Source organism: uncultured Imperialibacter sp. (assembly GCF_963974565.1).
Taxonomy (GTDB): Bacteria; Bacteroidota; Bacteroidia; order Cytophagales; family Cyclobacteriaceae; genus Imperialibacter; species Imperialibacter roseus.
In genome coordinates this window covers 288,143-345,813 of sequence record NZ_CAXBCJ010000001.1, presented here as the reverse complement: position 1 = coordinate 345,813, position 57,671 = coordinate 288,143, and the positions used below count along the sequence as shown (strand labels likewise).

Below are 57,671 nucleotides of genomic sequence, written 5' to 3'. Positions count from 1 at the left end.
TGGCCAAAGGCCATACTGTAAAATTCCCACCCTCACCATGCCAAGGTTGTTCTCCGGATACATGATTACCCCCGCACTACAGGAGGTATGAAGCACCTTTGGATGCACCCCTTTGGCTTTGAAGAACGTGACGCCTTCGTTAAACATGTCTTTCTGGCTCAGGATGCGCTTGTAGTTGGATACACTTTCCGCACCAGCCAGGTGAGTGCACATGCCTACGACCTCGATGCAGTCTTCAAATTCATTGATAAGGCTGGCCATCTCTTCCCATTCGTCCGGGTTAATGCCAGTGCGGTTCATGCCCGTTTCCAACTCAAGATGAATGCGGGCTTTTTTCTTCATTAGCCGGGCTTGCTTACAGAGGGCGTTCAATCTGATTTTATTGAACACAAAGCATTCCACATCATTTTCAATCATCCACGGCATGTGGTCATCCAGAATGTCACCCATGATTAGAATGGTCGACGACTCCGTGCTAAAACTGGCAACATCCAGTGCTTCGAACGAGCCGAACACAGAAAAATGACGAATACCCAGTCTTTCCAACTCAGGCACCATGTGTTTGATGCCATGTCCATAGGCATTTCCTTTTAGCACTGAAGAAATTGTCACATCGGGGCCTACTAATTTTCTGAGAAAATCAATGTTGTTTTCTAATGCCAACCGGCTGAGCTCAATGGAAGAGCTGGAATTTGGGAACATGCCTTTTTTGATTTGGCTAGCCAAAAAAAATAGCCAGCCTTTGGATAAATGAATAATGTCTGCAATATGCCGCCTGACAATGCGTAAGGCAAGTAAAACCCGGACTAATGGGTTTTGTATCGAAACTAAATTACTACCGTGTCAAATGCAGCATATGTTTATCTTTGCCGCATGACCCGTCAAGAACTATTTACCAACATAAAGAAGAAGCGTTCTTTTTTGTGTGTTGGGCTGGATACTGATATCACCAAGATTCCCTCGCACCTTCATAAGGAGCAGGATCCCGTCTTTGAGTTCAATAAGCAAATCATTGATGCGACAGCTGACGTGACTGTGGCTTACAAGCCCAATATTGCCTTTTATGAAGCCTTGGGGCCAAAAGGCTGGGAGTCGCTGCAAAAAACGCTGGACTATATCCCCAACGATATTTTCACAATAGCTGATGCCAAAAGAGGCGACATTGGCAACACATCTGCTTTGTACGCCAGAGCATTCTTTGAGGCCATGAGCTTCGATAGCATTACCGTGGCTCCCTATATGGGACGAGACTCAGTAAAGCCCTTTCTACAGTTCGACGGTAAATGGGTGATTCTGCTCGGGCTCACCAGCAACGAAGGCTTTGCAGACTTCCAGAATGAGCCAATGGCCGATGGTAAGAAGCTCTTTGAAAAGGTAATTACCACCAGCCAGCAGTGGGGGAGTGCCGACAATATGATGTATGTAGTGGGCGCCACCAGAGGCGAAATGTTCAAAGAAGTGAGAGCCCTCGCTCCGGAGCATTTTCTGCTGGTGCCGGGTATTGGTGCGCAGGGAGGCGATTTGGAAGCCACCTGTAAGTATGGGATGAACAGCCAATGCGGACTGCTGGTTAACTCAGCAAGAGGCATTATTTACGCAGGCAGTGGGCCTGATTTTGCCGAAAAAGCTAAGCTAGCTGCCACGGATCTTCAGCAACAAATGGATGAAATGTTGGAGAAGTATTTATAAATTGGATGACTGTGAAACTTTAGACAGCCCAATCTATTTACTTTTTCAATGACAAGATGTTTCCTGAAGAGTTCCTCCATTTTATCTGGCAATTTCAATACTTCGATAGCTCAAACCTTCAAACCACCGACGGGCAAACCATCTTGATTAGTAAGCAGGGGTTTCTCAACACCGACGCCGGGCCAGATTTCAAGGAGGCCAGGATGAGAATTGGGGACATGGAGTGGAACGGGCAGGTAGAGATACATCTCAAAAGCAGCGATTGGCACAGCCACAAACACCAGTTTGACAAGGCATATGATAGTGTTATCCTTCACATCGTGTGGGAGGCAGATCGTGAGATTCTGAGAACCGATGGCACCTATATTCCACAGTTGGAGCTCAAAGACAGGGTGTCGCTTCAATTGCTCACCAGATACCAGGGCCTGATTCAGCAACGAGTTGAGGTGCCTTGCCAAACGCAAATCAAAAACATCGATGCACTAAAAAGGCAGTCGATGATTGATCGGGTGCTCGTGGAGCGCCTGCAGAGAAAGACAAAGGATGTTGAGATACTCTTGAAAAAGTACGGTGGCGATTGGGATGCCACTGCGGTTCATTTCCTCATCCGGTATTTTGGCTTCAAAAAAAACGAGGAAGGCTTTCAGCAATTGAGCAAGCGGGTCTCCTACAAGGTGATGAAGAAGCTGGCTTTCGACAAGAAGGACCTGGAAGCCTACCTGCTGGGGCTGGCTGGGCTGCTTGATGTCAACTCAAGCGACTTTTATTCGAAAGCCCTCAAAGAGCGATTCGACTATATCAACCATAAGTTTCAGCTTATAGCCACGTCGTTGCCTCCTATTCCCTGGAAGTTTATGCGCATGCGGCCAGCCAACTTTCCAACGATCAGGCTGGCACAGCTAGCGGCTATCATCCATCAGTCACCCCGACTCTTTGCAGTGTTTGTTGAGTCAGATCTGGCAAGGCTCAGAGACGTTTTTAAATCAAAGGTGTCCGACTATTGGTCAACGCATTTTCAATTTGCTAAGGACGAGCCCGGAGTGGAGAAAGCGAAAACAAGCAGGCCAAGTGCTTTTGTGGGCATCAAGAGCATAGACATCTTGCTCATCAACTGTGTGGTGCCATTGTTATTCGCCTATGCAAAGGAGCAGGGGAGTGCTGAGCTAGAGGAAAAGGCATTGCTGCTGCTTAACCAGCTGCAGTTCGAGGAAAACACCATTACCAGAAAGCTTTCTTTCCTGCCTGTCGAAAAGCCCACGGCCTATGAATCTCAAGCATTTCTTGAACTTTATCAGCACTACTGCCAGCCCAGAAGATGCCTTTCATGTCAAATAGGCACTCACCTTATCAGGCAAAACCACTAGTATGATCGTCGGTTCTTTTCTCCTTGTGATCATCGGCTGGGCCTGTCTGCAATTTGCCAGGCCAGTTTTTGGAACCAGGGCCACTCTGATCCTTATGTCGGTTAAAGTAGCCGCCGGCATGATTGCGATGGTTTACTATTTGCATATCCGACATGAAGGTGATCTTTTTTATTATGATGAAAAGGCTTCTGAATACCTCACGGATATTCAGGCGGGCTGCCCGATTTGGGATTTTCTGGCGCAGGAAGCCGATCCGGCTGCTAAGGCAACTCCCCAAAACCGCACTTTTTTCTTTGTGAAGATCATTGTGGTTTTATACATGGTGCTCGGTAGTAGTATTTGGCTCAGTAGTGTATTTCTTACTTTCATCAGCTTTTTGTCAGTTGTTTACCTGGTCAAAAGAGTACACCTGACAGGTGTTGATGTCCGGTGGCCGGTAATTCTCATTTTCTTCCTTTGGCCAAGCATAGCGATATGGGGCAGTGGGGTTTCAAAAGAAACGCTCATGCTGGCTGGGATCAGCATATTGTTTGGTGCAGTTGTGCCTTTTTTTAGTGGAAATCGTTCCAACTTGCTTTTGCATACCGCTTTGCTGGTGTTGGCCATGGTGGTGCTGGCAAAGCTGCGTATTTTCGTTTTGCTCAGCCTGCTTCCATTCTTGTTTGGCACCATACTTTTCAAGATTCTTCAAAGGTATATGCAAAAGCCTGCATTGCGCTGGGCACTTGGCATTGCTGGCGTCATCTTAATTGTATCGCTTGTCGTTACTTTTAGCTACTCCGACACAAGTTTCAATCCTGGGTATGTGGTGAAGGCATTCACCGACAACCATGCGGCGATTGTGGCTCAGTCGATGCCGGAGCATGTTGTTTTGGGCCTGGGTACGTTGTGGCAGTGGCCACAGATTGTGTTGCAGGCTATGTTGGGTGCTGTCGCAGGGATGTTTGGCCCATTTCTCTGGGAGGTCAATGCTACTTCGGAAATTCTTCTTCTGCTTGAGCCGGTGTTGCTGCTGACGCTCTTTTTTACGAATTCGGGGCTTCGCAAAAGACTTCCGGTCTTTATTTGGATGCCGTTGTTGGCTTACATCCTCTTCACCTCCAGCATGATCACACTCTCAACGCCTAACTACGGCTCTCTTTCGAGGTATCGACTGGCTTTTTACCCCATGCTTATTTTTCTTGCTTCTTTCCAACACCCCTGGCTGTCAAAAATTAGTAAATTGAAGCTTTTGGAAGGCAACTCAGGTGTTTGATGATAAGGCCAATAGCCCTACCTTTGCACTCTCAAAACTCAAAGCAACTAACAGATAAAAATGATCAACCCGGTAATCATATTCGGAACAGGCCCCATGGGGCACCATGCGATGGAGATTTTCGAAAGCAATGGCGTGACGATATATGGGTTTTTGGAGGAGGATGCTTCCAGGCATGGCACAGAGCTCAATAGTATCTCTATTCTGGGCAGACCTGACGATGACGGTTTTCTGAAGTTGATTGGGAAGAAATGTGACGCTTTTGTGGCCAGCGACGACAACGCCTACAGAAAGTCGATGGTGAAAATGCTCAACGATAAACGGCATGTGCAGCCAGTGAATGCTGTGCACAAAAGAGCTGTGTTGGGTGTGTCTGTCTCCCTTGGTCATGGCAACATGATCAATTCAGGTGCTATTGTGGAAGGTGGTGCAACCATTGGGCAACACTGTGTGATTCATTCAAACGCTGTGATTGGGTCTATGGCTAAACTGGGCGACTATGTACAGATAGGTATTGGCAGCATCATCAATTCCAATGTGGAGATAGCCGATGAGGCGTTTATCGGAAGTGGGGTAACAATAGTAGCTGGAGTGAAGATTGGTAAGAAAGCCAGGATTGGTGCTGGTTCGGTTGTTATCGCCAGTGTGAAAGACGGAGAAACAGTATTTGGAAATCCGGCGCAAGCCGTTAAATAAGTTAAAGTCAACAGCTAAAAGCTAAGAGCCAATAGCAAAAAGTAACACCTTGTTGAAGCAAGGCAGAGTTATAAAAATGAAAAATTACAGTATACTTCTTTATTACTGCTATGCCAGGATCGAGGATCCGGAGGCATTCAGAGAGCAGCACCACCTTTACTGCATCGAAAACAACCTGAAGGGGCGAATTATCATCGCCCACGAAGGGATCAACGGAACCATTAGCGGGGGCAGAGAGGATTGTCAGCGCTACATGGACGATCTGAAAGCCGACCCCAGATTCGCACACACTGACTTCAAAGTGGATCACAACGATGCCAATGCATTTGCAAAGCTGCATGTGCGTGTAAAGCCGGAGATTGTTCACTCAAGCCTCAGCCATATAGACCCCAACCAGCGCACTGGCACCTATGTGGAGCCTGCTGAGTTCAAGGAAATCTTGAAGAATAAAACAGATGATGTTGTCATTTTGGATGTCAGGTCCAACTATGAGCACTCCCTGGGCAAGTTCAAAGATGCCATCACGCTTGATATCGAAAACTTCCGTGACTTCCCTGAAAAGGTGGAAGAACTGAAGGCTTTGAAAGATAAAAAGATCGTCACCTATTGCACTGGCGGTATTAAGTGTGAAAAGGCCAGCGCCTTTTTGCTGGAGCAAGGTTTTGAGAATGTGTACCAACTCCATGGCGGCATTATCAAGTATGGCATGGAGGAAGCTACGCAGGGCGAGGACTTCGAAGGCAAGTGTTACGTGTTTGATAACCGTGTGGCAGTTGAGGTGAATAAGGTCAATCCGAAGGTAGTGTCTACCTGCTACGTTTGTGGCACTCATAGCGACCGCATGGTGAACTGCGCCAATGCAGAATGCAATCGCCATGTGCCAATTTGCGAGAAGTGCGGATGGGAGATGGAGGGGGCTTGTTCCGAAGCATGTAAGTCTCATCCCGACAAAAGGCCTTACGATGGTACTGGCTACTACCAGAAGGAAATGAATGGTTATAATCCTTACAGAGGGCTGTACAGGAAAAAAGAAGAACCGCAAGGTGCAACCAGTAAGCTCTGATGGCAAGAATCCCCGAATCAGAGCTTATTCTTAATCCTGATGGTAGTGTTTACCATCTCAGCCTGAAGCCTGAGCACATTGCTGATACAATCATTGCCGTGGGAGATCCCGGCAGGGTGCATCAGGTAAGTCAGTACTTCGACTCCATAGAGTTTGAAATGAACAAGCGGGAGTTCATTACACACACTGGCTATCTCAATAAAAAGAGAGTGACTGTTATCAGCTCTGGCATTGGCACCGACAACGTAGAGATACTGTTGACCGAGCTGGACGCCCTTGTTAATATTGACCTGACTAAACGGGAGCCAAAGAAGAAACTCAAGAGCCTTAACATCATTCGTATAGGAACTTCCGGCGCTATGCAGGAAGATATCAAATTGGGAAGTTATGTTGTTTCGGAAAATGCTATTGGCTTCGACACACTTGGCTTTTTTTATCCTTACCCCCAGTCGGCCAGGGAAGCAATGATTGCAGGTAAGCTGAAAGAGGCTATCTCGTTGGAGTTCATGCCATACATTATCAGCGGATCCGAAAAATTGATGGAGAAATACGCCTTTGACATGGTCAAGGGAAATACGGTTACAGCGCCCGGGTTTTATGCACCGCAGGGGCGGGCATTTCGCCTGCCCATCAAACACCCTAACCTGGTGGATCAGCTGATGTACTTTCACGAGGATAATTTTTGGATCACCAATTTTGAAATGGAAACCGCCGGCTATTATGGACTTTCCCGCATGATGGGACATAACATGATCAGCCTGAATGCCATTGTCGTAAACCGGGCAAAAGGCACCTTCTCAAAGAACCCCCTGAAAGTTGTGGATGGTTTGATAAAAAAAGTTCTATCCAGAATATAGCCCCAGGTCGGCTAAAAGCTCACTTTTAAAAATATTTTCAATACTGGTGAAACATTTAGAAGCTTAATTGTGTATATACATGTATGTACATACATTTACATCATCAAATAACTAAAAACTTATGTTAAGCACAATTTTCACATCATTAGTACTTCTTGTCAGCAATCCTTCTGCTGATGACACAAAAGCTGTTTACAAGGTAAGCACAGTAGAAAGCAAGGTAGTCTGGACGGGCGAAAAGCTGGCCGGTACTCACACTGGCACCATCAACCTTTCTCAGGGCGACCTTCAGTTCGACGGTGATAAGCTAACAGGTGGCTCATTTACCATCGACATGAATTCAATTGTTGACACGGACCTTGAGGGTGAGTACAAAGGTAAGCTGGAAGGACATCTTAAGTCTGACGACTTCTTTGGAGTAGCCACTTACCCCACTGCAACTTTCAAGATCACCAGTGTGAAGTCAACCGGAAAAAACAAGTACGACGTATCTGGCGACATCACTATCAAAGGCACCACAGAGAAAATCACTTTTCCGGCCGAACTGGTTGTTAACGGGAGCAAAGTAACCGCTACTTCTAAAATCACGGTTGACAGATCAAAATTTAATGTGAAGTATGGCTCTAAGAGCTTCTTTGCAGAAATTGGCGACAAAGTGATTTACGATGAATTTGTACTGGACGTAACGCTTGTTGCGGCCAAGTAAGTAAACCCAGTAAATAAGTAACTAAGCCGATTCGGGAAACTGGATCGGCTTTTTTTGTTTTGGCACGCACTTTGTATTCGGTAAATTACTTTTTAGAAAACGGATTATTTAATCGACAAATAGAATGACCATGAAGAATTTTTTAATCTCGGCCTTCCTCCTGATTTCCGGGGCAGCCAGCGCTCAACAAATTGTAACAGATTTCGAGTCGCAGAAGAAGAGTATCGTAAAAATGGAGTTTTTCTCTCCGTTAACAGGCAACACCACTTTTGGGTATGAAAGGTATATCAAAGACTGGGTGTCGTGGGAAGCCAAAGTGGGTATTATCGGCTTGGGCCTCGATCCCAACGAAATTGATCCTAGTGGCGTGCTTTTCAGAGTGGGCCCAAAGTTTAAGCTCAATCCTGATTTCGTATCCGACGGCATGAAAGGATCACACTTACTAAGTGGAAAATACATCAGGCCAGAGATAGCCATGAGCTTTTTTACACAAGACAATATTGTGTATGATGAATTCAGTGGCAACGAGTCCAGAAACAGAGAGGATTACTCTGCTGTGGCCATTTTGTTGAACTATGGCCGCCAATATGTGCTGGCAGATATCATGAGCCTCGACTACCATGTCGGTCTGGGCTATGGGTTCAACAGTGGTGGTGAGGGAAGGTACAGCTACAGCCATGCTGCCGGCGGACGAGACTTTCCGGTGGCAGTCTCTGCCGGATTCACTATTGGTGTACTTTTGAAGTAAGACATAAGGCCTGGAAATATTGTAGCCGTCTGGTGAGTCACACTTACCGGGCGGCTATTTCTTTTTCTTACCGAGATTCCAGATGGTTTCAGCTTTTTTCCCCAATAGCCAGAAAGCCACGGCAAGGATCATGAAAAAGACGGCTTTGTGCAGCGTGTCCCACCCGTACTCCACATAACGGGAAAGCAGGTTGATGAGCAAAAAAACAATGCCAAAATCACGGCTAAGAAAATCATCGTTCTTTAGCCCATAAATGATGGCACCGACGCTAACAGCCGCCATGAGCACGGCCCACCCCCACAGCTCTACCTGGCTAACCTGGCTCCAGATATTGAAGTCAGTATGGTTGCCAAAAATGGATAGAAACCAAAGAGAGGTGAATAGCTGAAACAGGCCAAATCCGTAGGTAATAGGTTGAAACAAAGAAATTTTGGTATGGCCAATCAAAAAGGAGCCTCCAACGATAAGGAAGCTGAATACCGTATACCGGAGCGGGTAGTTCATGCCCCAGAACAGACCCTCCCAATTGGTTACATAACCGGTTTCGGTGCCAAACCACGCACCAAAGGCTATCAGAAAGAAAAGCCAGATAACCTGCGAACGCAAACTGTAGGCTACCACGGCATACACGGCCGTAAGCAGAAGTATAAGCAGGGAAAAATGCCCCGACCCTGTATCAAACTGCAAGCCGAGGAAGGTGGCGGAGACAGCTGTGCTAATAACGCCCAGGATAAAAAGCGCTTCGTTGCTGTAAATCTGATCTGGCTTCTTCACCTTGCGTCGGTAGCCAAAGGCATACAATGCAAAAGCAAGAACAGCAAAAAGGAGACTTTTCACCCAGTGAGGGGCATCAATTAAATCCTCTATGAATTTGAGAATCCATTCGTCGGCGAGCAAAAGAAAAACACTGACAATGATGGAGCCAATAGCGAACAGGAAGGCGTAGAAGGCCAGCTTTTGCCAGTCGAAACCAACGGGCTGCACATCGTTAGCGAGCTTGTCAGAAGTTTTTTCATCGATAAGGCCGGAATCTTTCCAATGAGCAATAGCCTTTTTGATTATTTCAGCCTCTTTCTTGCCAGTTTGCAGCATGCTTTATGCGTTTAGCTCTGAGAGCTCAAGCCACCGGAGCTCTTTTTCTTCCAGCAAGGTATCAATTTCTTCTATTTTTGATGCCCATTCGGTAAGCTCCTCGTGTGACCCATTTCCACTGTTTAACTGGAGGATGAATCCTTTCTTCTTTTCTTCTAACTCCTTCAACTCGGCTTCAATGCCTTCCAGTTCTCTTTTCTCCTTATAAGAAAGCGCTTTTTTTTCGGTTGGCTTGGCTACCTCTTTCTGTTTTTCTTTAGGAGCAGGTTTTTCCAGCTTGGCCGCTTTCTCTGCCTGCTGCTCACGGAAGTCGGTGTAGTTGCCAGGGAAGTCGTGGATCACTCCACCGCCTTCAAACACAAACAAGTGGTCGGTGGTGCGGTCGAGGAAGTACCGGTCGTGAGACACCACCATCAGGCAACCAGGAAAACCTTCCAGGAAGTCTTCCAACACATTCAGCGTTGTGATGTCCAGGTCATTGGTAGGTTCATCGAGTATTAAGAAGTTCGGATTTTTGGCAAGGATGAGCAGGAGCTGCAGCCTTCTTTTTTCACCACCACTTAATTTTCCAATGATTTGATATTGCTTTTCAGGAGGAAACAGAAACCTTGTAAGCAATTGCGATGCAGTAATAATGGAACCGTCGGGCCCGGGATGCACTTCGGCCACTTCTTTTACAGCCTCAATTACTTTCTGGCTGTCGTTGAAAGTGAAATCTTCCTGGGTATAGTACCCAAACATGGTATTGACACCCTTGTCGGTGGTGCCAGCATTTGGAAGCTGCTTACCGGTAAGGATATTAAGAAAAGTTGTTTTACCAGCACCGTTTTTACCGACGATGCCAATCCTGTCGTTTTTCTTGAAGGTGTAGTTGAACTTGTTGAGGATGGTGAGATCGTCATAGGCATGCGACACATCCTTTAGCTCCATAATCTTTCCACCCAGTCGGCGGCCTTCTGCGTGAAGCTCCACCTTGTCCTGTCCAAGTTTTTTCGATGCAGTTTCTTTAATGCCTTCAAAAGCTTCCACTCTGTACTTAGCCTTTGTGCCCCTGGCTCTGGGTTGCTTTCTGATCCAGTCAAGCTCCTTTTTCATGAGGTTGCGTGCCTTGTCGACCACGGTCGATTCCAGGGCCTGCCGTTCTGATTTCTTTTCCAGAAAGTAGGCATAGTTGCCCTGGTAGCGGTTCATCTGTCCGCCGTCCAGCTCGAATATCAAATTGCAGACATTGTCGAGGAAGTAACGGTCGTGAGTGATGAGCAGGAGGGTAGTGTTTTCTGTAGCAAGGTGCTTTTCGAGCCATTCCACTGTCGCCAAATCCAGGTGGTTGGTAGGTTCGTCGAGCAGCAGTACATCAGGCTGTTCGATCAGTATTTTGGCCAGTGCCACTCGCTTTTTTTGGCCGCCCGACAGGGTACCCATCAGTATATCTACATCGAGTAGGCCCATTTGGCCTATTACCTGGCGCACAAAAGCCTCAAAATCCCAGGCCTGCAATTCATCCATTTTCTCAAGCACACCTTCGGGGAAATCTTTGCCGTGATGTTCCGCCTGGTACATGGCCTCTTCGTAATCACGAATGGCTCGAATCATGGGGGAATTGGCTTCGAAGAGAGTGTCTAAAATGGAGGTTTGTGGATCAAACTCAGGCTGCTGGGGCAGGTAGGATACCTTGAAGTCTTTGCGGGTAGATACTTTACCGCCGTCCGGCGCTTCCCATCCGGCAATGGTCTTAAGAAGCGTAGACTTACCGCAGCCATTTACTCCAATGATGGCAGCTTTTTCTCCCTGGCTAAGGCCAAAGGTGAGGTTGGTAAATAGAGGCTTGTCGGTGAATGACTTAGCTAAATTTTCAACGGAAATAATATTCATTGACCCTGCAGCAGTTAATTGAAATTTGATTCAGGCTGCAAAAGTACCAGTTGCAAACCACGATTAACTAATAACAGTCAACAAATAACTTTCGTGCTAGCTCTTCATTTTCTTAAAAGCCGCCTCTGCAGCGGCTCGTAGTTCACCAATAGCTTTTTCAAGATGCTCCCTTACTTCGATCCATTTGGGCTCATTCTTAGCTTTGAACGACTCAAACTCTTCCTCCAGCTTTTCTTTCTGGCCCTTGAGTTCAGCTATTTTTTCTTCGATTTCGTCAGTCAAGCCATCCTTTTTCTTTTTGCCTTCTACAATAAGCTGGTCAATTTTTTTACCAAGCTCGGAAAGCAGCGACTCTACTTTGCCTTGTTCTTCTTGCGACATATCGAAAGGATTTAGATTTATAATGGAAGGTAGAAGGATCGGATGATTTATGCAATGACTTTTACCCCTTTGCGCACGACCTTCAGTTTTACTTTGTTCACTTTGGCCCTTGCTTCGCCATCGATGTGGAGGTAGATGCCTTTTTTTGATTCAATAGTCGCCTTCTTCACCGCATACTCTTTTTGAAGTCTTGATTGATGGATCGACTTGCTGAAAAGCTGCCAAACCAGAAACGGTACGTCTAACCATTGAAATTTCTTTAACACGACGATGTTGACTTTGCCATCGTCGAGTTCTGCTTTGGGGGCAATAAAGGCATTGTTGCCAAACTGTGTGCTGTTAGCAAAGCTGACCATCATCGCCTTTTCTTTAAAAGTTTTGCCTTTGAAGGAGATTTTGATCGGACGATCTTTTGACTTGCCGAACTCTTGCAGCGTCACTTTTGCGTATGATTTTAGTCCTCTAACCTTCAGGTTCTTGAACTTGTGCGCCACTTTGGCATCGAAGCCAATACCCGCCACATTGACGAAGCTATCATCATTGATTTTTACGTAATCAATGGCTTTTACTTTTCCTTTATTCAGGTGTTGGAAAGCTCCTTCGATGTTCATGGGGATGTTGAGTGTTCTTGCGAGCCCATTGCCAGAGCCAGAAGGAACCACGCCAAACCATTTCTTGCTGTCCAGCACACCTTTGAAAACCTCGTTCACGGTACCGTCCCCCCCCACTGCGATAAAGCCATCAAATTCTGCAATTCTTTTCTGAATTGTTTCGGTGCCGTCACCAGCATGTCTGGTTACATGCATTTCGTAGTCGAACCTCTCGTGATCCAACCACTTACTAATGAGGGCTTCTTCAAACTTGTGGGTGCGGGTGCCAGCGGTGGGATTGACGATGAAAAGGATTTTCTTTTTCCTGGGCATTTTACTCTTTGAAAAGTGGCACAAAGGTAAACCTTTCGCCATCAAAAAGTCCCTGGTCACTTAACTTTAACATAGGGATAACAAGCAGTGCCATAAAGGATAATGTCATGAAAGGCGCTGACAAAGTGGAGCCCAACTCTTTGGCCATCAGGTCAATCTCCTGGTATTTATTTCCAACAGTGTAGCCGTCTTCTTTTGCCATCAATCCAGCGACGGGTAATGGTAGTACCTTTTGCTTTCCCTTTCCGATAGCAGCTATTCCGCCTTTGTTCTCAACTAACAGGTTGACTGTTTCGCAAATGGCTTCGTTGGAAACGCCGATGGCCAGAATATTGTGCGAGTCGTGCCCGACGGTGGAGGCAATGGCGCCTTCTTTCAGCCCAAAGTTGCGGATGTAGGCGATAGCAGGCGGCTGATCGCTGTAGCGGTTGATGACCGCAAATTTCAACACATCATGTTCGATGGATGTTTGTGAATCCGAATCCAGTAGGCTTGCATCAAACCAGCTTTCTCTGGTGATGAGCTGGCCGTCGAGAGCATCGATAACTCTTACTTGCGAACCACCCATTTTGAGGTAGAAGTCACTTGGTTTCTTGGGCTGGCAATTGAACTGGTTGATGGGCGAGCAAGGCTTGGTGCCGAAAAGGGCCCTCCCATATTCGGCTACTTTTTGCCCATCGGTCCATGTCTCCAAAACGTTAAAGGTTTCAATGCTGCCTATCACAATAAAATCGGCGGGGTCGCCCTTTTGCAGCAGACCAACATTCAATCCGTAATGCCTGACGGGGTTGATGCATGCTACCTGCAACACATCGAAAAGGTCGTGCCCTTTTTTTAACGCTCGCACGACTAGTTGATTGATATGGCCTTCGATGAGGTTATCAGGATGTTTATCGTCGGAGCAGAACATAAGCTGACTGGCATGGTCTTTCATCAAAGGAATTAGTGCCTCAAAGTTCTTGGCGGCGCTGCCCTCTCTGATGAGGATTTTCATGCTGTGCTTTAGTTTGTCCAGGGCTTCCTCCATAGTGAAGCACTCATGGTCGGTGCTGATGCCTGCCGAGATGTAGGTAGCAGCTTGCTCTCCTTTGAGTCCGGGCGCATGCCCATCCACAGGCTTGCCATGCTTTTGTGCTACTTTGATTTTGTCCATCACCAGCGCATCCCTGTGCAGCACCCCCGGCCAGTTCATCATCTCAGAGAGGTATTTGATCTCAGGTTTAGAAAGCAGATAATCAATATCCTCAGCGGTGATGATGGCTCCTGCTGTTTCGAACGGAGTAGCAGGTACGCAGGAGGGAGCGCCGAAGTTGAACTTTAGCGGAACAGTTTTAGCATTTTCAATCATGAACTCAACGCCGGCTACACCCAGCACATTGCCAATCTCGTGCGGATCCGACACAGTGGCGACGGTACCGTGGGTAACCGCCAGCTTCGCAAATTCAGACGGCACCAGCATCGAGCTTTCTATGTGCACATGTGCATCGACAAAGCCGGGGAGGATGAAGCGTTGAGGAGCATCGGCCGTTTCTTCAATACTTTTGATGACGCCAGCTTCTATGGTGAGTCTGCAGGAGTATATGCGTTTTTGAAAGATGTCAATAATCTTGCCTTCGATAGTTTGCATGATTAGCTTCTTTTTAATTGTAAATATAGGGTAACTGCCGACATCAATTATGCCAATCGGACTGACTTTTGCCTCAAAGTAAACAGTTCAGAAAGTTGATGATCGTGGTATTCGAAGAATAAAACATGTCACGACTTTTTTGGTTTGACTGAGTTGATATTTTCAGAAGCCCTCTGAGCATCCGTTTCATTAAATGAGTATCTTTAAAGTAAAATCTCTTGTTATGGACACTATTGAGTTAAATACTAAATCGCTTGTGTCGCCACAAGACATAGTTCAGACACTATATGATAGAAAGCTAAAAGCTGGCGATCATATTATTATTTTGACTAATGAGGAGGAGCTTGCATTTATTTCAGTAGTAAACGTAGTGTTCTTAGCCATCCAAAAAGTGATGGGCCTCAACGTTGATAAATTTGGTGAAAAAGTGATCGCCGATATTTTTGATTCTACTAAAGACCGTGAGACGTTGGAGCAAGATATTGAAGAGAGGTACGGAATTAGCATTGAAGTGAAGCAAACAAGCGATGTTTTGAGGGAAGATTGGGCTAACCTAGCGTCTGAAAGTCTTGAAAGGGCATATGGGACAGAGGAACCTGATTATTCTGATATGCTGCTAATGGAACCCAATCCATTATATAGAAATCGCACGAAAGAGTGAAGCAGGGAGATGTTGTAATAGCTTCCCTGCAACAATCCGACGGGAAAATTAAACTTAGGCCAGTTTTAGTACTTAAAAGTATGCCACAGCATCATGACCTATTGGTTTGTGGCATAAGCTCACAACTATGGAACTTCGTTGAAGGCTTTGATGAGAAAATAGACGATTCTCATCCCGATTTTACAATCAGTGGGCTCAGCCGGTCCAGCATTGTGAGAATAGGTTATCTGGCAACATTAGACATAAGAGACATCAAAGGCACTATGGGTCATCTTAGTGCTAAAACAGTCAATTTGATTATCTCCAGGCTAGTGAAATACTTGAAAAAGAGATGATGTATTTTATTCATTTAACAAAGCTGTCGTTCGCTAGCCCTCAATATCTCAACACCACCGAAGGATCCACTGGCCACCTCCCAAATGATTTACCGTAAACGGCCACACCACCTTCGCCCTCTGTTCTTATTTCTACTGTTATTTTTCCGGTCGTGGCGGCGTCTTTTAGCATTCTCTTTGAAACTGGTACCTTAGTCAGGTAGCCATAAGAGCCAGCCTCTCTCAGTTTTTTGTCTTGTAGCTGGTGGTGCCAGCTCAAGATGCCTTTGTGATCCGCTGGGTCGTCGGCGAGGGTCGTCGTTTGCACCTTGGTGCCGTTTACCCAAATGGAGACGGTAGATGGAAACATCGTTTCGTCAGTCATAGGGTAGGAGTTGGGGTTGGCGCTCGGCTCAGCTCTGGCACCCAGCATATAGTCTTTACCCGCCTCGAATTTTTCCTTGTCCTTGGCGAAAAGCTCCTTGGCAGATATTTCTACCAGAAAGTAAGCTTCTTTTGCTTTTGCTGTCTCTGTACCGTTTAGGTCAAAAGTGTATTCGAAGCTGCCTTTGCCAGCGCCGTTCACCTTTAGCCCATCCAGTACATTCCACTGTTTTTTACTCCAGTCAGCTTTGGTGAAAGAAGCCGGAGCAACACTGATCACCTCGGTTTTTGCCAACTTGTCGGTTCCGGTTACTTCGAAAGCTGTAAAATTGCGGTGCACCACTTTGCCACTCATGTCTTCCAGTCTCAATTTGAGGATAGACAAGCCAGCTGTTGAAGGCATTGTCACTTCTATTGGGGCAGGTGTCGATTGAATATATGGCTTGTAGTCCACCAATTGGCTGCCTTGTTTGAAAGTTGATGTTTCGCCGAGGTAGTTGGTGTGGGTCAGCTCGTACACGATTTTTAGCTGGCTCCCCATTTCCTGGGCGCTCATGGACGATATGTAGAGCGGCACGCTGACTGTTGCTCCGCCCTTTACTGTTTTGCTGATTTCATTTCCGGTAGAAAGATAAACCAGGGAATGAAAGTCGTTGGTGGTCATTCCTTCAACAATCTCACCTAACCCTGTTTTCTTTTCCGTCCTGTCGAAACGCCAGTAGCCGTTCCACTCGTTGATCACATCATGGTGCTCGGTATACAGCCAGCCCGACATGAAGGGGTATTTGCGGAAGGTGTTCATCATGCGGTGGTAGTCCCATGTCCAGTCCACGTCGCCGGTGCTGCCATCGTAGCCCCACACGTTACCACATTCTGAGTTGATATTGGGCTGATTGCCTTGCTTGAACCCGTCTTCAAAATCATAGGTGCTGCCTGGGTAGGTATTTTTCTCCAGATTGGCCATAAAAGCCTCCCATTCCCATCCGGGAAGATAGCTGTGCCAGGAGTTGATATCCGTTTCTGTATGGCCTGCGCCGCAGCAGATGGAGTTGTCTTCTACCAACCGACTTCCATCCAGCGACTTGGTCAGGTAATACATGGAGGCCACCCAGTTTTGTGTTCTAGGCAAGTATTTGTTTTCCTTTTTGCCATCGACTTCTACGGCCGTTCTCAACCCCCATGTTTCGTTGAAAACTATCCATGAAAAAATCGCTGGGTGGTTGTAGTCTCTCTTGATCATTTCCCGAAGGGTATACTCGGCTTCGGCTTGCATTTTTTCCTCCGGCTCTCCCCAGCTGTTAGGCAAATCGGCCATGACCAGCAGGCCCAGTTTATCTGCCCAATACAGTTTGCGGGGTACTTCGGCTTTGATATGAACCCGGATACCATTCAGTCCGATGGATTTACTTCGCTCGATTTCTTCCCGCATAAACTGATCGGAAGGGAACGTGTAAAAACCGTCGGGGTGATAAGATTGATCTAACGTGAGTTGAACGTAGATGGGGTTGTTGTTCAAGGCGATGTAGGGATAGTCAGTGCCCGGAAGGTTCACTACAGAAATCTTGCGCATACCGAAGTAGGTGCTCACTTTGTCATCTCCTAGCGTTGCTTCGGCGGTATAAAGGAAGGGATCCTCAAGGCTCCAAAGGTGAGCGTTTGGAATATTGATACTGAAACGTACTTTGTTTTTTCCTTTGGTAATAGTTGCATCCTGCGAGATCGGGGTTGGTGCCCCTTTAATTACCACGTTTACTTTGATGTCTTCTGTTGCGTCATCTGGTAAATAGGCCGTTACGTCAACTTTGTTGTTGTCGATATCGGGGGTGAAATGAACGGCTTCCAGGTAGTTATTTCCTCTGGCCTCCAGATAAACGGTTTGCCATAGACCTCTGGCATTGCCGTAACCTTGCTTGCCATACAAAGTAAAATCTCTGCGAATGTCGTCTACCCGGATAACGAGCTTTTGAACTTCCCCGTAGTTGACATAAGGTGTTAGGTCAAACGAAAAAGGAGTGTAGCCGCCCTGATGACTACCCAACTTTTGCCCATCTAGCCAAACAGTGGTTTCCCAGTCGGAGGCGCCTATGGTCACGAAAGTTTTTTTACCCTTCCAGCTTGGGTCAACGGTGATCTCTCTTTTGTACCAGGCGATGTCCGCTTCGTCCTTTACACCAGAAAGGGTGGAGCCCCATGGAAATGGAACAAGGATGGTTTTGTCGAAACTGGTATTGCCTGTGCTCCAGCTCTTCGTGAGGCCTTCATCGTCAGCATCAAATTTAAATTCCCAAACACCGTTGAGGTTTTTCCAATCGGCTCTTTCAAAGTCAGGCCTGGGATGCTCCGGCAGCGGAATCATCTGCGAAAAAGCAAAGAATGAAAAGAGTGTGCCGAGGCAGGTAAATAATAAGGATTTCATAACTGAGTAGGTAAAGTGTTCAACCCTAAAACTATGTTTTAAGGCGTCCTTTTACAAATGAAAATTGGAGAGCGGTTCAATGTATTTAGAGCAGCGCTGCAAGAAGCTGCAAGCAACCAAACGAAATTAGTTTTTCAGGCCTTGAAAAAAGGCATACTCTGAATATAGTTAAGTATTTGTATTGAAAATTATTTATAATAGCTGTTAATAATTTAATTATTATTTATATAGTAAAGGAAAAATTACTTTTGTATCGAACTATAGCAATGGACAACACGGATTTAAGAATACTGGATGAGCTGGCTGCCAATTCACGAATAACCGGGGCGGAGATAGCCAGGAAGATTCACTTGTCGCTGCCGGCTGTGACGGAGCGCCTTAGGAAGCTGGATAAGTCGGGGGTGATCGAACAGTATACGATCAGGTTCAGTAGAGAGCGGTTGGGCCTCAAGTTGCTTGCCTTTGTGCAGGTATGGCTGGAGCATGCTGGGGCCTCCAAAGCTAAGGAGTACCTTGTGAGCCTGCCACAGGTTCTGGAGTGCCATCACATTGCTGGCGATTATGACTTATTGTTAAAGGTGTTGGTGAAAGACACAGGTGAGCTGGAGGAGCTACTTTCTAACCGAATCAAAGGGAGCCCGGCCGTGACGAGAACAAGCACAACCATTGTGATGAGTACTTATAAAGAAGACATCAACATCAGATCAAAATAGAAGATGACTTACAGTGAAGCAGAACAATTAGTCAAAGGGTTTGAAGAAGGTACCTGGCCTTCATCGGAGTGGACGCACTTTGCTCATTTTGTGATGGCGTTGTGGTATACTTACCACCATCCGATAGCGGAAGCAAGAAAGCTGATCAAGGAAGGCATCAAAAAATACAACGAAGCCGTTGGAGGCAAAAACACCGAAAACTCCGGCTATCATGAAACCATCACTGAGCTGTATATTCAAATTGTAATAGGCTATCAGTTGAGTTTTACCGGTGAGTATGACTTCGATGCTTTGTTGTCGAACCTGGAAGCACAGCCCTTCATTCAAAAGGAATTTCCTTTCAGTTTTTACTCTAAAGAATTGCTGATGAGCAAAGAGGCTAGGGCAGGATGGGTGGAACCTGATGTAAGACCCATAACCTTATTTGACACCGAAGGCAAAATGCTGAACGCTGCCTCCTAAAGCAAAGCCCCAACAGAAACGATCTTCTGCTGGGGCCTTTTAGAAATAAAACTTAAAGAAGGTTTACTTCAAATTCGCCAGAAACTCTACCACATCTCTAATTTCCCGCTTCGTCATGATGCCGCCCATAGGAGGCATGCTGGATGGGGAGTTTTTGCGTTCGCTAATTCTTGCCGTGGGAATGTGAAGTGGTTCAGCTTCTGAAGTTTTCAGCACCAGTTCTTTGTCGGTTTCTTCCATCAAAATGCCAGACACTTTTTGTCCGTCTTTAAGCGTAAGTGAAACAGAACCAAACCCTGGTGCCAGTCTCGCACTGGGCTCGATCAGGGCCTGGAGTATTTGCTCTCTTGTGAGTTGGCTGCCTATTCCTCCAAGCTGTGGGCCAACGGTCGTTCCCTCCCCCCGAATCACATGGCAGCGGGTACACTGTGCGGCAGGGTGGGTGTAGAAGGTTCTGCCACCCAGGCGAGCATCGCCACCATAAAGCGTTTCCTGAAAGGCGGCAACGGTATTCGTATCGTCAGACTTGAGTGGGACAAGCTTGGAGGCCAGCGCCGCTGAACCATTTGCCTCGGATGCCTCGATGAGATCAAGCGTCAGGCTCTTGTCCAGTTTCTTGTTGGTAAGCTGATCGATAAGCCCTGACAAGATAGCCTCACTTTTTTCAGCTGGCATCTTGCCCAATACTGTCAACATTTCCTGTTGTTCTTTTAAAGAACCTTTGGCGAAAATAGGAGTGACAATGCCAGGTAGATTTTCAGCGGAAATCTCCATTCCACTCAAAAGGCTAAGAGCGGTAGTTCTTACCTCGCCTTCTTTGTCGTTCATGCCTTTCTTCACGAGTCCTTCCATGTCACTATAGCTAAGCTTGCCCAGGCTGGTGAGCATTGCCGCCCTTACTTCGGGAAGTGGGTGGTTTGTCATCATCGTGGCTAGCTGGTCATTAAAGTCAGGTACTTGTAATTCTGCCAGCATATTGGCAGCCGCAATCACGACAGCGCTATTGGAGCTCTGAAGAAACTTAGCAGTATTCGCTTTTGCTTTTGCCTGAGCAAGTGCAGCGTCTCTTTTGATTTCACCACGGTAGCGGCCATCTACTCTGTCCATCACCGATGGGTTAGCCCAGGTGCCCAGCGTGGCAAGTGCTTCTGCTTTTAGTTCCGGCGCCACGCCATCTCTGAGTGCAAAGGCAATGACCATATCAAGCTCTTTATCTCCACCCACTCTCAAAGCCGCATTGATAGCCCTTCTAAGCAAAGGCTCTGAGGTGAATCTGGTTTCAGTAAGTACGCTTGCCAAAGCTGGCAAAGCTGGTTCTATCGACCAATCATCGTTGATGGCTCGTGCTGCTTCTGTTACGATATACTCATCCTGATCTTTGAGAAAGGCAGTTACCTTTTCGCTACCAAGTCTTCTCAATACCAATACAGCAGCAATGCGCAAAGACCTGCTTGAGCTGCTTGCCAACGCCACCACTGGCTCTTGCTTGCCTATCCGGCTTAGAGCGAGTACGCCTGCATGTCTGATATAAATATCCTCATCGTTGTTGGCCTCAATCATTTTGATAAGGTCGGGAATCGCCTGTTCGTACTTGATTCTGCCCAGCGCCTCAGCGGCATAGAACCTCGCTCTTGGATAGTCATTGCTCAAAAGTTTCACAAGCTGCGGGGCGGCTTCAGTATACTTCACATCTCCAAGCATTTTTGCAGCCTGAGCCACGATTTCAGGGTCGCTATCAGCAAGTAACCCAACAATAGGCGCTGCATGGTCGAGGCGTTGTCTTCCCAGTTGACCAAGCCCCCAAATACCATGAACTCTGGCAAGTTGGTTGTCGGTTTGGTCGATAGCCTTTTTAAATATTTGTGCGCCTTTTTTACCACGGTTCACGAGCTCAAACTGTGCCTTTTGGCGAATGCGCATATCGGCATGAGAAAGCAAGCTGTACAACTTGTCCTCACTTTGACTTTCGTAATCCAGCACCATCAGCTCTTTGGTTTCTTTACGGGCGGCTGCCAGGTCATTCTTGTCGCTGGTTACATCTATTTTCCAAACTCTGCCATAGTTCTTTGTATCCCAGCCATTGATCCAGTCGGCGGCATAGAGCGCACCATCAGGGCCAAAGCGGATACCAGTAGGCAGGATGCCCAAAGCCAGTTTCTTCTCCTGCTCCAGCTCGAAGGTGGCTCCTTTAGGCTTCAGGGTAAACGACCAGATAGGGGATCTGCTTGGGTTGCCAACAAACTCCACAAGGAAGAAATGGTTTTTCCAGGCTGAGCCAAGTGCCGTACCGGGGTTATACACCATTCCAGTTGGTCCATTGTGATAGTTCATGATAGGGGGGATGATATAAGCAGCCTGACCTTCCCAGCGTGGCTGGAAGAGTTTTTCATCCATCCATACATGGTACTTATTGTTGCGGGGGTCGGTGTATTTTCCATACTGCCAGTTGGCTCTCCAGCCAGCGTCGTGTCCCTCTACTATGTGAACAAGCCTTTCACTTTCACCACGGTGGTCACCGTCGTTGTCAGAGCTGATGATGTTGCCATAGGCATCGAAAACAAATTCATGCGTGTTGCGAAGTCCGGCAGCAAATACCTCAAAGTTGCTCCCGTCAGGATCCGACCTTACAATCACACCCTGGTTAGGATATTTGTATGTGCTTCCGTCTTTGGCGGTCAAGTTGGCGCCAATATCCCCAATGCCCCAGTAAATACGGCCATCGGGCCCTTCAATGGCACCCGACATTCCGTGCCCACCGAAGCCGATATGCACAGCAAATCCTGTCGCAATCGACTCTTTTTTATCGAGTACTTCATCGCCATTCGTGTCTTGAAGCCTCCACATATCTGGGCCAACGCCCACAAAAACATCGTTTTTCCTCACCAGTAGTGCTCCGGCTACGTCGGTTATTTCGTCATGAAAATCGCTGAGAATCCGCTTGGATACATCGGCAATGCCGTCACCATTTTCGTCGGTAATTTTCCATACTTCTTCTTCTTCCACAGCAAGGTCTTTCCAGTCATGGACGCCGTCATTGTTCAGGTCGGGCAGGTATTCATTTCTGGCACTGTTTTCTGGTGCGAATTCCTTATGTAAAAAGGCCCGGCGTTCCTCTGCGGTTTGCAAGGCGATAGAGCGGGTCATCCAGTCCTGGTGGCCACGAATATCGAACTCAGAGTGCTTCTGACGATTGGTTCGGGTCAGGTACACATTGCCCTCATCATCTATCGACATGGCAATGGGGTCAGGTGCCAGGGAGTCGGACGCCCAAAGGCTCATGGTAATGCCATCGTACAGCTCAAGGGAAGTATTCTCACGTACTTCTTTGGCCCGATTATAAGCGGTAGCCTGGTCTTCTTTTATCGTTAGAGGAGTTTCTTTAGGCAGCTCTTCGGTACAGCCGATGAGTAGCAAGGTCAGAAAAAAAGCAGGCCACAACCTGCGGGTGTTCAGTAGGAATGTCATATTAAACTGGAGTATATATTTGAAAGTATAAGTTTATATTATTTTAGACGAGGAAGCCAGTAGTTTGCCTTAAACGGCAGGAAAATTTCCCAGCGGCGTCAGATAACTTCCTTTTTTTGGCTGGGAGTGACCGAATACCGTTCAGCCTGACAATCAGGGTAGATACATAATTTTTGTATTGACTTTTGTGAACCTGTCCCATAAAAAGGAGATATTAAGCTACGCATTTAAATGGAGCGCTTAAACTACCTGCTTTGAACATTCAATATTTTACAGAAGATCCTCTGTTTATTTTAGCTATCGGAATCCTTGTTGTTTTCATCAGCATCATAGGATTCAGGCTCCATGCGTTTCTGGCGCTGCTCCTTGGTGCCTTTGTCGTGGCGCTCATCACTCCCGAATCAGCAGTTCTTCTTTATCAAATGGGCAAAGGTGCCTCCGAGGCTTCTGCTCAAAGGCTAGCCACCCAAGGTGAAGGGATTCGCATCGCTACTGAATTCGGGAATACCTGTGGTAAAATTGGGATACTGATCGCTATGGCTTCCATCATTGGTAAGACCATGCTGGAAAGCGGGGCTGCTGAAAAAATTGTGCGGTCTACCCTGAAAGTCACGGGCGACAAATATGCACCCATGACATTTCTGGGAAGTAGTTTTTTTATTGGTATTCCTGTGTTCTTTGATACCGTTTTTTACCTCATGGTGCCGCTGGCTAAAGCCATGGCCATGCGGGTTGGTAAAAATTACGGATTGCTGATCTTGTGCATTGCTGCTGGAGCCGCCATGGCCAACTCATTAGTTCCGCCAACACCGGGCCCACTATTTTTAGTCACCGAAATGAACATACCCATCGGCATGATGATGATGGGAGGCTTCCTTGTTGGGCTGGTGACCATCAGCGCCGGCTACCTTTATGCCGTCTGGGCCAATCGCAAGTGGCCAATTCCCCTGCGGAATGCGGTGGATGCTCCGCTGGATGAGATCAAGACACTGTCTGAGAAAGACGAGCGGGAGCTTCCTGCGCTGTGGTTTTCCTTGTTGCCGATATTTATTCCTATTGTGTTGATAAGCGTAAATGCCCTGATCGGCTCTTTTGCTGAGGTGAGTGAAACATCATCGTTCACTGGGGTGCTGGACTTTGTCGGAGAAAAAAATGTTGCTTTGTCCCTTGGAGCTCTTTCTTCCATTTGGCTGCTGGCTGTGCAGAAAAAAGGGGACAAAAAAGGACTAACTGCCTCAGTTCAAACCGCCTTGATGAGTGCTGGCGTGATCATCCTAATTACCTCAGCTGGTGGCGCTTTTGGGGGAATGTTGCAGCAAACCGGCATCAGTCTGCGACTAGCCGAGCTCACCAAAGACTACCAAATGGCGTTGATACCATTGGCCTTTTTTATAACGGCGATTGTTAGAACCGCTCAGGGGTCGGCGACAGTAGCGATGATTACTGCCTCGGGAATACTGGCAGGTATGGCAAACACAGGCACGCTGGAATACCACCAACTCTACCTGGGGCTGGCCATTGCCTGCGGCTCGAAACTTATTCCCTGGATGAATGACAGTGGCTTCTGGATTGTGTGTAAAATGAGCAACCTTACCGAGCAGGAAGCACTCAAAACTTTTTCTCCCTTGCTTACGATCATGGGGCTGGTCGGGTTAATCGTCATTCTTATTGCTGCCAGTATTTTTCCCCTTATCTAATTGATATATCAGAAACGTCGAAGAATATGACACCGAATATTAACCGAAGAAAGGCCATGTCTTCCCTTGTCAAATCCTCTCTTGGAGCTACGGCCGTGGCTGGATCGTTGGGTTCAATGATGGCTGGGTGTGAGGCAACAGACAGCAAGGCCGAAGCTAATCCGCCGCTGAAAACCAAACCAATGAGAATGCATGTCGGCTGCCAGCACGGAGGCACGGGGAAAGAAAACCTTGAGTACCTGGCCCGGCACGGCGTGTATCACCTGGATGGAGGCTCTCCGAAATTGATTGAAGGAGTTGGCTGGGATTTGGATGACTCTGTGGCTAAAAAGGAAGCCTGCGAAAAATACGGGATCAGTCTCGACGCCTATCATCTGCCGCTATCCTCAGCTGGTATCGACAAGATTTCAACGCCTAATATCATGCTTGGGAAAAGTCCCGAAAGAGATCGTGAGATAGAAATGATCCAGCAAATGATTTCGGTGGCGGGAAAAACGGGTGTTCGCACCCTCAACTACAACACAATTATCCTGGAGATACTCAGAACGGGAAGAACAGTTGATCCCACCCGGGGCAATGCCTCTTACAGCACATGGAATTACGAAGAGGCCCTGCAGCAAGACAAACCAAAAACTGTTGCAGGAGATGTTTCCATTGATACCATGTATGAGCGGATTACCTACTTCCTCGACCGGGTGCTGCCAGTGGCCGAGGAATACAATGTGCGCCTGGCTAACCACATCGCCGACCCACCAGCGCCCGTGGGGTTCAGAGGGATAACAAGATGGAACAGCCCCGATGTGTTTGAAGGGATCAAGAAATTTGCGCAACTATACGACAGCCCCTCACACGGCTTTAATCTCTGCCTGGGCTCCACAGCTGAGGGCTTAAAAGATCCAAGAACGGAAATTTTACCCATCATTCGCTGGGTGGGGGAGAGGAAACAGATATTCAATATTCACCTGCGAAACATCAAAGGAGGGTGGAATAATTTTCAGGAAGTATACCCCGACAACGGGGATATGAATTTTGCTGAGATCATCCGGGAATTGAGAAATGTGGACTATGACGGTATGGTGATGCCGGATCACATTCCGCACCACGACGACCCCGCCAGTGGCTTGCAAGGGCACGCCTTTGCATTTGGCTACATCAAAGCATTGATAGACGTTATCGGCAGTGAAGTGTAAAATTCAAGTAATTTGCTCTACCCCTGGCCAAATAACCAATAACTAGTCACTTAATTACCCCTATGAAAGGCCCCATCATCCAAGACATCATCATCACCCCCATCGCCACAGTCGATCCACCGCTACTTAACGCCGCCGGGCTGCACGCTCCTTATGCGCTCAGAACGATAGTGGAGATTGTTACCGACGATAACATTATTGGCATCAGCGAGATTCCCGGCACCACCGATACTAACGAGGCGCTTGAGAAAGCAAGAGAGCTTATCGTTGGGAAGGATGCCTTTCAACTCAACCAGATAAGAGACGCCATAGAAAGCCATTTTGATGAGGAAACCACCTCAGAACGGGGCGACGCTCCCTGGGACCAGCGCAAGATCGTTCATGTTTTCAGCGCTATTGAAGTGGCGTGCCTCGATATTCAGGGCAAGGTGCTTGGTAGGCCAGTTGTTGATCTTTTGGGTGGAAAAAGAAGAGAAAGGGTGCCTTTTGCAGCCTACCTTTTTTATAAATATGAAGGAGCTGGCGGTGAACTGGCGTTTGGTACTGACCCCAACGCTACAGGTTGGGATGCTGCCCGGCAGGCCGAGGCAGTTACCCCGCAGGGCATCGTTGAGCAGGCCGTCGCCATGGTTAAGGAATTCCGAAATAAGTCAATCAAACTAAAGGGAGGTGCTTTTCCGCCTGTGGAAGAAGTGGCGGCTATGTTGGCGCTTTACGATCACTTTGGCCCGGATGTGCCCCTGCGCCTTGATCCCAACGCCATTTGGAAGCTCGAGACGGCCATCGAATATGGTAAAAAGATGGAGGGTATTCTGGAGTATTTCGAAGACCCAGTGAGAGGACAGGAGAATATGGCCAAAGCCCGAAAGGCGTTGAAAATGCCACTGGCTACCAATATGTGCACGACTAGCTTTGGGGACATTCCTGGCAGCATTGTTCTTGGTTCTGAAGATATTATACTCAGCGACCATCATTTTTGGGGAGGGCTGCGCAGCTCCATGGAGCTGGCTAAACTTTGCCAGACATTCGGGCGCAAATTGTCGATGCACTCCAATAGCCATTTAGGTATTTCGCTGGCAGCCATGGTGCATCTGGGCGCTGCATTGCCGGAGATTCCTTACGCATTGGATACCCACTATCCGTGGCAGTCGGAGGAGGTAATTGCAGGCGGGCGAATGAAGTTCGAAGAGGGAGCTGTGCTGGTGCCAACTGGCCCCGGACTTGGGGTGGAAATAGACCAGGAGGCGCTGAAAAAGCTACACGAAAACTATTTGAAATGTGGCATCACCAAACGTGACGACCTGGTGGAGATGAGAAAGGTGATTCCTGACTGGGAATTTAAGAAGGTGAGGTGGTAGACACCATTTATTCCTTCATCACCTCTGCCGAGAAGCTCTCTGCCCAGTTAACGAGCAAGTCCCTTTGCTCTTTGGACAATTGTGCATCGCCATGCATGATCGTGTACGATTCCAGTGGCATTTTTCCCTCGCCCACCTCTTCAGTAAGGTCTTTGAGTATTCTCACTTTCTTACTCTTTCTGAGGCCCGCCCATTCCGAAAAATTAACTTCTTCTCTACCATGATTGATATGGTCGAAAACGAACCAGGAAACTGGCGTGATATAAGAATACCAAGGGTACCGGGTCTCATTGGAATGACAGTCGTAGCAGGCCGCTCTTAACAAACCGCTCACTTCCGACGAAATCTGAGAAGTCGCAATCAGGTCATCTGGATTGTCGGATGCTACATCAGGTGGAGCACCTCTGAAAAACTGGAGTCCTACAACGAGGACTCCAATGCCTAAGACTATTTTCTTGATCAACGTTTATTCTAATTTAGCTAGCGCAGCTTCGGCCCATTTGTGCAACTTGGCTGACTCTTCCTCTGTCAGTTTCATATTAGGGTACTTCTCCACCATTTTCGCAGGAGGCATTTCTCCTTTGTCGAGCACTTCTAAAATTTCATCGAGCTTTGCCATGGCATCGGCACCACTTAGGGTTTGTAGTTTTTCCCATTGCATTTTCTCTTTGGCTTTGTCGCTTTTTCCGGATGGAGAATGACATCCCAAACATTTTGCTTCAATCACCGACATGGCTTCAAGAGTGAATGCCACTGTTTTACCAGCGTCGGCTTCGGGCACCAGCAGAATTTTTGTAGGTTCTTTTTCCTGAGCCATTCCTGAAGCTGCGAACAGCAGGAGAGCTCCGGCAAGTAGAGTAAATTTTTTCATAGCATGCAGTTTTTCACTCTAATATATTAAATATCGGTATGTATGGACGTCCATACATAAAAAAATTGTAGCTGCTCTTCTTTGCACTTTGATTTGAAGCTCCACTCTGCTATTGCCACCTCATTTTAGCACTTATTACGTGGGATGACGTTTTCAGCCTGACGGCTACACCTTCCACTTAGCATCGTCCTCTTCACATTCTTTTAGTCTTCGCTTGGTCATCTCACCGATAAGGGCAAAGGGTAGCTCTTTGTTGTGTGGGAATTGTACCGACCCTTCAGCTGTTTTGTAAGGCTTCAGTTCGTTGGTGAAAGCAGCGACCACAGACGGCGTGGGGTAGAACCCGATGTGGTTTTTGAAGGCAGCCCAGGTCACCAGAATCCTCCTGGTGGTATATGCTGGCATACGCCATTTGATGCCTTGCTCGGCGGCAGGAGCTACGGCAACAATGCAATCGTGCAGTTGGAAAAGCCGTTCCCGAAGTGTCTCGGGCGCATTAGAAATGTACTCGTCGATGTTTTGTGCTTTAGGTGGTGCCATAGGCGTTGGTTTTGTTAACCACAAACGAAAGATAATAAATTGGACTTCAATGGTTTTATTTTTGGAAACTGAAAGTAAATCGGGTCAGTTGGGTATTACCGGGAATTTAATATTGATTTCTATTTTTTTATTGAGAGATTTAAGAGCGTTATTTTATTTCTAACCATTTCAATACAGCTAATCTTATGTCAACTATTCATGTTACGTTGGTGATCGACACTGACGCTCTGCCGTCAGATCCATCTCAATCACCAGCGGCTGCCTGCCTGCTTTACGACTCATGCCTTGATGGCGACACCGGGTCGAGTACCGATTTTACCGTGCATGCAAATCCAGGTGACACCGTCATTTTTCATATTTCTTCGAAAAACAACACTTCAGCAGTAGCGATCAGCTCATTTGCTTACCTGGGGGGAGCTGCTGGTGTATTCAAGTCTCTTCCTTCAAGCCCAAATTGGGCAGGTATCGTTGGAGATCAGCCGGGAAAATCAGAGAGTTACACCATCGGCTTTAAGGCGAATGGAAATACCTATACCCTGGATCCGGATATTAAGGTGAATTCCTGAAAAATGTGGAAACGGTTTGCAAGTTGGAGGGCCTGCTTATGTGCTGCGGGTCTCCACCTCTTTTTTTGTGCTAACACTTCTGCCCAGGATCAACACGAAGCAGATAGCCTTATTCAGGTGCTTGAAACCAGCACAGTACCCGACTCGGCCAAATTCGAAATTTTGCGACGCATTGCCTTCCAATCGACCAGGCCAGGCGAGATGCTTGAGTATGCGGAGCAGCTGATTGAGCTTGCCACAAAGCACTCCAGCTACGTTTGGTTGCATAGAGGGCATTTACAAAAGGGTAATGCGCTGAAGTTTCAGGGCGACTTTGATTTGGCTATTGCCGAGTATTTCAAAAGTGTCGAAATGGCCCAGAAGGGTAATTACCAGACTGGTATAGGTGGGGCTTTTTTGTCTATTGCGGGTGTTTATGGTGATATGGGCGACCATGTAAAAGGAATCAAATACAAAAGGAAAGCTGTTGGCATACTTAGAGATTCCGGCGACTCGCTTACCCTGGCGGCTGCCTTGCTCAATACGGGCTATGAATACTACCGGATAGCCAACTACGACAGTGCGCTGTTCTTCTTCGACGAGTCTGGTCAGATTTATGAACGAAAGAATTTTCTGGTAGGGAAGGCTTACAATCTGGGCAATTCCGGGCTTGTTTATGCCAGGACAGGTGCTGCTGAAAAGGCTGAGCAGTACCTGGCTGAAGCCATTCAAATACTGATAGGGCTGAGTGATTCATATGCCATTACGGAGTTTCAAACGGAAATGGCGGACATTTATCTTCAAAAGAAGGACTTCAAAAGTGCAGAGAAATTGTTGCAAGAAGCCCTGCAGTATGCTGAAGCTGACGGTCTTCAGGAAAGAGTTCGTGATGCAAGCCTCAGGCTTTCGGATCTCTACCGTGAGATGAGTGACCACGAAAAGGCCTATACTTATTTGCATCAATACATCACCTACCGGGATAGCATAAAAAACGAAGATGTGATTCAGGAAATGGCCGATCTTCGGACCGAGTTTGAGGTAGGGCAGAAGCAAATTGAGGTGGATCTATTGCAAGCTCAGGCCCGAAACCAGCGGATCATTCTGATAGCTATTGCCATTGTGCTGGTGCTGGTTGTTATTCTGGTATACGTACTGTTCAGGTTGTACAAGCTTCGGAACCGGGCCATTAAAATATCAAGGGAAAGAAGGAGAATTATTGCCTCTCAGCGGGATCGCCTTGAAGAGCTGAATAATACGAAAGACAAATTCTTCTCGATTATTTCGCACGACATCCGGGGGCCCGTTGGTAATTTTCATGGCTTTGTGCGACTCATTGAGCTTAGCCTCGAAAGTGGCGACACCAGCGACCTTGTTGAGATCAGCCAAATGCTTGATAAGTCTGCTATCGAGTTATCCGCCCTGCTCGATAACCTGCTGCACTGGGCCATGAGCCAGCAAGGGAAATTTCCCAATAAGCCCGAAGAGCTTGATCTTACCCGACTATGTCAGGAGAATTTGAGCATGATCGAAAACATGGCTGTCTCCAAGCAAATCACCCTCACCAGCGACTTACCTGGCGCCGTCAATGTGTTAGCTGACAAAAACAGCGTGTCTACCATCATCAGAAACCTGCTCAACAATGCATTGAAGTTTACCAAAAAAGGAGGCACGGTGGGGCTATCACTGGGCTTAGAAGGGAAGGAGAGCGTTATTGCTGTTTCGGACTCCGGCATTGGCATCCCGGCTGAGAAAATGGAGACGCTTTTTGGCTTTGACGCAGGCCGCAGCCATTGGGGAACTGGCGGCGAAAAAGGAGTGGGCCTTGGCCTCAACCTTGTCAAAGAGTTTGTAGACATGAACAAAGGCCGCATTGAAGTGGAAAGCGAGGAGGGAGTGGGCACTACGTTTAGGGTGTATTTGCCTTTGGCTGGGGCATCCGAATAGGTGCAGGCAAGTGTGATTGGCGTACCCTGTCGCAAGTTTAGCGAGAGCGTAACCCTCCATCCCGCAAGGATCTTCCCCGGCCGGGCAGGCTTGTGGGTTCTTAATTTCGGTGTCTCGCCGCTTGGGCAATGATACAAGTGGCGCAAGTTCCTATGATATGAGTGGCATACTTTCGATGATATAACGATGAGTCGTTTAGCCCAGTTTTGTCAACTCTGTTTCCTTATTTTTAATCTGTTTAGGAAGATCCAGGTTTCTCCGCCACACCCAGTTTTCAATCTTTGCTTTTAGTAAATGAATAAAGTCATTGAAATTCGCAATTGTCCCAAAAGCGATGAAGTTCATGGCGAATAGTATGATTATCGAAAATTCATAGAAATTCAGAAAATCCTCCAGGGTTTGCGCCCTCAGTAATACACTTTCGAAGTATATCGATATACTGGTTACTATCACTAGAGCGATCCTAACAAAAAAATAGACTATTCTAAATCGTCGATCTAATCGTTCTTTGAGGAGTGTTAGTTTATCGATTTCCTCCTTCAAAGCTACATTCTTTTTAAGAGCCTCTTCTTTAGAGTCAGTAAATTCCGGAGGAAGAATGTCCTTGGTGGAGGCGTCAAACATCCCAAGAGATCCCACAAAAATTAGTATGACTAAAACGACCCCAAAGACAATTAGAACCCAGCCCCACCAAGGTATGGATTCTTCCTTACGTGTTTTTTTTGCCCTTCGTCTGGGTTTTGGTGGAGGCATAGAGGTCTATTAGTAATAAATGGACGGCAGCTTATAGATCATCAATATCTTTCTCAATCAACCTGAATCTATCTTTTACATCTTCTCCAGTATAGTAATCAAGAAGATCTTTTTTTGTCAGGATACCGTCCTCTAAGAATTTCTGAAGGTATTGTTGATTGAACTCCATTAATAGCATTGATTTTTCCAGCTGTTTTAAGATATTCTTGTTGTTGTCAATATTGCTTTGGACAAGTGACCTTATCGCAGTTATCTCGTTAATATCTTTAATTATTCGATTGACAAGCATTGCCAGTAGGTCTTTGTCGAGGTCCACCTCTCTTGAATTGAGAGCGATGTCTCTTGCGAGCATATAGGCGATACCAAGATTAGAATAGTCTCCTTTTTGCGAGTCAACAATGGCGACTAGTCCAACTCCAGGTATGTAGCCAACGTTGTCGAAAGACTTCAATACCGAGTTGTCTACTAAAGAAATATCGAATACTATCAAGCTCACCTTCGCTTCACGGTTCGCCTGCGCTTCGATTAGCTGACTCCATGTGGTGTCTATTTTTCTCGTAAACAACTCCTTGCTTTCAATGTCTCCTAGGCGAATGCTTTTGTCGAATTTGCACTCAATGGCAATTTTTAACTCGGCGTTGCCGTCAAGTTCACATATGATGTCACCCGTTTTATTTTTTGAAAGGCTGCCGGCGGTATTGCCTGTGAGCAAAGCTCTGTCTCTGAGTTTTCTGGTGGCGAAAAACTGATTAAGGAATTCCGCAATATCCTCTTCGGCCATCGCTCCCTTTATAGTAGACTTGTAGAACAGTTCTTTTTTCATCTCAAAGATCATTTTGAGACTTTCAAGTTCTGTTCCTAGCTCATTGCTGGTTTTAGAAAGAAACGCCGAAATACGATCTTCCATTAAAGCCAGCACTCCGATATAAATAGCACGAATAAGCTTTTCATCCCGCTGGGATGCGGGGAGCTTATTAAAATAGGTGAACACAATCTCGTTGTCTAGTTCAAAAGAGGAGATTTCTACTCTTTTACGTTGTTGGTCTAAAGAAACTGCCATCAGCCTACTTTTTGATAAGAGTATTGACCTTTGATATTTCTATGCAAATATGAGCCAACAGATGCTGCATCTCTAAGAGACTGATATTCGAGTAGACCTACGCCGGAATAATCATAAATCGAACCATTAAGAAACCAAATTCTCAATGTCTCGGAATCGTCGTCATATCCCACCGCTTCTATGTTTGATGATGATACATATTCCTTTTCTATTTCCATGATTATTAATTATTGGGTTATTACTTATTTGAACTTTCTGTTTCGCCATCTCAGAATAAGATCTTCGTATTCTTTTGAGTCGGGCTTGTCAAGTATCCATTGCTCTGAAATCAAGGGGTCACTACTTTTTGGTGCATAGGCAATTTTATCAAACCTAACACGAGAGGGTATTTTTACCGACTCTCCCATAATCAGTCCTTCCCCTGTCCTTAAACTTGGCAGTAACGAAACTAGGTCATTAAGGTCGTCAGGCATAACACTGCCCACATGCCCTCGATCTTTTGAGTTTGTCATCCTCAACGCAATCAAAGAACCTAACTGACTTAAAACAGTTTCATCCAATTCAGAGGGTCTCTGTGTAATTAACAATAGCCCAACTCCATACTTTCTTCCCTCTTTTGCTATCGTCTGCACTATTCTGGACGAAATAGAGTTCTCTCCCGCCTTCAGGTAGCTATGAGCTTCTTCTAAAGCTAGCAAAATTGGCTGCTTCCTTCCACCTACATTTAACTCTTGGCCCCAAAAGAGCGAGTCATAAATAATTTTGATTATCGTACCTGAAATAGAAGACATGATTTCGGAAGGAACTCCCGATAAATCAAGGATTGTTATGGGCTTATCATGATTTAGCCACTCAGCAAGAAGCAGGTGGAGATCTTTTGTGGCTTTCCCGGTTAGATTAGGCTTGTAGGCACCTGGGTTGAAAAGGAAATTGTATCTGTCATCCATTAGCCGATTTCTAATTCCATTTAGGTATGACAAAATACCCATGGCACCCTTATTAATATTCGGATTACCCCCACCTGGTGCAGGTGGGTGGTGTTTGCTTGGTTTCAGGTTACTTGGATCGCCATTTTCAATTCGATCCACTAATTTCAACTCAAAATCAGAGCCTACTTTTTCCTTGTTGAAAACCTGTTTTTCAAAATCATCCAATTCAAACCAAAGTTTGTTCAGGCTGAATGGAATTGGACTATCAGCGCTAATTGATTGTTCTAAGGGTTTTTTATCCAGTAATTTAGCTGCCTCGACTTTTCTTTCATATACCATTGCTCGGATTGATTCCAATGCAGACTCTTTTAATGCGCCGGGGAATATGGAAAAGAGTTCGTTGAATGGAAGAGCCCAAAAGGGAATGCTTAGCTCATTCTCATCGTTTTTGGTGTCTGCGCCGATTCTGTAGACCTTACTATAAGTCCTTAGTGTCTCATTGTATTCTCCGTGAGGATCTATCAACAAAATGCGAGATGACTTGAATTTTTTATTTGAGGCGATTGCTTCTAGGATTATGGAGACGGTATTTGATTTTCCGCTTCCGGTGCTTCCGACAATCGCACAATGTCTTGATGTGAATTTATCTAAGTCAATGTGAGCCGGCAAGCTTTCCGAGGCACTTATTTGTCCGACAGTCAGGGAGCTGTCCTTGTTAATTTGACTGTAAATGATTTTTAGATCGTCAATTGTAACTAAATGAACCTCGTCTTCAGGTGTAGGATATTGTATGACTCCCCTCTCAAACCTATCTCTAATTCTTTCTCCCACCAACACAACCGTAATCCAACGTGAGCTCATCAGATTGTCACTTGCGGAAGAAATTCCAATTAGTTTTTCGGGTATCGCTTCTGCTCCGGCTTGAGTGACAATTCCATAAAGGTTGGCATAGCCTAACGGAATTCTAACAAAAGAACCGATTTGGCCAACTCTGTATACTACGCCATCGATAATTGGTATGGACGATTTAATATCGTCAGATAATTTGATCGATAGGCGACTGCCATTAACACTTTTTACATGACCTATAGTAGTGTAGGTTTGACTACTCATATTTTACCTCCATTGGGTATGACAATTCAATCAAGAATCTCACAAACTCTCCGAAATCGACAAGTTTCAACTCTCCAGTTGGTAGTTCAATTTCATCTCCTATGCCGGTTGCTGATTCTGGCTCTGGGCCATCTCTATCAAAGAACTGATCAATAAACTCAAAATCGTGTTTAGCAGGCTCTCGTTTTAACTTCCAAGCGCCAAAAATACCTCCGATTAAGGCAGATTTATTTCCGCAGATGACAAATTGATTCGAATTCATGCCAACTTTCACTGAAATAGAATCTTCGTTCAATTCTTTATCAAATACTAGTGCAATAACTGTTGTTGACCGAGATTGAGCTAAGGCATTTATTATTGTGTCATTAATGTGTTCGTCACCAAAGGAATAGCCACAAATAAACAGCACGCCATCATCTTTCTTTAAAAAAGATGAAAGTCGCTCAATGTAGCTGGAATAAGGTTGTTTCCTTGAGTCATCATACTTTAGCAAGGATGGGTAAATAACTATTCGGTCATCACTGATTTCTCTAGACCTAATTATCCTCTTTTCGTCTTCATCATACCCCCAGCCAAGTGAGCCATGAAGTTTCCAAAGTCTTGTCCACTTGGGAATCATTTGGTCATTTTCTACACTGATTGGGTCAAAGAAAGGGTTATAACCACCCACAAATCCGTCAAAATATGGTAAACTCTGAGATTCATACCCAATTTCGAAGAGATAGTCATAGTTTGTAGTAAAGACCTCGATGGCATTTTTTCTCGAGGCATACTTTATCCACCTTGCGAAATTCGAATGGAGACGAGCGGATTCCTTGATGTTGATTTTCGGATTCTTATGCACCTCGACCAACGACTTAATTTTTTGTTGAAAAAGAGATCTCAATTCTTTTAAACCATTTTTATCCAGACCACAGAGTGTGTCGCTTGCCACGACTTTTATTTTTTGATCAATTGACGAGATGATATTTTCCAGCATAAAAGCAAAGGCTCGCTTCTTTTCGTCTTTTTCATTCTCCTCCAGTTCTGCCTTAATGCTTTCCAATGCTTTTTTAAATTTCGTGTCTTTAATACTTTGCAGAATTTCGTCGGTCATCACTCGTACGCCAGGAATTAGCGGCTTGACTTTGTTTCTTGCGTCCTTAAGATGCTGCCCATCTTCATCGGTAAGAGGTGCTGCCATCGAACTGCCAGCGCCGAAAAGGAAACCTATCCTTATTGTATTGTTTATGAGTATTTGCTGGATACCTCGAATGAATTCTCTCGGGTCATGTGATTTTTCCATATTATCTATTATTTACCCAACACAATTTTGATTCAGAACAAAAACTTCCAAACCAATATACACTATCTATGAATAATCAAGGTAATAGTGTATTAAAATGTACTTATTCAGTGCAATATTAACTTTCACCCAATTTTTATATGCTTTAAATGCTTTTAAAATTGAGTGGATAGCCAGCTTGATGGCCTTGATTTTGATGTTAAGCTTCATTGAATTGAAGTGTAGTCAGTTCTGTTCTATATTTACCCCAATGACTCCCCAACCCGAATCCCCCAAATCCTTCATCATCTACCGTTCGTCAGCCGGGTCGGGCAAAACGTATACGCTGGCCCGGGAGTACATCTTGCTGGCCTTGCAGTTTCCCGGCTACTTCCGCCACATCCTGGCAGTGACCTTCACCAACAAGGCCACGGCCGAAATGAAGTCCCGCATCATTCAAAACCTCGACATGCTGCGCAAAGGGGAGGGCAAAGGACTGAGGGCTGAGATCAGGGATACGCTGGGGATCACCGACCAGCAGCTGAGCAAAAAGGCCGACGACAGCCTCACCGCCATCCTCCACGACTACAGCCACTTCAATGTCAGCACCATCGACAAGTTCTTCCAGCGGGTGCTGCGGGCCTTTGCCCGGGAGGTGGGCATTCAGGGCGGCGTTACCCTGGAACTGGACCAGGAAAAGGTGCTGGACGAAATCATCGACCGCATGCTGCTGGAGGTAGGTGACAACCCCCAGCTCACCCGCTGGCTCACGCAGTTTGCGGAAGACAAACTACAGCAGGGCAAGTCGTGGGACATCCGCAAAGACATCCGCAGCCTGGGTAGGGAGCTTTTTAAGGAACGCTTCAAGGTAGTCGCTCCTATGCTGGCCGAAGTAGCCAAAGACGACAACCGGGTGCAGCTGTTCATGAAAGGCATGCAGGAGCTGACGGCCGTTTTTGAAAACACGGTGAAGGGCTTCATTGCCAAATTTGATAAAGTACTGGAGGAGCACGGGCTTACCGTCGCAGATTTCAGCCGTGGAGGAAGCGGCCCGGCTGGCCTGTTTACCAAGTTTGCCAAAAACGAATACGAAATCTCCGATACCCGCCGGGGCGCCACCGACAACCTCGATGCATGGATCACCAAAACCAGCAAGATCAGGCCCCAGCTGGAGCAGGCGCTGGAAGGAGGTATTCTGGCCGCTTACAATGGCATGATCGACTACCACGACCGTAATATCCTGGCCTACAACAGCGCCATCCAGGTCATGCGCTACCTGTACACGCTGGGCATCATTTCCGACCTCAGCCGCAACCTGGGGGACTACCGGGATGAAGAAGAGGTGATGCTGATTTCCGATGCGCCCGACTTTCTTAACCGCATTATCGGCGACAACGAAACGCCCTATATCTACGAAAAGGCAGGCACGTTTTACCGACACTACCTCATCGATGAGTTTCAGGACACGTCCGGCTTTCAGTGGCGCAACTTCCGGCCTTTGGTAGAAAACAGCCTGGCGCAAGGCTACAAAAACCTGGTGGTAGGCGATGTGAAACAGTCCATCTACCGCTGGCGGGGTGGCGACTCCCAGCTACTGCTTGATCAGGTGGCCAATGATATTGGCGACGTATACACCCAAGCCGAGCAGCTCCAAAACAACTGGCGCAGCTACGCCAACATCATCAACTTCAACAATAAACTCTTTGACCTGGCTCCGAACTTCCTGGCTGATATGCTGTTGGAAGGTGCTTCATCTATTCCTGACGACACCATGAAAGCGAGAGTCGGGAAGGAGCTGGAACGCTTCCGGCTGTCGTACCACGAGGCGGCGCAGGGGCAGGGCAACGAAAACAAAATAGGTGGACTGATAAAGCTTCAGTGGTTTGAAAGCGACAGTCCGGACGATGACGAGGAGGCTTCGGAAGAAACTGGGAGCTGGGACGAAAAAGCCATTCAGCAAGCGATTACCACTATCGAAGACCTGCAACCAAAATATGCGTTGCGGGACATTTGCATCCTGGTGAGGCGGGCAGAAGAAGGTAGGAAAATGGCGAAGGCGCTACTAGAGAAAAAGGAAACGGCCACAGGTAAAAAGCGCTACGATGTCATTTCGCCAGAGTCACTTTACCTCGGTGCTTCCCCGGTCGTGCGGTTGCTGTTGTCTGCTTTCAGCCATTTGTACAACCCCAAAAACAACCTGGCCCTGGCACAGCTGGTGTACGAATACCATCATTTTCTTACCAAAAAATCTGTGCCCGGGTTGTCGGAGCTATTCATTTGGGCGGGCAACCAAGAAAAGCAGGCAGAGTTTGAGCAATTGCTGCCAGCGGATTTTATTGAAGAACTGCCTGCCTTGCTGAAGGTGCCGTTGCTAGAGCTGACCGAGCGCTTGATCGGGTTGTTTGGCCTGACGGAATACCCAAGAGAGTTTCCTTATCTCCAGGGCTTTCAGGATGCCCTGCTGGAGTACAGTAAAAACAACCGGGGTGATGTGGGCTCATTCCTACAGTGGTGGGCCGATACAGGCTCCCGTCGCAGCGTGCAGGTGCCTGAAGAGCAGGACGCCATCCGCATCATGACCATTCACAAAGCCAAAGGCCTGGAGTTCAAGGCTGTGCTGGTGCCATTCTGCAGCTGGGACTTTGACCACAAGCTGGAAGAGGTGCTGTGGTGCGAAGCCCCGGCTATTCCGCCCTTCGACCGGCTGCCTTATTATCCGGTGCGCTACTCCAGCAAGCTGACGGCCACGTATTTTGCCGAGGCTTACTACGAAGAAAAAAAACAAATCTATCTCGACAATATTAACCTGCTCTACGTGGCCCTCACCCGGCCAGAGGAAGCGCTTTACATTTATGCGCCTTTGCCCAAGTTCAATAAATCGGGAGGTTTCAGCATCAATAAAGTATCGGATTTACTCTATAAGCTCTTTCTTGATGAGAGCACCGGGGACTTCGCTATCACACCTGCGCCGGAAATAGATGCAGCTAGCTACTCAGTGCAAATAGGCGGACTACCTTTGTACGACGACGAGCAAATAGGAGACAGGCAACCGACAGTTGGCTTAAAAAACTACCTTTCCACCAATTGGCGCAACCGGCTTAGCATCCGCTTGCAAGGTGGCACGCTTGACGAAGGTGTCAGGGAGAAAAGCCTGATTTCTACCCAACGAGGCACGGTATATCACCGACTACTTTCTCATATCAAGCACCAGGACGATCTCCTGAAAGTATTGACTGACCTGCTGCCATTGGAGCCAATGGACAAGGAAGAGCAAGCATCCATCCGGGAACAACTTGAAAAGCTGTTCGACCTGCCTGAAATGAAAGGCTGGTATGGCGGAGAGTGGGAAGTGCGGACTGAAAGTCCTGTACTGCCCATGAGCGGCGACATCAGGCGCTTCGATAGGGTATTACTGAAAGCGGAAGAGGCGGTGCTGATAGAATTTAAGACCGGGATGCCTTCCAATAACCATGTCCGGCAGGCGACGGAATACGTGAGTTTGCTCTCTGGTATGGGTTATGCTAAGGTGACTGGCTTCCTGGTGTATATCGACGAACTAAAAATCAATCAGGTAGCATGAGCCAGCAGCGAACATTTCTGGAAGAGATTGCCGATGCACTCATCGCCGAAGGAGGCGAAGACCTGGGCAAGGTAAAGCTGATTTTCCCCAACCGCCGGGCGGGCCTGTTCCTGCGCAGGGCGTTGGCACGAAAGATCAAGAACCCCGTGTGGGCGCCGGAAATATACAGCCTTGAGGACTTCCTGTTTCAATACACCGACGTCCAAATTGCCGATAAGCTGACACTGGTGTACGAGATGTACAGCGCTTACCGAAAGGTTAACCCTGAAGCGGAATCGCTGGAGAAGTTCTTTTTCTGGGGCGAAGTGCTGGTGGGAGACTTTGAGGATATTGACCAATACCTTGTGGAGCCAGACCATCTCTTTCAAAGTATTCAGACCCAGAAGGAGCTCGACGATGCTTTTGCCTACCTGGGCGATGAAGAGCGGCTGGTGATTCAGTCGTTCTGGAAGAGTTTCATGCCTCAGGCCAAAGGAGACCAGCTTCATTTTTTGAAAACATGGAAGCTGCTCGTACCTATCTACCAGGATTACCGCAAGCGGCTTGCTGACAGGAAGCTTGCCTACAAGGGCATGGTATATCGAAGCATCGCCGAAGCCTGCAATGCCGATACTTTCGATCCTGATCAAGGCGATTCGCAGTTTTGGTTTGCTGGCTTCAATGCACTGACTTCTGCCGAGGAGGCTGTGCTGAAGTACTTTGTGAGAGAAACCAACGCCCGCATTTTCTGGGACATGGACGACTATTACGTTCGGTCGGAGCAGCAGGAGTCGGGCCAGTTTTTCAGGCAGTACAAAGAAGATACGTTGCTGGGCAAAACCTTCCCGGCAGAAATCCCTGCCAACTTCGAAAAGCCGAAGGACATCGATGCTGTTGGCGTGTCGCTGGAGATAGGGCAAGCCAAATACGTGGGCGAACGATTAGAAGAGCTGGCAAAAGATCCGTCCTGGGTACCTGAAGAAACGGTCGTTGTCATGCCTATGGAGCATTTCCTGTTTCCGGTGCTCAATTCTCTGCCGGAAGGCGTGAAGCAAGTGAACATCACCATGGGATATCCGCTGAAGGATACACCACTTTTTGGGTTGCTGGATGCGGTGCTCGACCTACGCAAGAACACGAGGACAAAGAGAGATGGCGACAAAGCCTTCGAAGCCTATTCCTACAGGGATGTCCTGGCGATTTTGAGACATCCTTATGTTTTCTCCACGGTTACGAAAGAAGCAAGCAGCCTCATTTATACCATCGAAAAAGACAATATCATCTCACTTGATAAAGCTGATTTTGCTGATGCCGGAAGTTTTATCAAGACGTTGTTCTATTCGGAAGCGTCGCCGCTTGACCATTTGCTTGCACTACTGAATCTCTTATACGATTCGCTTCAGGAGAACCAGCCGGAACAGGGTGGTCTCGAACAGACTAATCTGGAACAAGAGTATATCATCAAGTTCCATGAACAGCTAATGCGGTTGAAAACGCTGCTTGTCGGCAACGAGGCTCCTGACGTGACTCTTTTCCAAAAGCTGTTCCGAAAGGTGGCGCAGTCGGTGCGGATTCCTTTCAGCGGCGAACCACTCAAAGGACTGCAGGTGATGGGTGTGCTCGAAACCAGGAACCTCGACTTCAAACAGGTCTTCGTGCTGGGTATGAACGAAGGCTATTGGCCAGCCGAGGCTGCTACGCAGTCTTTTGTGCCTTACAACCTCAGGAAAGGCTTTGGGCTGCCCACCTTTGATCAGCAGGATGCCTTCTACAGCTACCTGTTTTATCGCCTGCTGCAAAGGGCCGAAAAGGTTACCTTCCTGCACAACACCAGCAATGAAACCAACCTGAAAGGAGAGCAGAGCCGCCTGCTGTACCAGCTCAAATATGAGACTGTGCATGGTGCAAGCATTCAATATAAATCGTTAAGCAGCGACGTCGCCATCAGCGTACCTCAACCGATTCTGATACGAAAGACGAATGAGGTACTGGCAAGGCTTGGTGAGTTTTTGGTGACTGACGATGAATCCGCTGCTCACCAAAGATTGTCGCCATCCGCCCTCAATACCTACCTCGACTGTCGTTTGCGCTTTTACTTCCGCCACGTGGCCAGGCTCTATGAACCGGAAGAGGTACAGGCCGAGATTGATCCGGCCGTTTTCGGCAACATCCTTCACCATGCCCTGGAGTTTCTGTATGCCGATTTCATAAAAAAGAAAGGCTCCAGGCAAATTGATAAAGCCGATTTTGATAGCATAAGAAAAGGTGTTCCTGAAGCATTGCAAAAGGCCTTTGAAATGCACTACAGCCTGGGCACTGGCAAGCAGTTCAAAGCTGAGGGGCGAAACCTCATTGCACAGTCGATCGCCAAAAAGCTGACGATGGAGATACTGAAGAACGACGAAAGCTATGCACCATTCGAAATTCTTGGCCTGGAGCTGGACGAGCTACCGCTTGATTTTCAGCTAACGGGCGGGCGCAAAGTAAAACTGAAAGGTATCATCGACAGGGTCGACAGCAAAGAGGGCCTGGTGCGGGTGATGGACTATAAAAGCGGCGCAGACAACAAGGTTTTTTATGGGATAGAAACGCTCTTCGACCGGGAACACCCGAAACGAAACAAAGCTGCCATGCAGACCTTCTATTACGGCATGCTTTATCTCGATAAAAACGCCGTTGCCGAAGACATCAAAGTGCTGGCAGGGCTGTACAATAGCAGGGAGCTTTTCAACGACAATTTCCAGGTGGAGCTTGAGCTAAAGGCGGAAGGGTCGAGAGGGAAGGGTACACTGGTACAGGACATCAGGCCTTTTATGCCCGAATTTGTGGGTGGACTAAAAACGTTGCTTGAAGAAATATTTGACGAGGAAACACCCTTCGATCAGACCGATGATCTGAAGAAGTGCAAAAATTGCCCCTACAACTCCATTTGCCATAGAGATTGACTCAACAACAAAAAAAAAGCCCTCTCCAGAGGAGAGAGCTTTTTGCAACTAATACTAATCAACCTAACCTTTATCTTTAGATGCCATTGGCAATGACATTGAGTGTCAATTGAACGCCGGCCTGTATCTCAACATTGTTGAGCAGGTCCACATTAGTTTCGCTTTCGGCATCGATCAATCCGTTAAGTTCCATCTCGCCTGCTTCATTCTCTTCATATGAAGCAAAGTGAAACTCATACTCCCCCTCTTCAAGAAAGTAGAAACTAAAAGATTTTGTCAGGGCTCCATGTATTTCAGAAGAAGCAACTGCTTTTTTGAATTGGATGCTGGCGTCTTCATCAGCTTCCTGGCTTTCGTTAAAGCTACCTTTTTTGTAGGCATAAACGATCACCTTTTCGTCGGCAGCAATTTGCCCGTCATAATTTCCTTTCACGCTACCACTATTGTCTTCATCGGCAAACCTCAGGTACCCATCAAGGTCAGACTTGCTAACAAAGCTAAAACTTGAAGCACTACCAGCATCAGACTCTCTAATGAACTTTCTCAAGTCAAAATCAAGCACGACCGTAGATTTTGCATCAGCCATTACTCGGCTAGTACCTTTGAATGTATATTCGCTTTTTTCACCAGCACTACTTGCAAGTTTGTGTTTCGTTCCGTCGGACATTTCTACGTAGGAACCAGGCATATCTCCATCTTCGTCCATTTCAGAATCAATCTCTAGCGTGATGTTTTGATACGACTTTGCCGTAAACCTGTCTGTGGCAAGCACTTCAGTCTTTCCATTCTGCAGGGCCATTATGTCGATGGTCTTTGGGCCTTCAAACCCTTCTACCACCTGGCCATCTACTTTTACATTTGTTACAGTCACAAATACGGCTTCTATGCCATCATTGTCGGCCGGAGCATCAGTTACTTGTATCTCCATGCTACCTTCACCCAGGTTTTCATCTCCCTCCTTATTACAGCTTGTAAATGCTAAAACACTTAACGAAAGAAGGCCGGTGGCCCACATTGACATAACTGAATTTTTTCTTTTCCACATAGCTTTTAATTTTTGGTTCATGCCCTTACCAACGTAGCTAAGGTAGAGTTGTTGTGGAAAAGTATAAAATAATATAAAAATAGTTATATTTTATCAATGAATCACTTGATTATATCTGTATCTAAGTGTCTAATTTATAGGTTCTTATATTTTTTTGAATCGATTTGGAACCTGACGATTACTTTTTATGACTTTAGAAGAAGAAATGGAACCCAAACTTGATAAATAAAAAAAGTCCTCCCCAATGGGGAAGACTTTTTATGACAACTAATACTAATCAACCTAACCTTAACTTTTATACTCCATAGCTGGGACGTTCACATGAGTGAACAAATGGATTCATATATGCTGTTTAACAGTTAGTCTCTTTTTGATTGTCTACCTATTTCCAATTTCAGTGACAACCTATACAACTCTAACGAGTCTGAATCATTTATGTTATACGAAAAGTATAAAAAAAAATTAAATTATTTATATTTATAGATAAAAATTTTCTTTGGCCGGACGAGCGGATGCATAGCTGTTACAAAAGGACAAAAAGCTATTTAGAGGTTTATTGGCGGCTAACGCCAAAAGCCGTGACAAGCCAGCCAGAAATAAAGAATAGGCCACCAAAGGGAGTAATAATGCCCAGATACGCAAGGCTGGGGGCCAGGCACAACGTATAAAGAGAGCCACTGAAGAGAAGGATGCCAGCCAGAAAAGAATTGGCAGACCAACTGAGGTACTTGTTGTTGAAGCGCAATTGGAGCAAGCCAACCACCAGCAAAGCGAATGTGTGATAAAAATGATACCGAACGGCAGATTCAAAGGTGTCGAACCGGCCAATTTCCAACAAATGTGCTTTGAGGGAGTGAGCGCCGAAGGCTCCGATGCCTACAGCAAGTGCGCCGAAGACGGAAGCTACGATAAGGGTTCTTTTGGCGTTTTTGTTGACTGAATCTGACATGATTGATCTGCTGCTGCGTGGTGTTGAGACAAACTATGACTTAGGCTGAATAATTCCTTTGACCAAAAATGGCACTTCCCACACGCACCATCGTGCTGCCCTCTTCAATGGCAAGCTGGTAATCTCCACTCATGCCCATGGATAATTCAGCCATAATGACTCTTGTGTGGTTAACTGTCGATTTCAATTCTCCGAAAAGTGCCTTTAAATGGCGGAACTCTTTTTTAACCTGCTCCTCACTTTCCGTATTGGTAGCCATGCCCATCAGGCCCACAATACGAACGTTAGGCAGGCCGTCCAATACCTCTGGGCTTAGCAGCTGTCTCGCTTCATCATCCGACAGCCCAAACTTAGTTTCTTCCTCCGCAATGTGCACCTGTAGCAAACAGTCTATCACCCGATTGGTTTTTTTCGCTTCCTTGTCGATGGTTCTTAATAGCTTTTCGCTGTCCACGCTGTGAATTAGGTGGACAAATGGGGCAATGTATTTTACTTTATTAGTCTGCAGATGCCCAATTAAATGCCAGTGTATGTCTTTTGGCATCTCTTCATGCTTTTCTACCATTTCCTGCACCTTATTTTCACCAAACTCTCGCTGTCCTGCTTCGTAAGCCTTCATAATGAGGCTTACGGGCTTTGTTTTGCTTACCGCAATCAACTTAGCTTTGTTTTGATCGATGGTGCTTAAAAAAGTTTGAAGATTTCTGCCAATATCAATATCCATTTTTTAGCGATTTTCGTAATCCAAAATTAATCAAGGGAGTTACTGATTCCATGTTTTGTTGTGTAACTTTCTAATTAAATTCAATTGCTGGCGGTTTATGGAGATAATAGGAAAGCTATTAAAGAAGGGAATTAGACTGAGGGAAAGTTTGGAACAGGACTACTCGTTTCCGGCCGACCTTCAGAAGATGGAGCTAAGGAAATTATTGATACAGGCCCGAGGCACAGAATTTGGTCAGGCCTATCATTTCAATGAGCTTTTGACCAGCTTCAAGCACAAACACAGCGATCACTTTTACGACGAGTTTAAAAGAAACATTCCTGTTCATAATTATAGCAGCATGTATGCCAACTGGTGGCACAAGCTGATGCAGGGAAAGCCGGATGTGTGCTGGCCGGGAAAGGTAAAGTACTTTGCGCTTAGCTCGGGCACTTCGGAGTCGGCCTCGAAGCACATTCCTGTCACTAAGGACATGATCAAGTCTATCCAGAGAACCAGCATCAGACAAATCCTTACTCTTTCCAAGTACAATGTGTCCGACGAAGTGTTTTCGGCCGGTATATTGATGCTGGGCGGCAGCACGCAACTTCAGCGAAATGGATCTTATTTTGAGGGCGACTTGAGCGGCATCACCGCCGGGCAAATTCCTTTCTGGTTTCAGCATTTTTATAAGCCGGGTAAGCGGATTGCTAAGACGAGGGACTGGAACGAAAAAATTGAAGAGATCACTTTAAAGGCAAAGGATTGGGACATAGGCATTATTTCAGGAGTGCCGGCTTGGCTTCAAATTCTTATGGAAAGGATCATTGACCATTACAAAGTCAAAACCATCCACGATATCTGGCCGAACCTGACCATTTTTGTTCATGGTGGCGTTTCGATGGATCCCTATCGAAAAAGCTTTGAAAAATTACTGGCCAAGCCCCTCATTTACATGGAAACCTATCTGGCTTCCGAGGGTTTCTTTGGCTTCCAGTACATCCCTTTCTCAAAATCGATGCGATTGGTGCTGAACAATGGCATCTTCTATGAATTCATTCCTTTCAACGAAACCAACTTCACAGCCGAGGGAGAAATGGTCGATAACCCGCAAACCTATAAAATCGACGAAGTAGAGGAAGGGAAAGAGTATGCATTGCTCATTTCTACCAATTCGGGCTCCTGGCGATACCTGATTGGCGACACGATCAAGTTTGTGTCAAAAGACGACTGTGAGATCATGATCACGGGCCGAACCAAGCATTTCCTCAGCCTCTGCGGCGAGCATTTGTCGATGGACAATATGAACAAAGCTGTGGAGCTGGTGTCGGATGAGCTGAATATCCGGGTGAAGGAGTTTACAGTCACCGGCGAAAAGTACGGGTCGCTTTTTGCTCATCGGTGGTACATAGGCATTGAAGACGAAACCGACCCAAAGCTGTTCAAAGAAAAGTTGGATGCCAGACTGAAGGAGATCAACGATGACTACAAAGTGGAGCGCACTGCTGCCCTGAAAGAGATTTTTGTGGAGCTGATTCCATCGCAACTCTTCTACAAATGGATGAAAGCGCAGGGTAAAGAGGGCGGTCAAAACAAATTTCCACGTGTATTGAAAAAGGAAAAGCTGGAAAGCTGGAAGGCCTTTTTGGTGGAGGAGAATGTGGAATTAAAGGGTGGTTGAAAAAAAAGTTACCCGCCAAATACAACCTTTGGGCTTTCCTGATGTTAACCAGGCATGAAACCATTAGCCTGCTTCCTTTTGATTTTTTTATTTCACACGGTTATTGGCCAGCAGCCCGACGGCGCACTGGAAGCGGTTGCTTCGTGGCAGGCGTTGGATAGTAATAGAGTTAAAATTACCACCACCGGTATGTGTATTCTCGGTGGTTGGGCGCTCGGCAATCTTACCGTAAACCCCATATTGCAAGCCAAAGCTGAAGGCTCCCAAAAGTACTTCTATCAAATGAATTCAATTTGGAATGTTGTTAACCTTGGTCTGGCTGGTGCTTCTTTGTGGCAAAGCATGAGAGGAAATGCCGGTGCCGCCGACTGGCAAGCAGCTTATAGCGAGCAACATTCAGTTGAGAGAATATTTCTGGTCAATACGGCCCTGGATGTGGCCTATATGGCTGGTGGGCTTTATATGATAGAGAGATCAAAAAATGCATTGAAGCAGTCCGATAGACTGAATGGCTTCGGCAAGGGAGTGCTTCTTCAGGGTGGTTTTTTGTTTGTTTTTGATTTGAGCATGTACCTGGTTCAACATAGTGCCCAAAAAGATTGGGCCCGAATTCTACAAAATGTAAACCTCGGGCCCGAAGGAATTGGGATGATTATTCCGCTGAGGTAATCATGGGAATTCTTACCTCAGCTTTGCTCTTCAGTGTCCTTCCGCTCATCATCCCACCTTGTATCACACCAATTCTTCCAGCGGTTCTTGTACTTTTCTCTTTCCTCTTCTGACATATTTTTCCAGCGGTGTTTCCAGTAGTCGCTCCTGTTATGGCTTTGTTTGTGCCCCTTACCGCCATGAAATCCACCAAAGAGAATTTTTGACAGGATAGTAATGGCTATTGCTTGCCAGAATGTGATGGTGCTAATGCCAAACAGAGCTGGAAGGGTATAGTTCCAAAGCGTCATGACAACAAAGCCAAACACGAACACGAAAAGCGGCACAAGCACGATGATCAGGCCTATCTTCTTCGCCCAGTGTTTACCACGGTTGAACTTATTTTCAGTATACATAACTATGTTATTTTAATTCATTAATTCATTGTAAAGCGGCAGTAGCTTTTTTCTAAGGTGCTGCACTGCGTATCGTTTCCTTGATATCAAAGTTTTGATGTTCTCTCCTGTCAGGTCTGACATTTCCTGGAAAGTCATATCTTCTATTTCGTTCCAGATAAAGACTTGCTGCTGATTGACAGGAAGCTCCTCAAGCGCTGCGAAAAGCTCTTTTCTGAAAATTTCCTTCAGGTTTTCAAGCTCAGGCACATCTTCCTCCGATGGCAAAAGGTCTCTCAGCATGTAATCGCCGTCGCCATCATCTTCGAAGGCCTGATCATCCAGAAGATCAACCTTCTTCTTTCGGTAGTTGTCGGTAATCTTGTTTCTGGCTACCCGGAATAGCCAGGCATTTACCTGCTCTATCGACTCCACATCAACCAGGTTACTGAATTGATACCACACCTCCTGCGTGATATCTTCAGCCTCTTCCAGCGTTCGAACCCTCGATCTGATGAAACCAAACAGACGTTTCCCGTATTGCTTTAACGCTTCAGCAATGTTTTGAGATCTTCTTTCGGTCATTGTGAGTGAAACAGGTTCGTTCATCAAATAAGCAGACGAACGCAGGTTTGATTTTACTTTAAAGGTTCTAAAAAAACTTGAGAAATCTATCGTACCCATGCAACCTAACCCAACTGGTGTTCATCTACCATTCAATAAAAACTCAAAAAACGGACTATGAAAAAGACTACGATTTCATCACTGGTTGTGCTGGTTCTTTCGGCACAATGCGCCTTTTCTCAGGGCTTTGGCATCCCCTCAAAGAACGGCGGCATCGGATTTGGCAACCTTCCAAGCTTCACGGGTATCCGATTTAATTTTAAGGACAGCAACCTGGAGAAGGTAAACGGGATCAATATTACAGCCTGGGCACCCAAAGACGAAGAACTTCATACTGGTGACGTGAATGGCATCTCTGTTGGCGTCCCTTTGGCATTGGGCTCTGAAAACAGGAGCGGGATAAGCCTGGGGATATTTGGTGTTGGCGCAAGGAGAAACGTGTCAGGAATCAACATTGCAGGCATTGGCGTTGGAGCTGGCAACAAGTTATCGGGAATTAATATCGGCGGTGTAGGCTTAGGTGCCGGTGGCGACGTTACCGGGTTCAACCTTGGCCTTGTCGGTGTCGGCGCTGGCGGCGACATCAAAGGCATTAATATTGGAGGCGTTGGCATGGGAGCTTCTGGCAACGCTGTCGGCTTTAACTTCGGTGGTATCGGCGTAGGCGCTGGCGAAAGCCTGAAGGGAATTAACCTTGCCCTGGTAGGACTGGGTGCTTCTGAAAATGCCATTGGCCTTAATGTAGCAGGAATTGGTATGGGAGCCGGCCAGAAAATGACAGGAGTCAACTTGGCGCTAGTAGGAATTGGCGCCGGAGAGTCACTTACCGGTATTAACTTTGCTGGTGTAGGCATGGGCTCGAAGAAAATCAGAGGCATCAATGTAGCACTGGCCATCGGCGGTCAGCAGGTGTCAGGCATCACAGTTGCCCCGATTTTCCTGAAGGTTGAAAATGGATCCGACAGCTCATTGAATGGGATTTCCATCAGTGCCGTTAATGCTGTGAAGGGTACTCAAAATGGCTTGAGTATTGGTATAATCAACACCACCCACCGCCTTCGCGGCATGCAAATAGGTCTCATCAATATTGTAAAGGACAATCCGAAAGGGCTACGAGTGTTGCCAATTATAAATGCCCATTTTGGAGGGGGGAAAGGTGATAGAATTGATCAGGACGAATAGCACTCATCCCAAAGCTAAAGGCCTTAGTCCCTCAGTATATTGCTCATAAAGCTGCTTTTGAGCAGCAGCCAAAGCAATAAAAACGCAATGGCCCATTTCAGGTACACCGTGTAAAAATCGGTCGTATCCTTGAATTGGGTCGTTTTTATTTCAGCCTTTTCAAACTCATTAATCTCCTGGAATACTCTTTCCAATGCGTCGTTGTCGATCGCTCTGTAGAACTTACCTTCACCAATTCGGGCAATTTCCCGCAGCGTAGTTTCGTCGAGTGTATTCTCCACAAAGCGGGTTCTTCCAAAGAAGTCGGTACCGAAAGGCACACGGCCTTCCTTTCCAATAGCAATGGTGTAAATCTTAATATCATAGGCCCTGGCAAGCTCTGCGGCAGTGATGGGGTCAATATTGCCAGCGGTATTATCACCGTCGCTCAATAGGATAAGCACCTTCGATTTGGAATCGGACTCACGCATGCGGTTGGTGCCTACTGCCAGAGCGCTGCCAATGGCGGTTCCCCGGCTTTCAATTAAGTCGAACGTTACAGTGTTGATGTTTGCGTTAAGCAGGTCGTAATCGGTGGTGAGCGGCGACATAGAAAATGCATCACCGGAAAATACCACAAGACCGATCCTGTCCTGAAACCGGCCTGTAATGAAATCCCGTGCCACCTGCTTGGCTGCTTCCAGCCTGTTGGGCTCAAAATCCTGAATTTGCATGGATTCTGAAATATCAATCACCAGCATGATATCGATGCCTTCCGTCCATTGCTCCACTTTTTCATTCGTCTTCTGCGGCCTCGCCAGAGCAATGATGAGCAGCAAAAACGTAAAAAACAGTACCAAACCGGGTAAGAACCTCAGCACGCTAAGCGGATCAGACCTTAGGTCGGTTTTGGTAAGGGCAATATCTAATTTTTGTTGCCTCTTAAATGTCAGTAGCCATTTTAAGAGGAAAAGTAAGGGCACGGCAGGTAGCAGATAAAGCACAACCGGAAAGGCCCAGTCAAAATTCTGAAATGTTGAGGGCGCAAACCATTTCAAAAAGAACCACGGAGTTTCCTCTGCCATTTTTATAGCTGCCTCATCCATGTTTCACCTCCTCTACCTTCTTTTTGTATTTATCCAGACAAATGTCCTCTAATACCTCGAATTGCTTGAACAATTCTTTGTCGTTTATTCGGCCGTAAATGCTTCTGTCGATACTTTTCAATGCCGTCTGAAGCTTTGCATTCTCTTCGCCTTTCAGTATTTCTTTTGTGGTCAGTTTGGTGTAGGGAATCTTTTCAAGCGATTCCAGATACGTCTTCCACAGTATAAGAGCTATTTCGGCGTCCCTGATACCGCTTTCGTTGCGAACGGCTCTCAATTGCTCAGTATAGCTATTGGAGAACTTCTCATATTTCTTGCGCATCCGGTACAGGGTGATCTTTTTCCTCACCGTTTTTCCAAAAACAAGGAAAAGAGTGATAGCAATGATGAGAAAGAGAATCCCACCAATAACGAGGTATGGATAGTTGAAAGCGAAATCCAGCGGACTGTAGCCCACTGTTTCTTTTAATTTGGCATCCTGTGGAATTTCGTCCAGCAAGCCATCAATAAACAGTGAATCGATGTTAGACATCACCTTGAGGCTGTCTTTTTCTCTTAAGCGAAACACCGGTAGCTGAAGGCTTTGGTAGGGCTCCAGCTCAAAAGTGGAAAGCTCATAAATGACGCTATCCACCACTGAACCATCTCTCAGTTTGGAAGGAAAAAACGTTTGTTTGTTGAATTCGAACGGGGTGAAACGATGCGTAGAATCGGGAAAAAGCACTTTGATGCTGCCGGGATACTCGGCCACAAGCACATAGCTGGCAGGGCTACCCAGCTTCACGCTGTCTTCCAGAAAATATCCCTTAACATTCACCGACTGGCTATGCAATGCGCCCCAACTGAGCAGCCATGCAGCCATGAAACAAACCGTTGTTTTACCCACTTTTCCTGACTTTATTTCTCACTCTAAACAAACGGATCAATTTTGGCACGTATTCTTCTTCGGTACTTATAGAAAGGTAGTTGGCCTGATTCTTCTTGCACAACTTCTCAAGATCATACTGATTTCCCTGATAGATGGTTTCCACTTTTTTACGAAAGGCAGGGGCGGAAGTGTTTACCCAGATCGTTTTTTTGCTTTCCTTGTCATACAATGGCACTATACCCAATCTTGGGAAATGTGTTTCTCTCCTGTCGCTCAGGTGGATCACCACCAGGTCGTGTTTTTTTGCTAAAGCCTTAATGCCCTGTTGATAGTCATCGTCTACAAAATCGGAAATCATAATGATCACGCTTTTGCGATGGATCATGTTCATGGCGCTTCTTATGCCCAGGTTTAGATTAGTACCTGTTGACGATGGTTTCAGATTAAACAAGCTATCTATAATTTGATAGGCGTGTCTCAGCCCTTTGGCCGGCTTGATGTATTTTTCTTTCTTGTCAGAATAGCACAGCACACCAACCTGGCTGCCCTCCTTAATGGCTGAAAGCGCCAAAAGCCCACAGAGCTCTTTTCCAATATCTATTTTCTGCTGCCCGTCGGCTCCAATTTCCTGCGAGGCACTTACGTCAAGAATGAAGAAGACCGTCTGCTCCTTTTCCTCCTTGAACGTTTTCACAAAGGTACCGTGCCCTTTGGCGGTCACATTCCAGTCTATGGTTCTGATATCATCTCCGTACTGGTATTGACGCACGTCGTCAAACTCCAGACCGGAGCCTTTAAAGATCGAATGAAAATCTCCCTGCATTTGTGAGGTGATTGCCTTCCTGATCTCAATCTCATATCTTCGCAGCTTCTTGAGGAAATCCTTCATTACTCTTGGTTTGGGGTTTAAAGTTAGAATTTATTTAGCTAAATTTTGTCGGTGAAAAATGTTTTTTGGAGCCTTGGTGGCCTTTTCTTGATATCTCTCTTTGGATGTAGCAACAAAGAAGAAATTCCTGCTGGTATCGTTGAGCCTCAACGAATGATCAGCATCCTTACCGATATACATCAGCTGGAAACGGAGGTAGCCTCACTAAAGTTAACCTACGACTCCTCTACAGCTCTTTACAAGCAGCAGCAGCAACTTTTGTTTGATAAGCACAACGTGTCGGATTCGGTTTATACACATAGCTTTGAGTATTACCTTGAGCATGTGGAAATGCTGGATAAAATTTATGCGGCTGTAGTGGATAGTCTCTCAGTGAGACGCAACATGGGTTCTCGAAAAGAGCCTGAAGAATCAGGGGAGTCGCTATGAGGGTTTTTCCTGATACCTTCGAGGCCAAAACCGGCTTCGATAAAATCCGTGAAATGGTGGCCGCCAAATGCCTTAGCAGCCTCGGCACAAGGCATGTGGAGAAGATGAAGCCTTCAGACGACTTGAAGTACCTGAAAAGGCTTTTGATTCAAACTGAGGAGCTTAGACGGTTATTTGCGGCAGGTAACAGACTGCCCGACGCCAACTACATTGATCCGGCGGAACAGCTTGCCAAAATGAAGGTTAGCGGTACTTACCTGGAGGAAGAAGAAGCCTACGACCTTAAACGGTCACTCAGCACCATTATTCAACTTCAGTCTGTGCTGACAAAACATGCCGAAGAGTGCCCGACGCTGCACGGGTTATCAGGGATGGTAGATCTTCCCACCGATATTATTAAATGGTTTGAGGCTATTATTGATGACACAGGAAAGCTGAGAGCCAACGCCTCCAAAGAGCTTATGCAAATAAGGGCCTCAATGGTCAGCGAGCATTCCTCGCTGAGGAGGGTAATGGATCACATAAGCAAAGACGCACAAAAACAGGGGTGGTCGCCCGACGATGGTTCCATTGCCGTAAGGGGCGGGCGTTTGGTTATTCCGGTACTGGCAGAACACAAGCGCAAGCTGAAAGGATTTATTCATGATGAGTCGGCAACAGGACAAACTGTGTTTATGGAGCCGGCCGAGGCCCTGGAGATCAACAACCGTATAAGGGAGCTGGAGCTGGAAGAAAGAAGGGAAATCATCCGAATTCTTAGAAATTTCACTGATCAATTAAGGCCTCATATTCCTGCGCTGGAAAAAGCTTACCATTTTCTTGGTGCGATTGACTTTATACGGGCGAAGGCTTTGCTTGCCATCGAAATCAATGGCTTGCTGCCTGTCATAGACGAAAATCCGGTCATTGTTTGGCACAAGGCGGTTCATCCTCTTCTTTATCTTTTGCACAAAAAGGCCCAAAAGCCTATTGTTCCTCTGGATATTGAGCTTGATGCAGAAAGGCGCATTCTGATTATTTCGGGGCCAAATGCCGGCGGCAAGTCGGTGTGCCTGAAAACCGTCGTCTTATTGCAATACATGCTACAGTGCGGTCTCTTGGTACCCGTTAGAGACGACTCGGTCATGGGGGTTTTCAATAAGATCTTCATCGATATGGGCGATGAACAGTCGCTGGAAAATGACCTAAGTACCTACAGTTCTCACCTCACTTCTATGCGTTTTTTCCTCGAAAATGCAGGAGGGAAGACATTGTTTCTGATTGATGAGTTTGGCGCTGGCACCGAGCCGCAGTTTGGTGGAGCTATTGCGGAGGGCGTGCTGGAGCAATTGTACAAAAAGCAATCCTTTGGAGTGATTACTACGCATTATGGCAATCTGAAGAGTATGGCTGAGAAGAATGCAGGCATCATCAACGGGGCTATGAGATACGATGTAAATCAGTTGAAGCCTTTGTATGAACTGGAAGTGGGACGACCAGGGAGCTCTTTCGCCTTGGAAATGGCCGCAAATATTGGGCTGTCAAATGCGGTGATCGAAAGGGCGAAAGGCCTTGTTGGGCATTCGCAGGTGAAGTTTGAAACGCTCATCAACGAGTTGGAAGCCGCTAAAAATGATTTTCAAACCAGGTACGAGAGTGTTAACCGAAAGGACACTGAGCTTGAAAAAATACTCAAAGACTACCAGGACCTGAAAGCTCATTTGGATGCAGAAAAGAGCAAGATTATTAAGGAAGCCAAGCAGGAAGCCAAGCGAATTGTACTCGACGCCAATAAAGCGGTAGAAAATACTATCAGGGAGATAAAAGAAAACAAGGCCGAAAAGGAAAAGACAAAAGAAGTGCGCCAAAAGCTCACAGATATACAAGTTTCGCTGACTGAGGAAGTGGAGGAGAAAAAGCCTGTATGGACAACTGTGGCTGGCGAGATAAAAGTAGGCGACAAGGTCAGGATGGCCGGGCAGGAGTCGGCTGGTGAAGTGGTCTCCATTCGGGGAAAGAAAGCAGAAGTGCTCATGGGAGAGCTAAAATCTCACATTGCACTCAACCGTCTTGAAAAAGTAAAATCGTCGTCCCAGGGGAAAAAGAGCTTGAAGCGGGAGAGCGTAGGTGGCGTCTTTAAGGGGATCGACATGAACCAAAGAAGGGCCGACTTTTCCCCCAATCTTGACCTCAGAGGAAAGAGAGCCGACGAAGCTATTCAGTTAGTTGACGATTTTATAGATAGTTCAGTGCTTTTCAGCATGCACGAGGTGAGGATCGTACATGGCAAGGGCGACGGCATTCTCAGAGAAGTGATCAGGCGCTACCTGAGTGGCAATAAGTTCATTGAGCGGATGGCCGACGAACATGTGGAGAGAGGCGGTAGTGGGGTCACAGTCATCAGCTTCAGACAATAAAAAAAGGCCCGTCCAGGGCCTTTGTATTAGTTGTATCTGAGATCGATATTAGTTAGGGAATTCAAACACCCAGGTACCGGCTACACCTTGCATACGGCCTGCACCAGTATCTTCGATAGTGAATGTCAGACTAAGCTTGGTAGACGTTACCGAAGCAGCCATAGTGACACCATCGCTTCTCACAATTTTGCTAATGTCTTTCTCTCCGGCTGTTGCGCCGTCACCAAATGACCAGGTACCGCTTGCTGGCCAAACTACGTCAACGTTGGGTACCTCTGAGGCTGCTGGTCTACCAGTAGCTGTGTAGCTGCCGCTACTGCCAGAACCAGTAAATTTCAGTCCGAAGCCGTCCCATTCAGTGGCTGCTACGCCATCTTGCTTAACTGCTCCGGCCGCTACTGACCACTCTGTACCTCCATTGAGGAGTAATGCGAGACGCTCGGCTACGGGATCCGGCTCTGTTGTTCCCGGGTCGTCCTTGCCTCCGCAACTGATAAAAATAATCAATGCGAAAATTGTTGTTGCTGTGAATAGATTAGATAGTTTGTTCATGTGGATTTAGTTATAACTAAAAATTAACCTTTTTCAAAAATAGCAGAAATTGAAAATTATACCTAATTACGCTTTAAAAAATTCAAATAGGAATAATCCAATGTTTCACTTGAATTCTTCAATTGAAATAGTGTTTCTACACATTTCATATTCATAGGACTGGTTGGAACAAATCACCACCAACCGATCCTGTAGCACAGAATTCAAACGTTCCAAATACCAATTTATTCCATTGGTGTCCAAATTACTTGTGGGCTCATCAAGGATAAGAAGCGGTGTGGCACTCAAAAAACTGAGAGCTAGCTTGAACCGCTGTTTCATGCCAGACGAAAGATGCTTCACTTGTTTCTGTGCCGAGTCTTCCAGCCATGCGAAGGGTAGGACGTCCTCTTTCGACTTGCCAATTTCCAGGCTTTTAAGGCTGAAATGGAAGTTGACCATTTCGGATAGTGTGAATTCCTCAATGAGCTCCAGATAGGGTGCAGCCAGCGACGTATGCCTGTAAACCAGGTGCTCATCGAGTACTTTACCGTCAATATAGTGTTTTACTGTTCCTTCAGAAGGAATTAACTGCCCGCTCAGAACGGCTGCCAGCGTGGATTTTCCACTTCCATTTCTTCCTGTAATGGCGTAGGAGGAGCCTTTTTTAAAAGTATAGCTCAAATTCTTGAAAATCCACTCACGCAAATAGCGCTTGCCGGCATTTTCGAGCACAATCTCCATGTCAGACGGCAAAACCCTTCATTATCCCTCTTTCCGATGACCTGATAAAGTCAACAATCTGATCTCTTTCGTCGGAGTGAGGAGTTTCGGCAAGAATCAGTTCAATGGCTTTGGAGTGATTGAGGCCTCTGAAATAGATATAGCGATAGATGTCCTGTATTTCGTTGATTTTTTCGTTACTGAACCCTCTTCTGCGAAGACCTACAGAGTTAATGCCGCAAAAGCTTAAAGGCTCTCTACCAGCAGTGGTAAATGGAGGGATGTCCTTTCTTACAAGTGAACCACCCGAAACCATTACGTGGGAGCCGATTCTGGAAAACTGGTGAACGGCTGTGGTTCCACTGATAATGGCCCAGTCATCAATCACCACATGTCCGGCTATTTGCACTGAGTTGCCAAGAATACAGTTATTGCCGATAGTGCAATCGTGGGCTACGTGGGCATAAGCCATGATCAGGCAGTCGCTGCCCACAACAGTCTTCAGTTTGTCGGAAGTACCACGGCTAATGGTGACAAATTCACGTATGGACGTGCCGTCGCCTATAAAAGTCTCCGTTGACTCCCCTTTGAATTTAAGATCCTGAGGGATGGTAGAAATAGAGGCGCCGTTGAATATTTTTACATTTTTGCCGATGCGGGCACCTTCGTAAATTACCGCATGCGAGCCAATCCAGGTGCCTTCGCCAATCTCCACATTGTGATGTATCACAGCGAAGGGCTCAATGGTTACATTGGGCCCTACCTTGGCTTCAGGATGAACATATGCTAGCGGATGGATCATACGTCTTTTCTAACTATGCTGGCGGTCATTGCACCTTCACAAACCAGGTTGGAACCAACATAGGCCTCGCCTCTCATTTTGGCAATTCCTCTTTTGATAGGTGCCAAAAGCTCACAACGAATTACCAGGGTGTCGCCGGGAAGCACCATTTTTCGAAACCTGAACCCCTCAATTCCCAGGAAGTAGGTCCAGTAGTTTTCGGGGTCTGGCACAGTGTTCAGTACCAATATACCGCCTATTTGTGCCATTGCCTCTACCTGAAGTA

At 46.5% G+C, this 57,671-nt stretch carries 52 protein-coding genes (2 of these 52 running past the window's edge); 24 read left to right on the top strand and 28 right to left on the bottom strand.

Going from position 1 to position 57,671, the window contains the following annotated elements:
- Positions 1 to 702: the 5' portion of an alanine racemase gene (gene alr / locus AAC052_RS01600; protein ID WP_339810406.1), read on the bottom strand. 450 nt of this gene lie to the left of the window's left edge; 702 of the gene's 1,152 nt are visible here — the first part of the coding sequence; the start codon lies at positions 700 to 702; its stop codon lies off the left edge, out of view.
- Positions 703 to 873: 171 nt separating this feature from the next.
- Between alr and pyrF the strand changes: the two genes are divergently transcribed.
- The 8 genes from pyrF (at position 874) to AAC052_RS01560 (ending at position 8,378) form a co-directional block, all read left to right on the top strand.
- Complete coding sequence (gene pyrF, locus AAC052_RS01595; protein ID WP_339810403.1) at positions 874 to 1,689, top strand: orotidine-5'-phosphate decarboxylase; 816 nt, start codon at positions 874 to 876, stop codon at positions 1,687 to 1,689.
- A gap of 56 nt (positions 1,690 to 1,745) precedes the next feature.
- A complete protein-coding gene (locus AAC052_RS01590; protein WP_339810401.1) occupies positions 1,746 to 3,053 on the top strand; it encodes a DUF2851 family protein in 1,308 nt (435 codons plus the stop codon).
- A gap of 1 nt (position 3,054) precedes the next feature.
- Entirely contained in the window at positions 3,055 to 4,308 is a 1,254-nt protein-coding gene (locus tag AAC052_RS01585) for a hypothetical protein (RefSeq protein ID WP_339810399.1), read from the top strand.
- 60 nt (positions 4,309 to 4,368) lie between these two features.
- Complete coding sequence (locus AAC052_RS01580) at positions 4,369 to 5,004, top strand: NeuD/PglB/VioB family sugar acetyltransferase (protein ID WP_339810397.1); 636 nt, start codon at positions 4,369 to 4,371, stop codon at positions 5,002 to 5,004.
- Positions 5,005 to 5,080: 76 nt separating this feature from the next.
- Positions 5,081 to 6,067, top strand: coding sequence for a rhodanese-related sulfurtransferase (locus AAC052_RS01575; RefSeq protein WP_339810396.1), 987 nt, complete (start codon positions 5,081 to 5,083; stop codon positions 6,065 to 6,067).
- The gene (locus AAC052_RS01570) at positions 6,067 to 6,924 is read left to right on the top strand and encodes a nucleoside phosphorylase (RefSeq protein ID WP_339810394.1); all 858 of its coding nucleotides are present in this window, start codon (positions 6,067 to 6,069) and stop codon (positions 6,922 to 6,924) included. Before AAC052_RS01575 ends, AAC052_RS01570 begins: the two co-directional genes overlap by 1 nt.
- Positions 6,925 to 7,045: 121 nt before the next feature.
- Positions 7,046 to 7,630, top strand: a complete 585-nt coding sequence (locus tag AAC052_RS01565; protein ID WP_317490287.1) for a YceI family protein — start codon at positions 7,046 to 7,048, stop codon at positions 7,628 to 7,630.
- Between the two features lie 130 nt (positions 7,631 to 7,760).
- A complete protein-coding gene (locus AAC052_RS01560; RefSeq protein WP_339810392.1) occupies positions 7,761 to 8,378 on the top strand; it encodes a hypothetical protein in 618 nt (205 codons plus the stop codon).
- Between the two features lie 54 nt (positions 8,379 to 8,432).
- Here AAC052_RS01560 and AAC052_RS01555 read toward each other — a convergent pair whose 3' ends face one another.
- The 5 genes from AAC052_RS01555 to ade form a co-directional block, all read right to left on the bottom strand.
- Complete coding sequence (locus AAC052_RS01555; protein WP_339810390.1) at positions 8,433 to 9,470, bottom strand: hypothetical protein; 1,038 nt, start codon at positions 9,468 to 9,470, stop codon at positions 8,433 to 8,435.
- 3 nt (positions 9,471 to 9,473) lie between these two features.
- Complete coding sequence (locus tag AAC052_RS01550) at positions 9,474 to 11,342, bottom strand: ABC-F family ATP-binding cassette domain-containing protein (protein ID WP_339810388.1); 1,869 nt, start codon at positions 11,340 to 11,342, stop codon at positions 9,474 to 9,476.
- Between the two features lie 96 nt (positions 11,343 to 11,438).
- Positions 11,439 to 11,723: a hypothetical protein gene (locus AAC052_RS01545; protein ID WP_317490291.1), complete on the bottom strand. Its 285-nt coding sequence runs from the start codon at positions 11,721 to 11,723 to the stop codon at positions 11,439 to 11,441.
- Between the two features lie 47 nt (positions 11,724 to 11,770).
- Positions 11,771 to 12,646, bottom strand: coding sequence for a YegS/Rv2252/BmrU family lipid kinase (locus tag AAC052_RS01540; RefSeq protein ID WP_339810386.1), 876 nt, complete (start codon positions 12,644 to 12,646; stop codon positions 11,771 to 11,773).
- A gap of 1 nt (position 12,647) precedes the next feature.
- Positions 12,648 to 14,273, bottom strand: coding sequence for an adenine deaminase (gene ade, locus AAC052_RS01535; protein ID WP_339810384.1), 1,626 nt, complete (start codon positions 14,271 to 14,273; stop codon positions 12,648 to 12,650).
- Positions 14,274 to 14,496: 223 nt separating this feature from the next.
- Between ade and AAC052_RS01530 the strand changes: the two genes are divergently transcribed.
- Both AAC052_RS01530 and AAC052_RS01525 read left to right on the top strand, forming a co-directional pair.
- Complete coding sequence (locus AAC052_RS01530; protein WP_339810382.1) at positions 14,497 to 14,934, top strand: hypothetical protein; 438 nt, start codon at positions 14,497 to 14,499, stop codon at positions 14,932 to 14,934.
- Positions 14,931 to 15,269: a type II toxin-antitoxin system PemK/MazF family toxin gene (locus AAC052_RS01525; RefSeq protein ID WP_339810380.1), complete on the top strand. Its 339-nt coding sequence runs from the start codon at positions 14,931 to 14,933 to the stop codon at positions 15,267 to 15,269. Before AAC052_RS01530 ends, AAC052_RS01525 begins: the two co-directional genes overlap by 4 nt.
- Positions 15,270 to 15,309: 40 nt before the next feature.
- Here the strand turns inward: AAC052_RS01525 and AAC052_RS01520 are convergent, their stop codons facing one another.
- Entirely contained in the window at positions 15,310 to 18,048 is a 2,739-nt protein-coding gene (locus AAC052_RS01520) for a sugar-binding domain-containing protein (RefSeq protein WP_339810378.1), read from the bottom strand.
- Positions 18,049 to 18,314: 266 nt separating this feature from the next.
- Between AAC052_RS01520 and AAC052_RS01515 the strand changes: the two genes are divergently transcribed.
- A complete protein-coding gene (locus tag AAC052_RS01515; protein ID WP_317490296.1) occupies positions 18,315 to 18,761 on the top strand; it encodes an Lrp/AsnC family transcriptional regulator in 447 nt (148 codons plus the stop codon).
- A 3-nt stretch (positions 18,762 to 18,764) separates the two neighbouring features.
- On the top strand, positions 18,765 to 19,223 hold the full coding sequence (locus AAC052_RS01510; RefSeq protein WP_339810374.1) for a hypothetical protein: 459 nt from the start codon (positions 18,765 to 18,767) through the stop codon (positions 19,221 to 19,223).
- 63 nt (positions 19,224 to 19,286) lie between these two features.
- On the opposite strand, the gene AAC052_RS01505 is transcribed toward AAC052_RS01510, so the two are convergent.
- Complete coding sequence (locus AAC052_RS01505; protein WP_339810373.1) at positions 19,287 to 22,688, bottom strand: HEAT repeat domain-containing protein; 3,402 nt, start codon at positions 22,686 to 22,688, stop codon at positions 19,287 to 19,289.
- Positions 22,689 to 22,942: 254 nt separating this feature from the next.
- On the opposite strand from AAC052_RS01505, the gene AAC052_RS01500 reads away from it, so the two are divergent.
- The 3 genes from AAC052_RS01500 to AAC052_RS01490 all read left to right on the top strand — a co-directional run bounded on the left by AAC052_RS01500 (position 22,943) and on the right by AAC052_RS01490 (position 26,933).
- The gene (locus tag AAC052_RS01500; protein ID WP_339810371.1) at positions 22,943 to 24,385 is read left to right on the top strand and encodes an SLC13 family permease; all 1,443 of its coding nucleotides are present in this window, start codon (positions 22,943 to 22,945) and stop codon (positions 24,383 to 24,385) included.
- A gap of 116 nt (positions 24,386 to 24,501) precedes the next feature.
- Complete coding sequence (locus tag AAC052_RS01495) at positions 24,502 to 25,575, top strand: mannonate dehydratase (protein WP_339810778.1); 1,074 nt, start codon at positions 24,502 to 24,504, stop codon at positions 25,573 to 25,575.
- A 62-nt stretch (positions 25,576 to 25,637) separates the two neighbouring features.
- Entirely contained in the window at positions 25,638 to 26,933 is a 1,296-nt protein-coding gene (locus AAC052_RS01490) for an enolase C-terminal domain-like protein (RefSeq protein WP_339810369.1), read from the top strand.
- Positions 26,934 to 26,940: 7 nt separating this feature from the next.
- On the opposite strand, the gene AAC052_RS01485 is transcribed toward AAC052_RS01490, so the two are convergent.
- The 3 genes from AAC052_RS01485 to AAC052_RS01475 form a co-directional block, all read right to left on the bottom strand.
- On the bottom strand, positions 26,941 to 27,396 hold the full coding sequence (locus AAC052_RS01485) for a heme-binding domain-containing protein (RefSeq protein ID WP_339810367.1): 456 nt from the start codon (positions 27,394 to 27,396) through the stop codon (positions 26,941 to 26,943).
- 3 nt (positions 27,397 to 27,399) lie between these two features.
- Positions 27,400 to 27,804: a heme-binding domain-containing protein gene (locus AAC052_RS01480; protein WP_339810365.1), complete on the bottom strand. Its 405-nt coding sequence runs from the start codon at positions 27,802 to 27,804 to the stop codon at positions 27,400 to 27,402.
- Positions 27,805 to 27,969: 165 nt separating this feature from the next.
- Complete coding sequence (locus AAC052_RS01475; RefSeq protein WP_339793639.1) at positions 27,970 to 28,344, bottom strand: DUF1801 domain-containing protein; 375 nt, start codon at positions 28,342 to 28,344, stop codon at positions 27,970 to 27,972.
- 185 nt (positions 28,345 to 28,529) lie between these two features.
- Between AAC052_RS01475 and AAC052_RS01470 the strand changes: the two genes are divergently transcribed.
- On the top strand, positions 28,530 to 28,910 hold the full coding sequence (locus AAC052_RS01470; protein WP_339810363.1) for a hypothetical protein: 381 nt from the start codon (positions 28,530 to 28,532) through the stop codon (positions 28,908 to 28,910).
- A 3-nt stretch (positions 28,911 to 28,913) separates the two neighbouring features.
- Positions 28,914 to 30,833 (top strand): ATP-binding protein, encoded by a 1,920-nt coding sequence (locus AAC052_RS01465; protein ID WP_339810362.1) that lies wholly within the window; start codon positions 28,914 to 28,916, stop codon positions 30,831 to 30,833.
- A 195-nt stretch (positions 30,834 to 31,028) separates the two neighbouring features.
- On the opposite strand, the gene AAC052_RS01460 is transcribed toward AAC052_RS01465, so the two are convergent.
- The 5 genes from AAC052_RS01460 to AAC052_RS01440 are packed head-to-tail and all read right to left on the bottom strand — an operon-like array spanning position 31,029 to position 35,973.
- Complete coding sequence (locus AAC052_RS01460) at positions 31,029 to 31,586, bottom strand: hypothetical protein (RefSeq protein ID WP_339810360.1); 558 nt, start codon at positions 31,584 to 31,586, stop codon at positions 31,029 to 31,031.
- A gap of 31 nt (positions 31,587 to 31,617) precedes the next feature.
- Positions 31,618 to 32,646: a hypothetical protein gene (locus AAC052_RS01455; RefSeq protein WP_339810359.1), complete on the bottom strand. Its 1,029-nt coding sequence runs from the start codon at positions 32,644 to 32,646 to the stop codon at positions 31,618 to 31,620.
- Complete coding sequence (locus AAC052_RS01450) at positions 32,646 to 32,864, bottom strand: KTSC domain-containing protein (protein WP_339810358.1); 219 nt, start codon at positions 32,862 to 32,864, stop codon at positions 32,646 to 32,648. The genes AAC052_RS01455 and AAC052_RS01450 overlap by 1 nt, the downstream gene beginning before the upstream one ends.
- Positions 32,865 to 32,888: 24 nt before the next feature.
- Complete coding sequence (locus AAC052_RS01445) at positions 32,889 to 34,688, bottom strand: ATP-binding protein (protein WP_339810357.1); 1,800 nt, start codon at positions 34,686 to 34,688, stop codon at positions 32,889 to 32,891.
- Positions 34,681 to 35,973, bottom strand: a complete 1,293-nt coding sequence (locus AAC052_RS01440; RefSeq protein WP_339810354.1) for an SIR2 family protein — start codon at positions 35,971 to 35,973, stop codon at positions 34,681 to 34,683. The genes AAC052_RS01445 and AAC052_RS01440 overlap by 8 nt, the downstream gene beginning before the upstream one ends.
- A 250-nt stretch (positions 35,974 to 36,223) precedes the next feature.
- On the opposite strand from AAC052_RS01440, the gene AAC052_RS01435 reads away from it, so the two are divergent.
- Positions 36,224 to 39,532, top strand: a complete 3,309-nt coding sequence (locus AAC052_RS01435) for a UvrD-helicase domain-containing protein (RefSeq protein WP_339810353.1) — start codon at positions 36,224 to 36,226, stop codon at positions 39,530 to 39,532.
- Positions 39,529 to 42,456 (top strand): PD-(D/E)XK nuclease family protein, encoded by a 2,928-nt coding sequence (locus tag AAC052_RS01430; protein WP_339810351.1) that lies wholly within the window; start codon positions 39,529 to 39,531, stop codon positions 42,454 to 42,456. The genes AAC052_RS01435 and AAC052_RS01430 overlap by 4 nt, the downstream gene beginning before the upstream one ends.
- Before the next feature lie 76 nt (positions 42,457 to 42,532).
- On the opposite strand, the gene AAC052_RS01425 is transcribed toward AAC052_RS01430, so the two are convergent.
- From AAC052_RS01425 to AAC052_RS01415, 3 genes are all read right to left on the bottom strand, one after another.
- Entirely contained in the window at positions 42,533 to 43,501 is a 969-nt protein-coding gene (locus tag AAC052_RS01425; protein ID WP_339810349.1) for a DUF4382 domain-containing protein, read from the bottom strand.
- A 553-nt stretch (positions 43,502 to 44,054) separates the two neighbouring features.
- Positions 44,055 to 44,450, bottom strand: coding sequence for a DUF423 domain-containing protein (locus AAC052_RS01420; protein WP_339810346.1), 396 nt, complete (start codon positions 44,448 to 44,450; stop codon positions 44,055 to 44,057).
- Between the two features lie 40 nt (positions 44,451 to 44,490).
- Positions 44,491 to 45,174: a YggS family pyridoxal phosphate-dependent enzyme gene (locus AAC052_RS01415; RefSeq protein WP_317490310.1), complete on the bottom strand. Its 684-nt coding sequence runs from the start codon at positions 45,172 to 45,174 to the stop codon at positions 44,491 to 44,493.
- Positions 45,175 to 45,271: 97 nt separating this feature from the next.
- Here AAC052_RS01415 and AAC052_RS01410 point away from each other — a divergent pair, with 97 nt between their 5' ends.
- Positions 45,272 to 46,834 (top strand): GH3 auxin-responsive promoter family protein, encoded by a 1,563-nt coding sequence (locus tag AAC052_RS01410; RefSeq protein WP_317490311.1) that lies wholly within the window; start codon positions 45,272 to 45,274, stop codon positions 46,832 to 46,834.
- Between the two features lie 54 nt (positions 46,835 to 46,888).
- Positions 46,889 to 47,503, top strand: a complete 615-nt coding sequence (locus tag AAC052_RS01405; protein ID WP_339810341.1) for a hypothetical protein — start codon at positions 46,889 to 46,891, stop codon at positions 47,501 to 47,503.
- Positions 47,504 to 47,520: 17 nt separating this feature from the next.
- Here the strand turns inward: AAC052_RS01405 and AAC052_RS01400 are convergent, their stop codons facing one another.
- Positions 47,521 to 47,898 carry a hypothetical protein gene (locus AAC052_RS01400; RefSeq protein ID WP_339793958.1) on the bottom strand — a complete coding sequence of 126 codons (378 nt, stop codon included), beginning with the start codon at positions 47,896 to 47,898 and terminating at the stop codon, positions 47,521 to 47,523.
- A gap of 12 nt (positions 47,899 to 47,910) precedes the next feature.
- Positions 47,911 to 48,462, bottom strand: coding sequence for a sigma-70 family RNA polymerase sigma factor (locus AAC052_RS01395; RefSeq protein ID WP_317490314.1), 552 nt, complete (start codon positions 48,460 to 48,462; stop codon positions 47,911 to 47,913).
- Between the two features lie 156 nt (positions 48,463 to 48,618).
- Between AAC052_RS01395 and AAC052_RS01390 the strand changes: the two genes are divergently transcribed.
- Positions 48,619 to 49,683: a hypothetical protein gene (locus AAC052_RS01390; protein WP_339793956.1), complete on the top strand. Its 1,065-nt coding sequence runs from the start codon at positions 48,619 to 48,621 to the stop codon at positions 49,681 to 49,683.
- A 23-nt stretch (positions 49,684 to 49,706) separates the two neighbouring features.
- On the opposite strand, the gene AAC052_RS01385 is transcribed toward AAC052_RS01390, so the two are convergent.
- Genes AAC052_RS01385 through AAC052_RS01375 form a run of 3 tightly spaced genes read right to left on the bottom strand, consistent with a single transcriptional unit; the run spans position 49,707 to position 52,525 of the window.
- Positions 49,707 to 50,768: a VWA domain-containing protein gene (locus AAC052_RS01385; RefSeq protein ID WP_339810339.1), complete on the bottom strand. Its 1,062-nt coding sequence runs from the start codon at positions 50,766 to 50,768 to the stop codon at positions 49,707 to 49,709.
- The gene (locus AAC052_RS01380; protein ID WP_339810336.1) at positions 50,761 to 51,630 is read right to left on the bottom strand and encodes a hypothetical protein; all 870 of its coding nucleotides are present in this window, start codon (positions 51,628 to 51,630) and stop codon (positions 50,761 to 50,763) included. The genes AAC052_RS01385 and AAC052_RS01380 overlap by 8 nt, the downstream gene beginning before the upstream one ends.
- A 16-nt stretch (positions 51,631 to 51,646) precedes the next feature.
- Positions 51,647 to 52,525 (bottom strand): DUF58 domain-containing protein, encoded by an 879-nt coding sequence (locus AAC052_RS01375; RefSeq protein WP_317490317.1) that lies wholly within the window; start codon positions 52,523 to 52,525, stop codon positions 51,647 to 51,649.
- Between the two features lie 51 nt (positions 52,526 to 52,576).
- On the opposite strand from AAC052_RS01375, the gene AAC052_RS01370 reads away from it, so the two are divergent.
- Both AAC052_RS01370 and AAC052_RS01365 read left to right on the top strand, forming a co-directional pair.
- The gene (locus tag AAC052_RS01370; RefSeq protein WP_339810333.1) at positions 52,577 to 52,954 is read left to right on the top strand and encodes a DUF4296 domain-containing protein; all 378 of its coding nucleotides are present in this window, start codon (positions 52,577 to 52,579) and stop codon (positions 52,952 to 52,954) included.
- Positions 52,951 to 55,350 (top strand): Smr/MutS family protein, encoded by a 2,400-nt coding sequence (locus AAC052_RS01365; RefSeq protein WP_339810332.1) that lies wholly within the window; start codon positions 52,951 to 52,953, stop codon positions 55,348 to 55,350. The genes AAC052_RS01370 and AAC052_RS01365 overlap by 4 nt, the downstream gene beginning before the upstream one ends.
- Positions 55,351 to 55,398: 48 nt before the next feature.
- Here AAC052_RS01365 and AAC052_RS01360 read toward each other — a convergent pair whose 3' ends face one another.
- The 4 genes from AAC052_RS01360 to AAC052_RS01345 form a co-directional block, all read right to left on the bottom strand.
- A complete protein-coding gene (locus AAC052_RS01360; protein WP_339810331.1) occupies positions 55,399 to 55,902 on the bottom strand; it encodes a hypothetical protein in 504 nt (167 codons plus the stop codon).
- A 105-nt stretch (positions 55,903 to 56,007) separates the two neighbouring features.
- Entirely contained in the window at positions 56,008 to 56,637 is a 630-nt protein-coding gene (locus AAC052_RS01355; RefSeq protein ID WP_339810330.1) for an ATP-binding cassette domain-containing protein, read from the bottom strand.
- On the bottom strand, positions 56,627 to 57,406 hold the full coding sequence (gene lpxA, locus AAC052_RS01350; protein WP_317490322.1) for an acyl-ACP--UDP-N-acetylglucosamine O-acyltransferase: 780 nt from the start codon (positions 57,404 to 57,406) through the stop codon (positions 56,627 to 56,629). The genes AAC052_RS01355 and lpxA overlap by 11 nt, the downstream gene beginning before the upstream one ends.
- Positions 57,403 to 57,671 carry the 3' portion of a bifunctional UDP-3-O-[3-hydroxymyristoyl] N-acetylglucosamine deacetylase/3-hydroxyacyl-ACP dehydratase gene (locus tag AAC052_RS01345; protein ID WP_151998717.1) on the bottom strand. 1,126 nt of this gene lie beyond the right edge of the window, so only the last 269 of its 1,395 coding nucleotides appear in the window; the start codon falls outside the window, past its right edge; the stop codon is at positions 57,403 to 57,405. The genes lpxA and AAC052_RS01345 overlap by 4 nt, the downstream gene beginning before the upstream one ends.

Coding starts and splice junctions, on each gene's coding strand:
- AAC052_RS01540 (WP_339810386.1), bottom strand. CDS start 12,646: ATGCCCAGGAAAAAGAAAATCCTTTTCATCGTCAATCCCACCGCTGGC.
- AAC052_RS01515 (WP_317490296.1), top strand. CDS start 18,315: ATGGACAACACGGATTTAAGAATACTGGATGAGCTGGCTGCCAATTCA.
- AAC052_RS01430 (WP_339810351.1), top strand. CDS start 39,529: ATGAGCCAGCAGCGAACATTTCTGGAAGAGATTGCCGATGCACTCATC.
- AAC052_RS01475 (WP_339793639.1), bottom strand. CDS start 28,344: ATGGCACCACCTAAAGCACAAAACATCGACGAGTACATTTCTAATGCG.
- AAC052_RS01465 (WP_339810362.1), top strand. CDS start 28,914: ATGTGGAAACGGTTTGCAAGTTGGAGGGCCTGCTTATGTGCTGCGGGT.
- ade (WP_339810384.1), bottom strand. CDS start 14,273: ATGCAAACTATCGAAGGCAAGATTATTGACATCTTTCAAAAACGCATA.
- AAC052_RS01395 (WP_317490314.1), bottom strand. CDS start 48,462: ATGACCGAAAGAAGATCTCAAAACATTGCTGAAGCGTTAAAGCAATAC.
- AAC052_RS01490 (WP_339810369.1), top strand. CDS start 25,638: ATGAAAGGCCCCATCATCCAAGACATCATCATCACCCCCATCGCCACA.
- AAC052_RS01555 (WP_339810390.1), bottom strand. CDS start 9,470: ATGCTGCAAACTGGCAAGAAAGAGGCTGAAATAATCAAAAAGGCTATT.
- AAC052_RS01505 (WP_339810373.1), bottom strand. CDS start 22,688: ATGACATTCCTACTGAACACCCGCAGGTTGTGGCCTGCTTTTTTTCTG.
- AAC052_RS01390 (WP_339793956.1), top strand. CDS start 48,619: ATGAAAAAGACTACGATTTCATCACTGGTTGTGCTGGTTCTTTCGGCA.
- AAC052_RS01510 (WP_339810374.1), top strand. CDS start 18,765: ATGACTTACAGTGAAGCAGAACAATTAGTCAAAGGGTTTGAAGAAGGT.
- AAC052_RS01360 (WP_339810331.1), bottom strand. CDS start 55,902: ATGAACAAACTATCTAATCTATTCACAGCAACAACAATTTTCGCATTG.
- AAC052_RS01560 (WP_339810392.1), top strand. CDS start 7,761: ATGAAGAATTTTTTAATCTCGGCCTTCCTCCTGATTTCCGGGGCAGCC.
- AAC052_RS01590 (WP_339810401.1), top strand. CDS start 1,746: ATGTTTCCTGAAGAGTTCCTCCATTTTATCTGGCAATTTCAATACTTC.
- AAC052_RS01365 (WP_339810332.1), top strand. CDS start 52,951: ATGAGGGTTTTTCCTGATACCTTCGAGGCCAAAACCGGCTTCGATAAA.
- AAC052_RS01470 (WP_339810363.1), top strand. CDS start 28,530: ATGTCAACTATTCATGTTACGTTGGTGATCGACACTGACGCTCTGCCG.
- AAC052_RS01400 (WP_339793958.1), bottom strand. CDS start 47,898: ATGTATACTGAAAATAAGTTCAACCGTGGTAAACACTGGGCGAAGAAG.
- AAC052_RS01520 (WP_339810378.1), bottom strand. CDS start 18,048: ATGAAATCCTTATTATTTACCTGCCTCGGCACACTCTTTTCATTCTTT.
- AAC052_RS01405 (WP_339810341.1), top strand. CDS start 46,889: ATGAAACCATTAGCCTGCTTCCTTTTGATTTTTTTATTTCACACGGTT.
- AAC052_RS01410 (WP_317490311.1), top strand. CDS start 45,272: ATGGAGATAATAGGAAAGCTATTAAAGAAGGGAATTAGACTGAGGGAA.
- AAC052_RS01450 (WP_339810358.1), bottom strand. CDS start 32,864: ATGGAAATAGAAAAGGAATATGTATCATCATCAAACATAGAAGCGGTG.
- AAC052_RS01575 (WP_339810396.1), top strand. CDS start 5,081: ATGAAAAATTACAGTATACTTCTTTATTACTGCTATGCCAGGATCGAG.
- AAC052_RS01455 (WP_339810359.1), bottom strand. CDS start 32,646: ATGGCAGTTTCTTTAGACCAACAACGTAAAAGAGTAGAAATCTCCTCT.
- AAC052_RS01545 (WP_317490291.1), bottom strand. CDS start 11,723: ATGTCGCAAGAAGAACAAGGCAAAGTAGAGTCGCTGCTTTCCGAGCTT.
- AAC052_RS01580 (WP_339810397.1), top strand. CDS start 4,369: ATGATCAACCCGGTAATCATATTCGGAACAGGCCCCATGGGGCACCAT.
- pyrF (WP_339810403.1), top strand. CDS start 874: ATGACCCGTCAAGAACTATTTACCAACATAAAGAAGAAGCGTTCTTTT.
- AAC052_RS01420 (WP_339810346.1), bottom strand. CDS start 44,450: ATGTCAGATTCAGTCAACAAAAACGCCAAAAGAACCCTTATCGTAGCT.
- AAC052_RS01570 (WP_339810394.1), top strand. CDS start 6,067: ATGGCAAGAATCCCCGAATCAGAGCTTATTCTTAATCCTGATGGTAGT.
- AAC052_RS01565 (WP_317490287.1), top strand. CDS start 7,046: ATGTTAAGCACAATTTTCACATCATTAGTACTTCTTGTCAGCAATCCT.
- AAC052_RS01445 (WP_339810357.1), bottom strand. CDS start 34,688: ATGAGTAGTCAAACCTACACTACTATAGGTCATGTAAAAAGTGTTAAT.
- AAC052_RS01415 (WP_317490310.1), bottom strand. CDS start 45,174: ATGGATATTGATATTGGCAGAAATCTTCAAACTTTTTTAAGCACCATC.
- AAC052_RS01550 (WP_339810388.1), bottom strand. CDS start 11,342: ATGAATATTATTTCCGTTGAAAATTTAGCTAAGTCATTCACCGACAAG.
- lpxA (WP_317490322.1), bottom strand. CDS start 57,406: ATGATCCATCCGCTAGCATATGTTCATCCTGAAGCCAAGGTAGGGCCC.
- AAC052_RS01425 (WP_339810349.1), bottom strand. CDS start 43,501: ATGTGGAAAAGAAAAAATTCAGTTATGTCAATGTGGGCCACCGGCCTT.
- AAC052_RS01375 (WP_317490317.1), bottom strand. CDS start 52,525: ATGAAGGATTTCCTCAAGAAGCTGCGAAGATATGAGATTGAGATCAGG.
- AAC052_RS01585 (WP_339810399.1), top strand. CDS start 3,055: ATGATCGTCGGTTCTTTTCTCCTTGTGATCATCGGCTGGGCCTGTCTG.
- AAC052_RS01460 (WP_339810360.1), bottom strand. CDS start 31,586: ATGCCTCCACCAAAACCCAGACGAAGGGCAAAAAAAACACGTAAGGAA.
- AAC052_RS01440 (WP_339810354.1), bottom strand. CDS start 35,973: ATGGAAAAATCACATGACCCGAGAGAATTCATTCGAGGTATCCAGCAA.
- AAC052_RS01530 (WP_339810382.1), top strand. CDS start 14,497: ATGGACACTATTGAGTTAAATACTAAATCGCTTGTGTCGCCACAAGAC.
- AAC052_RS01480 (WP_339810365.1), bottom strand. CDS start 27,804: ATGAAAAAATTTACTCTACTTGCCGGAGCTCTCCTGCTGTTCGCAGCT.
- AAC052_RS01385 (WP_339810339.1), bottom strand. CDS start 50,768: ATGGATGAGGCAGCTATAAAAATGGCAGAGGAAACTCCGTGGTTCTTT.
- AAC052_RS01380 (WP_339810336.1), bottom strand. CDS start 51,630: ATGGCTGCATGGCTGCTCAGTTGGGGCGCATTGCATAGCCAGTCGGTG.
- AAC052_RS01495 (WP_339810778.1), top strand. CDS start 24,502: ATGATGGCTGGGTGTGAGGCAACAGACAGCAAGGCCGAAGCTAATCCG.
- AAC052_RS01435 (WP_339810353.1), top strand. CDS start 36,224: ATGACTCCCCAACCCGAATCCCCCAAATCCTTCATCATCTACCGTTCG.